Genomic DNA, 54,983 nt, shown 5'->3' with positions numbered 1-54,983 from the left:
CCGCAAGAGCGAGAGCTTTTCCGATTACGCCGTGGGTGGCCGCTCTTACGGGCCGTGGTTCATCGCCATGTGCTACACCAACTCCTGGTGGCCGGGCGCAACGTTCACAGCGTTTTTCGCCTTGTCGGTCGGTGGCGCGCTGGGCTTTTACGGCATGGTCTACGCCACGCTGGGCGTGACTGCGATGTACCTGATGGCCAACCGTGCCTGGACCTGGGGCAAGCGCTTCAACCTGACCACCCAACCGGATTTGCTGGGGATGCGCTTCAACAGTCCCGTGGTCAAACGCATTGCGTCGATCATCGGCATCATCTCGGTATTCCCCTGGGTGGTGATGGGGATTCAGGCCCTGGCGACGCTTTTTCAGTTCGCCAGCTTCGGCCGCTGGGGCGTGACCACCTGCCTGTTGGTCGGAGTGGTGGTGATCCTGATTCGTCAGTACTGGACGGTGAGCATGGGCATGCGCGGCCTGATCATGACCGACATGTATCAAGGTTTGATCGCCTACGTACTGTGCGCTGCGCTGTGCATCTTCCTGCTGTTCGGTGCGCAGGCGTCGTTCAGCAACCTGTCGCAGTTGCCCGCCAGCATGCTGGTGATTCCTGGCGGAGCAGGCAGTACCTATGGGCCGATGTACATGTTCAGCCTGATCTTTACCGGCGTGATCGGCTCGATGTGCTGGCCGATGAGTTTTCAGCGTATCTACACCGCCAGCGGCGTGCGCTCGGTGAAGAAGGGCACGCTGCTGACCATCCTGCTGGTAGGCGGCTTCTACGGGATTCTGATGCTCTTCGCCGCGGCGATCAGCCAGGACCCGAGCGTTGCGGCTCATCCGCAACATGGCTGGTTCCTGTCCCTGTTCGACATCGGCGGGCCATGGCTGCTCGGCGTGGCAATCATGATCGTACTGGCAGCCAGTATCGGTCATGTCGACGGCTGCGTGCAGGTGTGTGGTACGCAGTTTGCCAATGACCTGGCGACCTGGAGCAAGCCGCGCAGTGATCGCGAGAAGACCATTCTCGCCAAGGTCGGCATGGTGGTGTTCATTGCGGCGGCCTCATTGCTGGCCTACCTGACCTTCGACTATGCCCGCCTGCAATTGCTGGCGCAGATTTCCTATCAGGGCATCATCCAGTTGGCCGTGCCGCTGTTTTTCGGCGTGTTCAGTCGTCATGGCAACAAGCAGGGCGCGATTGCCGGCATGCTGGTGGGGATCGTGATCGCCATCGTGCTGACCACGATCTACCCGGATGACATTCCGGCACTGGGCTCGTTGACCAGTGGCATCGTCGGTCTGATTTTCAATGCGGGCATCTTCGTTGCCTGTGCCGTTGCCATCAAACCGAGTGCGGATGAAGTCAGACGCGTCGATGAGTTGTTCGCCATGGCGGCGCCAGCTCGGCGTGGCGTGGGTCCGGTTGTGGCGATGAGCTGACGCTGCCTGTGGCTCAGCGCGCATTGATAAAGTCGATGAAAGCCCTCAGCGGCGAGGGCAGGTAGCGGCGCCCCGGGTCGTACAGATACGGCCTGGTAAAGCGCTGCCACCAAGGCTCGAACAGGAGGCTGCTTAATCAGAGCCTGCCTTCCTCGCGCAACAGTGCGCCAATGCGTTCTATCTCCAGCTCGCCCTGAATCAGCGCGGCTTTGCTGGTGTGTACCGAGTAGTAGCCTGTGACCAGGTCGTGCGGGTGCTTGACTGCCGATCCCAGCACGAAGTGGGCATCACCCTTGGCGACGATGTCGATGGGGCGATCCGATTCCTCGAAAATCACCAGCTCACCTGCGCCGATCGGGCCGCCTGCGTCCAGCTGTCCGGTGTGGACTGCCAGCCAGCCCACGCTATGGCCAGCGGGTGGTGTATAGCGCCAGTGCTCGCCATCCTTGAGCTGTACTGCCAGATAATTCATGCCTTCCGGTGCCGGCAGGCTGCTTTTTGCGCTGCCATAGCGTCCCAGAAGCACGTTTGCCGGGCCTTGTTGCGCAACCTGCGCTGCCGACAGGTATACGCTTTGTGCCGGGCCATTTTCCTGCGCGGCGGGCAGTGCGACCCATAGCTGAAAGCCCCTGACTGCCGAACCGCTGATTGGCTGAGCGTCATGCCAGACGCCATTGCCGGCGCTCATCCATTCCACACCGCCGCTGGGCAGTACTCCGGATTTGCCGGTGGTGTCTTCATAGGTGAGCTCGCCTTCGATCATGTAGGTCAGCGTCGCGATACCCGAATGCGGGTGCATGCCGAATCCTGTTTTCCCCGGCTCGGACGTGAAGCCGATTCGATCCAGAAACACGAAAGGCTTCAACAATTGACCCAGATCGCCCGGGCTCACCAGTCGGGTGATCGGCCCTCGGGTTTTGCCGGTAGTGCGATGGGTAATGGCGCGTGGCCGAATACTGGCGATGCTGTTCATGGCGTTCTCCTCTGGGCCTTGATGCCTGAGCGCCAAGAATAAGCGTCAATGGATTGCTTGATTAGCCGGTATAGTTGGCTTGGACTGATCCATAAATTGAAGGAATCCAGGCGTGGTGTTCGATCTCAATGACGTTGCCCTGTTTGTGCAGGTGGTGCGCAGCGGCAGTTTTGCCCAGGCAGCAAGGCACTTGGGCATGCCTTCCAATACGATCAGCCGCAGGGTTCAGCAACTGGAAATGCAGCTGGACACTCGCCTGTTGCAGCGATCGACGCGCAAGCTGGTGCTCACTCAGGCTGGAGAGGATTTCTACGGCCGCTGCGTCGGTGCGGTCGACGGAGTGATGGAGGCCGCAGAACAGCTTGCTTCAGGGCGTGATGAGCCGGGTGGTCTGGTACGTATCGCAGCGATGGCTGATTTCTTCGACTTTTTCTCGATGGACTGGGTGGCCGATTTTCTTGCCCGCTACCCGCGCGTTCAACTGGAGTTCGTGCTCAGTGATGATCACGCCGACCTGATCGCTGACAGGCTGGACATCGCCTTTCGGGGCGGCCCCTTGCAGGACTCGGGATACGTTGGGCGGCAATTGATCGATGAAAGCCATGACACGATGGTCGCCAGTCCGACTTATATTGCCGCTTACGGCATGCCTGATTCCCTGCAGAGCCTGCACAGCCATTATTGTGTCAGCGCAGCGCATCGCGGTGGCGTCACAGCCTGGCGGTTGCTCGGGCCGGACGCGAAGATGCATGAGGTGCACATTGCCAGCCGGTTCAATGCCAACACCGCGCAGGCGTTGCGCAAGGCGACCCTTGCCGGGCTTGGTATCGCGTTGTTGCCAGCGACGCTGATCCGCTCGGATCTGCGGGATGGCCGACTGGTGCCGGTACTGGCGCAGTACCAGCGCACCAGCCATGGTTTGCATGTGCTTTACCCCAGTCGGCAACATCTGCCGCCAGCGGTGTCGGCATTTATTGCGTTGGTGATGGAGAAACTAAGGGACAAGGCGTTTGCGGCGCAATGAGCAGCCTTGGCGGCACGCGATACTTGCGCGTTACTTGATTCGTGACGTCATATAGATCAGCCGAACGGTGGCGACGGTGATCGCTTCGGCGTCGTTCTTGATGTTTTCCAGCTGATTGCTGTCCACATTGCCAACGCCTGGATTCGATTCGATCAGGCGGGTGAACAGGTAAAGGTTCTGGGTCACGTCATGCAGGTTGCCGTGCAAGCGTTCGACGACGCGGTTGAGCGGTGCGCAACTGGGGCTGTCCGACGTTATGACAGTGGGGACGTTATGCGTAGCGCTGAGGCCGGTGACCACATAGGCCACATCAACGCCGGCATTCGAAATGCTGGACAGATAATCCGCCCGGGGAGAGCGGACGCCGTTCTCGTAATTGCCCTGAGCGTTGGTTTCCACGCCACCTATCGCGCCCAGTGCGCTTTGCGAAAGCTTGAGGCGCAAACGTTCCTTTTTCAGCCGTGGTCCGATCCCTGTCATCCGTTTGTCCTCGATAAACTGTGCATCGCTACAGCCAGGGTTAACAAGCGTTTCCGGCATCGACTGATCAGGCATCCCGGCAAAGGCGAGAGGTTGCGTGTTCGGTCCGACCAGGTACTAACGTGCCAGACAGGCGGCAGAGTGTACGTAGGAATCAGTCAGGGTGATACATTTTTGTACGGAATTGAACGCTTCTGAGCTGCGACGTCCAGGCGGCTGGCAGAAGGGTTTCAGGCCGAATGCAGCGAAATCGGGAGGCCTTGTGCGCAGGCCTCCCGAGAGGTTTACAGGCAGCGAGAACCAGGCTGTGCGGTCCAGCGCGCTGCCGTGGTGGCGATCTTGTCCGCCAGTTGGGCAACCGCTTTCTGGTGAGCAATGATGAGATTTTCCATGCCTTCACCGGCCTGCTCGCGGATCACGCTGCTGCAGGTCAGGCTCTGCCGTTTGCTGCCCGCCGTGGCACCGGCGTCGCGAAGGCCGAGTGTCCACACCACATCAATGAGTGCGTAGTTGCCGGGCATCGACTCGAAGCGCCTGACGTCCGTACGGATCGACAGCGTTGGCTGATCGCTGTTCTTTGGCAAACCGGCCATGTCGCGGCTGCCGAAACGGCGCTCCAGCTGCGGGGTCAGCGCGTCATGAAACTCGTCGCCCAGCGGTGATCCCCAGCGTTCAGTGTCCAGAATGGCCAGGCTGCCGTTACCCTGACGAACCACCAGCGGCGGCTGGTCGACCTGCACCGGCATGATGACCGGCAGCATCTCGAACTGGAACGGCATGGGTTTGCTGGTGGCAGCGCTCGTCGCGCCCATTGGCGCGATCAGCGTGTAGTAGTGGGTCTGTGTCGATGTGCAGGCACCCAGGCCCAGTGCTGCGGCAAGTACCACCAGTTTCAGGCGCAAGGTCATTGTTTTGGCTCCGGATCAATGGCTCGGGACGAGGACGGGGCGTTGAACGAGCGTGGGGCAGCATCGCCCGTGCGGCCGCGAATCAACGACTCAGGATGGCGGCTGAGGAAGTCGGTCAGGACCCGCACCGAACGCGCGGTACGTTGCACTTCATCCATGGCCTGGCCCAGTTGCTGACGCGCCGGTGAATCTTCGGCGAACGAGTCGTTGGCAGTGCCCAGGGTTTTCTCGGCCTGCTGCAAGGTGCCACGCATCTGCGGCAACACGCTGCTGTTGACCTGCTTGAGGGTTTTCTGCAACTCGCTGAGGGTGCCGTTGAGGTTGCCGGCCAGTTGGTCGATCGGCAAGTTGCTGAGCTTCTCGACGAATGCCTGCAGTTGCTCCTGCAGCTTGTCGAAGCTGCCCGGCACGGTAGGGATCTCCAGCGGTCGGGCCTTGGCGTTGAACGCGACCTTCGGCGCCTTCGGATCGAACTCCATGGCGATGTACAACTGGCCGGTCAGCAGGTTGCCGTTACGGACCTGGGCACGAAGACCATTGGCCACGAAGGCGCCCAATACCCGGGCAGACTGTTCTTCTTCATCACCCGAGCCGCCGAGTTCCTTGAGCTTGGACTCGGCCGCCCCCAGGCGCTTGGGATAAATCACCGCGCCAACGATGCCGGGGAAGGTCTTGGTGGCCGGATCATAATCCAGGTCGACCGATACCACCTTGCCGATATTGACCCCGAGGAAGTCTACCGCGGCATTGACCGTAAGACCGCGCAGCGATTGATTGAAGCGCATGCGGATGTAGCGTGGCTCGCCATCGGGAGGTGCCATCGCCGTGGTCTGGTCATCGAATATCTTGAATTCTGCGTTCTCGTCCGCCGGCTTCGAGTCCGGGCTCCAGTTGGGCTCGCGAAAGGCGATGCCCCCGGAAATGATCGAGGTCAGGGACTGTGTATTGACCTTGACCCCTGATGCGCCGACGGTGATGTCCACACCGCTGGCGTTCCAGAAGCGTGTGTCAGTGGTGATGTACTGATCGTTCGGTGCGTTGATGAAAATCTGGATATCGACGCCGCGGCCGTCCTTGGACAGATCGTAAGCCACCACCTGACCGACCTGAATGCGTCGGAAGTAGATCGGTGAACCGATGTCCAGCGAGCCCAGATCGTCAGTGTGCAGGGTGAAGCGCTTGCCTTTTTCGCCAAAGGTCACTGGAGGCGGGGTTTCCAGGCCGGTGAAGCTGGTCTTGGTTTCCTCTGCGCTGCCGGCGTCGGCGCCGATGAAAGCACCCGAAAGCAGTGTGTCTACACCCGAAACACCGTGTGCGCCGATGCGTGGGCGCACCACCCAGAACTGGCTGTCGACCCGTGTGAACGGAGTAGCACTGGTGTTCAGCTCGATGTTGGCCAGCACATGCGTGCGGTCTTCACTGAGGCTGATATCCGTGACCATGCCGATGACCACGTTCTTGTATTTGACCTGGGTCTTGTTGGCTTCCAGGCCTTCGGCTGTCAGGAAGCTGACAGTGATTCTGGGGCCGATGTTCATCCAGTCATGGAAGGCCATGGATATGCCAATGATCGCAGCAACGATCGGTACCAGCCAGATCAACGAGACACGCAGGCGACGACGTTTGACTTCAGGGCGTGGCACTGAAGCAGGCGGGGGGAGGGTACTATCAGACATCTTCAACCTCTGCGTCCCAGATAAGCCGGGGATCGAAACTCATGGCGGCGAACATCGTCATCACCACTACCAAGCCAAAAAACAGAATACCGAGTCGCGGCTCGATGGTGCTGAGCTCACGAAACTGAACAAGAGACGCTACAAGGGCTACAACCAGCACATCGAGCATCGACCAGTAACCGATCAATTCGATGAAACGGTACAGACGCGCGCGCTCGCGCATTGCCCAGGTGCTGCGACGCTGGCAGGTGATCAGCAGCATGCCGAGCACCAGAAACTTGATGCACGGCACCAGAACACTGGCGACGAAGATCAGGATGGCGATGTCCCAGGAGCCGCTTTCGAAAAACTCGATGACGCCGCTCATGATCGTGCTTTCGCTGCGGTTGCCCAGCAGGTTGGTGTACATCACCGGCAGTACGTTGGCCGGGATATAGAAAATCAGCGCGGCAATCAGATACGCCCAGGTGCGGCTGATGCTGTTGGGCTTGCGCCTGTGCACCGGCGAATCACAGCGCGGACAGCGCGTAGCGTCCTCCTGGCAGGCATAGCCGCAGGTGTGGCACAGGCAGAGCTTGTGTTCATGGGCGAAGGGAATGCCGTTCATTGCGGCTGCACTCCCAGTTCATCCCACAACCGGCGGATATCCTTGTTGGCGATCAGCAGGATCAGCACCATCAGCATTGCCATGGCCCAAAGGCCGACGCCGGGGTGTACGTCAAGCATCCCGGACAGTTTGATGATCGCCACCAGAATGCCGAGCATGCACACTTCGAGCATGCTCCATGGGCGCAAATGCTCAAGCGCACGCATACAGGTTCTGAAGCCGGGCGCAACGATGCCCTTGTGTGCATGTACCAGCACCCAGAACAGCAGGACGATTTGCAGCAGCGGCGCAAAAATGATCGACAGCCCGGCCACCAGTGCAATGATCGTGATTCGTCCTTGAGCAAGGGCTTCAACCGACTGCCAGAGCGTGACCTCGTTGGACAGGCCCTTCATGTTGATGCTGATGACCGGGAACAGATTGGCGAACAGGAAAAGCATGGCTGCGGCGATGGTCAACGCCAATAGCTGTTCTATGGTCACCCGATGGCCACGACCGAGCAGCGCTTCGCAGCGAAGGCAGAATGCCGCCTCGCCGGGTTGCAGAGGGTGAGCTTCGTAGAGCGAGTCGCAATGCTCGCAGATGATCAGGCCGGAAGAGTGTTCGATAGGATGCACAGTGCTCATCGACGCCATTGATGCAGAGGTAAGGAGGTAAGAACGCGCAGCACGAAAAGATACCTCGTTAATGGCAGTGTGAAGCGTTTTTTTTTGTACGGTCAGCGCTAGCGGGCTGGTACAAATCATTGACCGTCAGGGTGTCGGGTGGTTCACATGTCACTGCGCCATTATTCCATGCGCGGAGAATAGTGGCGAATCCGGTAGCAGCGATGCCCTCCATCTGTCGACGAAAGGGCATCGCTGCAGCCAGAGTCCTTTGACAAACGCCTGTCTCAGAGCTTGCCGGGTTTGACGCGCTGCTTGAGAAAGCCGAGCAACTGGCGGGCGGATGCAGGCACGTTGTGTTCGTCGAACGTCAGGCAGATTGCCCTGGCGTCATCCTCGATGGTGATTTCGTACTGATTCAGGTCCCGCGCTTCGTCATTAAAAGCACTGCTGGACTGGTTCAGGCCGCTGTCGCTCACCAGCCGCTGCAACTGCTCGGCTTCGGGCTGCTCAAGGGTCGCTGTATCGACTTCACAGCGTTTGACTGCACCTGCAAAACCGCCGGATTGCACTAGACAGACCTTCATTTCAAGCACCTTTTTGATGGTTATGCCTTGGCTGACCTTGGCTATACCTTGACGCCGACCTCTTTCCAGGCCGCTTGTACGGCTTTTTTGGCTTTGGGGCCGAAGCGCGGGTCGGAGGCGATTTTTATGCTGGCCTTGGCACAATCGACGAATTGACTGTCCGACGCCAGCTTCAGCATCGTTTCATACCAGATTCTGCCCGCCACTTCCCAGGCATTTCCGCCCAGCGCCTTGGCCACCAGTACGAATGCCCGGTTGGGAATGCCCGAGTTGATGTGTACACCGCCGCGATCCTTGGCTCCGGTGTACAGGTCGGCCATTGTCGCGGGTTGTGGATCATCACCCAGATCCGGATCGTTGGAATACGCCGTGCCGGGTTTTTCCATATCGCGAATGCCTCGTCGCGTCGGGGCAGGCACCAGTAGCTCCTTGCCCACCACCCAGTCCGACTCGGCGGCGCTGGTGCCTTGTTTCCACTGGCGCACCAGCATGCCGAATACGTCGGCAAAGTGCTCGTTCAAGGCCCCGGATTGCCCGCGGTAGTCCAGGTTCGAGGTGAAGCTCTGCACGCCGTGGGTCAGCTCATGACCGATCACTTCAAGGCTGCCGGTAAAGCGCTTGAAGACCAGGTCATCTCCATCGCCGTAAGCCATCTGGCTGCCATTCCAATAGGCATTGCTCAGCGGTACATGATCACCGTTGAAATCCACCTCGGCGACGTGCACCGTCGAGACCAGCGACATGCCACTGTCGTCCAGTGAGTTGCGTTCGAACAGTTGCGCATAGAAGTCATAGACGTCACCTGAGCCATCGTAGGCTTCATCCGTTGCCTTGTCGCCCGTGGCTGCCTGGCCTTCCTTGCGCACCACGGCGCCGGGGAGATTGTCAGTGCCCTTGGCATCATGAATCACGCGGTGCTTTCGTCCGTCAGGCGATTTGATCGCGTGCATGGAGGGCATGGTTCGGGCGGTCAGGCGGGAGGCGAGGAACGCCGAACTGCTCGTCAGGTTGGCAATGGCCCGGGCGCTGACCAGGGTCTTGGGGGACTGCGCCATACGCTCGAGCATGTAAGGCGGAATGAAGCAATGCAGGGGATTTCGGTCGTCGCACATGATGAACTCCTGTACTAATGCACCGATGGCGGCAAGCCACCGATCAACATGGTCGCACTCGTGTGACACCTCCCGTGGCGTTTATATGCAACGAAATATCCGATTACATGATCAGTGGTTACTGCCAAACCTGACTGAAGTGGCAATAGCCCCGTATTGCGGGTACTTCAAGTCATTCCAGGGCCCATGCGACACCTCGACACAGGCGATCAACGGGCCGCGCGGCAATGTTAGACTCGCGCCACTTCAGACGAGGAGCAGACCTACGTGCGCAAGACGGTAATGATGATAGCGGTACTGGCTCTGGCCGGATGCGATGGAGGCGGGCCCGCCAGGGATAAAGTCCAGGGGGCGGCAGCGACCGCTCCGGTCTCTACGCCACAGTGGTTCATTCAGATGAACTCGCGGGAGGCGGTCAGCGATTCCAGCGCCTGGTTACTCGAGCGCAGTTATGCCCCGATCATCGTGGACGTGGACGGCAAACAGCAGGTATTGATAGGGCCTTATGAAAGCCAGGCCAAGGCTGAGGAAGAGCGCGTGGCGTTACAGGCGAAGGTGACCAAGTCGCACCGTTTTGCCGAGCCTTCGGTGGTACAGCACACCCGATAGGGCGTTCGCCGGGTTTAGATCTGCTTCATCACACTTCAGTGCATCGGCATCGCGGGTCAGCAACTGGCCCGCGATGCCGTTCATCAGTCGATCAACGACGACCCAGCAGCAGGCCAACTACCAGGCCAAAGCCCGCAGAAATAGCCACGGTCTGCCATGGGTGACCACCGATGTAGGTTTCGGTTGCTTCGACAACCGGCTTGGTGCGCTCGCGGACGCTGGCCATCGAGTCCAGTGCCTGCTTGAGTTTGACACTCAACTGCGCGCGCAATGTCTCTGCTTCTTCACCCACCAGAGCAGCACTTTCCTTGAGCAGTTTGTCGGATTCTTCGATCAGTGCCTGCAGGTCACTGAATGCCTGATCCTTGATTTGATCGGCAGCTTGTTGAGCAGGGGTCTTACGAGCCATGGGTGTATTCCTTTCAAGTGGTGGCAACAGTGTTCAATGGAGTCTCGCGTATCCTTAAAAGTTGCAATTGCTTGAATGACCCGACGCAAGACTCTGCAAGCAATGCCCCTTACGGGTGTAAGATGCAGCCGTTTTTAGCCGTAGGTGACTGTGATGAGTTTCAATCTGGCCAATCGGCCGCTCCCTGAGCGTACCGCTCTCGAAGACGAAAAATCCCGTCTGTTCGAACTGTGGCAGAGCAATCTGGGCAAGGCCAAGGGCGAGGCGGCGCGCTTGATGGGCGAGCGCGCCAAGCGCAAGGGCAAGTGGTCTGAATGGGTTCGGTCCGAGCTGGACACCATGAGTCCGCCGGAATACGCCAACATGGTTCGCAGTGAAGTGAATCGTCTGATGGCGGCGAGCAGGTAGCAGCACAACCCGACAGCGCCCGACAATCCGCGCCGATCATTCTTCACGCTTCAGCGTGAGGGTGTCCTGGTGAGGGGGTCTTGCCTTCCTGACCCGTCAGGCCTTTTGAGAACATTGATGGCCCAAGCCAGTGCAAGATTTACCCAGGGCAGCGTAGCGCGCCATATCGTCGTTACCGCCAGTGCCAGTGCCTTGAGTCTGTTCGCCGTCTTTCTGGTCGACATTCTCACGCTGGTCTACGTATCGATGCTGCATGACCCCGCGCTTCTGGCGGCTGTCGGCATTGCCAAGGTCCTGATGTTTTTCAACGGCGCGCTGGCAACCGGCCTGATTATCGCCGGGGCCTCGGTGCTTGCTGCACGCATCGGCCATCGGGCAGCCAGATCGATACCCAGGCTCACCGCCAGCCTGATGCTCATGGTGATCATGGTCAGCGGTCTGGCCGCCGCCGCGCAATTGACGTTTATCGTGCCGATCATGCGATGGCTGGGTGCCGAGGCGGCCACTTACGAGGCAGCGCGCAGTTTTATCTGGCTGACTTTGCCTTTTACCGCGTTGCAGGCGGTGATGCAGATGTCGGCGCAAATGCTCAGAACCATTGGTGACAACCGTAGGGCCATGGGCGTCGTGCTGTCCGCTGCCGCCACACTGGCAGTGGCGGACCCGTTTTTCATTTTTGGGCTCGGCCTGGGGCTCGACGGTGCTGGTATCGCGTTTGCCGTGTCTGCAGCAGTTTCCGCGTCCATCGGTCTGTATTGGGTGCGCAGCCGAATAGGCATGGTGTTCACGCGTCATCTGAAACTGTTGCGCCTGCACGCGCGGCATACCTTCAGGCTGGCGCTCCCGGCGATGGCGGCAAATCTGGCGACGCCAGTCGGTTTGGCTTATCTTGTCGCCTCGCTTTCGGCATTCGGCACCTCGGCTCTGGCCGCGATGACCGTGCTGGATCGAGTCATACAGTTTTCGTACTGCGCTTTTTTTGCCTTGCCTGGCGCGCTGGCTCCGGTGCTGGGTCAGAACATTGGTGCGGGCCGCGATGATCGCGTGCGTTCCGCGGTCACTTTTACCCGGCGACTGGTGGTCTGCTACGGGCTGGCCGTGTGGCTGGTGCTGGTGCTTTGTGGAGGCATGATCGCCGACCTCTACCAACTGGGGGACGAAGCCCGCGCCGTGTTCATGGCCTTTTGTTTGTGGGGCGGCGGTCTCTGGGTTCTGATTGGTCTGGATTTTGTCGCCATCGCGGTATTCATCACCATGAACAGGTCGTGGTGGGTCGCGGTGTTTGCCTGGCTCAGGGCAACGGCGGGTACAGTGCCGTTCGTCTTCGCCGGGACCCACTGGTTCGGCAGCAGCGGCGCCTTGCCCGGCATGTTTACCGGCAATGCGCTCATCGCGCTGATCTCCATCACCACGGCGTCGCTGACGGCGAAACGGTTTTTTACCAGCAGGGCCCCGGTCATGAGCATCGGGGCACATTGAATCAAGGCGTTATCAGGTTTTTATGGTCATCGAAGAATCAGGGAATGAATCCGCAGAAACGGCTCCACCCAAGCGTCGCCGCGCACCCAAGGGAGACATGCGCCGAAAGGCCTTGCTGGACGCCGCTACTGTTGTTTTTGCCAGAGACGGCTATTCGAGTGCGTCGATGCGCGAGGTTGCACTGCTTGCCGGTATCACCACGGTCGGATTGCTTCACCATTTCCCCAACAAGGAAGCATTACTCGCGGCCTTGCTGGAGCGCAGGGACCAGCGGGTCACTTCGCGCTTTCAGGATCTGGTCACCGAGCCGACGCTCGAAGGGTTTCTGAAGTTTCTCAAGCTGAGCATGAGTTTCAGCATCGAGAATGCCGAGGAGTGTCAGGCAGCGTTGCTGATGAATACCGAGAGCCTGTCGAAGGCGCACCCGGCCTGGGCCTGGCACCTTGAACGATTCCAACTGACCCACGAACACGCACGCGGGCATTTGCAGGGGTTGATAGAGGCGGGGGAAGTGCGCAGCGATATCAATGTCAAAGCCCTGGCCCAGGAGATCTTCTCGGTCATGGACGGCTTGCAGATTCAGTGGCTGCGAAGCCCTCAGGACGTGGATGTCATGGCGGTTTTCGATATCTACGTGCAGCGATTGGGAAGGGATATCAAGGCTCATCCATGAGCCTTGAAGGGGTACATCAGTAGGTCTGTGCCGCGCTGACCTGGACTGCCTTGCGCAGTGGCAATGGCAGCGGGTTGCTGTCACGCGTGGTCAGTTTTTCCGGGTACAGGGTGATCAGCGTCCTGTTGAGTGTGAGGTTCTCCGAATCCGCACCGACGAGGATCTTGAACTTCCCGGCATCGACGTCCCAGCTTGCAGTCTTGTCGACGTAGTAAGCCAGGGAGCGCGAGTCTATCGGTACGCTGACGGTCTTGCTCTCGCCCGGCTGCAGGTACACCTTGGTGAAGCCCTTGAGCTCTTTCTCCGGACGGTCCACAGCAGGTTTGACCGGCTGCACATACAACTGCGCCACCTCGAAGCCTGCCTTGTCGCCGGTGTTGGTCACCGTGAATTTTACGTCGATCGTCGAGCCTGGCGTCAGCACGTTGGTCGACAGTTTCAGGTCGCTGTAGCTGAACGTGGTGTAGGACAGGCCATAACCGAACGGATAAAGCGGCTTGGCGTGTTTCTTGTCATACCCGCGATAACCCATGTACAGGCCTTCGCTGTAGGTCATCTCGGTCAGCGGGTTGCTGCCGCGATAGGCCGCCGGATCCGGATAGGAGGCATAGCTCGGGTTATCCTCGATCTTTTTGTCGATCGTGACCGGCAACTTGCCCGACGGGTTGACCTTGCCGTAGAGAATCTCGGCCAGTGCCTGACCGCCTTGCTGACCCGGGAACCACGCTTGCAGCGTGGCGCCGACCTTGTTCGCCCATGGCTGCATGTTGGCCACGCCACCGCCGTGCATGACGACGATGGTGTTGGGGTTGGCCTTGGCGACGAAGCTGATCAGTTCAGCCTGTTGGTCCGGCAGATCGAAGCCATGGTCGGAACCTTCACCTTCGTTTTCAGACGTAGTCCCGGTCGCAACCACCACCGCATCGTATTTCGACAGGTCCTTTGGCGGACGCAACGCAGCCCAGCTCATCTGCACGCCTGTCAGGCCGCCCAGTACCGGAATGAAATTACCCTGCACGCGCTGGTATTCCAGTTTCACGGTGTAGGTCTTGCCGGCCGACAATGCTGCAGTTTTCCCCGACGTTGTCAGCGCATTCACCACATCGCCCGAGTAAGGCACACCGTCGCTCTGCACGATGAGCTCATCGTTGACCCAGAGTTTGTATGGGCCGTCCGCACGCACCTTGAACGCCTGGGCGCCCGAGATGGTGGGCTTGATGGTGGTGGTGAAACGTGCCGAGAAGGCGCCGGGTGTCGGGCTGAAGCCAGACACCGCAGTGCTGCCTGTGTTGGTCACGTTGCTGCCGGTGGTCCAGTTCAGGTTCACGCCGGGTTCGACACGCGTCAGCACCGGGTCACCGGAAAAGCTGGTGTTGGAGAAGTATTCGGCTTTTACCCCGGCGTTGCTGATCCCGTTATCGCCGGTTGCTGGCTGATACCACACCGAACTCGCCGGATTCAGGCTCATCTCTGACAGATACGTGACATCGCTGCTGCTGGATGCCAGTTGCTGCAAACCGCTCAGCTCGGTCACGTAGCTGTTGGGCGGGGAATTGGCGGTGCCGAAAGGCGACGCCGGTACGTCGTGCGCCCAGTTGCCGATCACGGCGATTTTTGCCGAACGGTCCAGCGGCAGCAGTGGTTTGCCGGCAGCGGTGTTCTCGTTGCGCAGCAACACGATGGATTCGCGCGCGGTATTCAGCGCGGCACGCATGCCGTATTCCGGATGCTCGAGTGTCTTGGCGGTGTTGAGGTTGTTCTGGAGGTCGTAGCTGACGATGCCGCGCAGGTTGCGTTTGACCTTGTCGTCGATCACGTTCTGGGTCAGTTGCCCGCTCCACAGGTAGGGCAGGAGTTTGGCTTCGGTAAACTGCAGGCCGGAGGGCATGTCGATGTCCGTACCGGCCCACGCGCCCTTGAAGGCATCATGAATGGCGTTGAAGTCACTGATGACCATACCCTGATAGCCCCATTCGCCCTTGAGCACTTCGGTGATCAGGTGATGGTTTTCACAGGCGTAGTCGCCGTTGATCTTGTTGAAGCCACACATGATCGAGGCGACATTGGCGTTCTTCACCATCGACTCGAAGCCTGGCAGGTACAGTTCGCGCAGGGTGCGCTCATCGACCTTGACGTCGACCGCCTGACGATTGGCTTCCTGTTCGTTGGCCAGGTAGTGCTTGCCGCTGGCCTGGATACCCTGAGCCTGAATGCCGTTGACGATAGCGGGTGCCAGCACGGCGCCGAGGAACGGGTCTTCACCGCTGACGTATTCTGCCGAGCGGCCGTTGTAGGGTGTCCGGTACAGGTTCACGCCTGGCGAGAGCATCTGCTGACCGCCGGAAATGCGCGTTTCATAAGCGATGGCCAGACCGAACTCCTTGGCCCGGTTGATGCTCCAGGTCGCTGCCAGCGCAGACTGCGAAGGGTATTGCGCGCCGAACGTGGCGTTGTTGACGTGTACCCCCATGGACGAGTCATACGCCACGGTGCCCTTGATGCCCCACTTGAGCAGGGACGGGATCATGTGGCCGTCGTCGACGCGGGTGAAGTTGATTTTTTCCGACTGGTTCATGTTGTCGAGAATCGAGCTGACGCGCGCTTCGACTTCGTTGCCGGTCGCCGGGGTCACGGCGGCGAGTGCCAGGTTGGCCTGCATGACGCTGAACGTCAGCAGACTCAGGCCCAGGGTCTGTTTGAAAGCTGACAAGGCAAGTGTCCTTCCGGTCGATGTGATCGGTTGATTGAGGTTGTTCATGGTCGTTGTGCCTGGGCAGGGGCGTCGTCGGTGTCCACCGGCGTTTCGAGCAGGGACGACGAACTCTGTTGTTGAGCCGGTTTGATCTTGTCGGCGCCTGATAACTGGTCGCGCTTGGCTTCCACCTGCGTCCGGATCTGTTGATCGGACCCGGTGGCAGGTGTGCTGGAAGTTGAGTCCGCGGCGAAAGTTAAGGCACTTTGCGCGCACAGAAGTACTGCACTGAAAACAGACAGCATTGATCTAGTCATCGATTGAATCTCGATTGATGGTTTGCAGGATAAAAACGGACGGCTGTTGTAATCGCCTATTGCTCGGCTGAACACTCAGTCCAGCGAGAGCGAAAAAAGTTCACCGGTCGCTAAAGTATGAGTAATGAAGATTTTAATAAATGATGTCATGTGGCTATCATCTGATTTTTCCAGATGAAGGCAGAGAATTTAAGCGCATTTTTAAGCATAAATTAGATAAAATAGCTATTTTAAAGCTATAAAAATCCAAAATAACGGAGAAAAATAGGGGTTTATTGTTTTTTGATAAACCTAATTGTCGTTAGGTTTAGAGGGCTGGTAAGCTTTGCATCCTCGCGGTTCGTGCGCGCTTTAAAAAGCCTGTTACGAGAGATAAAAGTATTGGGATGCGCCAGTTATTTAATTAACCTGTAAAGGAATTGTTCAGGGATTACCGTGCGCGACTGATAATCGGCGTCATTAATTTTATTCGTGGCCATTTAAAAAATGGACGTGCAAGTGTGCATTGTCGATTGACCGAAGCTGTGTGTCGACGCAGAAAAACGACAGGCATATTCAGTCGGTCGCGCGTCAGGTTTCATTAAGTTAAAGGCAACAGTGGTGAGTGACGAAAAACAACGGCTGGACCTTGCAGTGCTGCACATCGTCAGTCGCCTGTGCTTCAGCAAACCGCAAAAACTGACATTCGGTCAGATCTACAGGGAGCTGGTGCGCGCGTATTCAAGCGCTCCGGCAATCCACGTCTGTGTGGCAACCGTCGACACGCTGGTCGGGGAAGGGCTGCTGATCTCGACAAGAGTCCTGGAGCCCGATCAATCATTTCCCTATACCCAGCACATCATCAGCGGTCTGACCGAGATCGGCGCGGCCTCGCTGAGAGGCTGCAAAGACGCGTTGGCCGAGCAGCGGGAGGTTACTCGCTGTGTGGCAGCGAGAGGTAATACTGGCCCAGTTCGGTCAGCTTGCCCTCAGCGTCCAGCAAGCTGGAAAAGTGCGGGTCAGGGTTCATCCGGCCCGTGAACCAAGCGTATCTGAACACGTCCTGGCGCTGCTCGAGAGTGGCGACCATTTCCGCCATCTGCTGCTTCTGCTTGTCGACTGAATCAATCTGCGCACCGTCATCCAGGGCGTGCCAATTGGCGAACTCGGTGATCCAAAAGGGTTTTCCGTACTTCGACAGCCGATCGAGCATTCCCGGCAAGCCATAGTCGTACCAGTGAAAAGCCAGGTAATCGATGCGCGGGTCCCGATTCTGATTCATCGATCGATAGGCTGTGTAAAAGGCATCGAGCCACACCACCGGGTCGCCGTAGCCCGGCATGGTTCCCCAGTTCATCGCTGGCCCCACCAGTTTTACGCCGGTCTGGGCGGCGATCTGTTCCAGCCTCGGCCAGAAGCTGGCTGCCGCTTCGGGCGTCATGTTGGCCTGGTCGAGCAGATTCGGCTCATTGATCACCAGCAAATAGCGGATGGCTGAATGAGCCAGCAGGTATTGCTTCAACTGCCCGTCGTCAACGTTGCCGTTCCATACCATCGGGATGAAATCCACGCCGTACATCGATGCATAATCGTACGACGCCAGACGGTCATGGGGTCTGGGGCTCCAATTGTACCACCAGCTCACGCCCGAAGATAACGCACTCAGGTCGGCGGGCAGGGCGATGTCGTAGGCAATGCCGCGCTTGGCGCTTTTTTCTGCAGCCCATGTCGGTGCCATGCACAGGCTGAACATCAGCGTCACAAGGGCCAGAAAGGTCGGGAAAAAACGTGCTGACGGATTCTGCGGGGTCATTGGCAAATCTTCCTTGAGGGTGGGGAGGCGCAGGGCATGCGCTGCAGTCAGCGAGCAGAAAGCATGCCACCTGTATCGTCCCGTTTACCCTGCCAGAACCCGGACAGGCAGTGCCACCCATAATCACTTGTTACCAGGGATCTCCCTCGGCCTGGCGCAAATCCAGCGTGCCGCTGTCACTGAAGCGCATCGTGCCGAACAGGCCGCCAGCCAGTTTGCCGCGAAGCGTATAGGGCAGATTGTCCAGACGCTGGCTCTGACTGAGCCCCAGTGCCTGGCGCAAGGCAGCGAATGCCGACACGCTGACCGGCACCACCAGCACCGCCTCGGAGAAGCGTCCTACAGTGCCTTTCTGGTTGCTGACCCCGGAGGCCAATAGTCTGTCGTTCACGTCGAGGTCCAACGCGACGCCGTTGTAGTTGATCTCGGTTTCGTTTGGGTTCTGCACCCGCAACGTGACCGCCATGCGCAGTTCCAGACCCTGGCCGGGGATGGGTTCGATACCCACGACGCTGATTGTCAGCGGGTCTCGATGGGGAATCAGCGCACAGGCGCTCAAGCCGAGGATAAGCAGCCCGGAGAGCAGGGCGCGGATCAGGCGTAGCGACATTCGTGTGCTCCAGCGTCAGGTTCAGTGATCTTCAGACCTCGCCAGTGGTGAGAGATTCGTCGCGTCGGGCACGATGCCGGGATAGCGGCTAATCTGCCTGCCTCAACCATTGCGTCTGCACGGCAGCAGGTTGATGATTCCCGCGTACCTATAGAAAACCGTACCTATAAAAACAAGACTGGAGATAGCCATGTCCATCGAAAGGACACCCCCTCATCAAGACCCCGTGGTCATTGTCAGTGCCCTGCGCACGCCCATGGGTGGTTTTCAGGGCGACCTGCAGAGCCTCAGCGCCACCGCGCTGGGATCTATCGCCATCCGTGCCGCTGTAGAACGCGCAGGCATCGAGCCTGCAGACGTGGAGCACGTGCTGTTTGGTTGTGTATTGCCGGCAGGCCTCGGCCAGGCACCCGCTCGACAGGCGGCGCTGGGTGCCGGGCTGAGCCATGCGACGCTGTGCAGCACGGTCAACAAAATGTGCGGTTCCGGCATGCAGGCCGCAATCATGGCCCATGACCTGTTGCTGGCAGACAGGACTGCGGTGGTGGTGGCTGGCGGCATGGAGAGCATGTCCAATGCGCCTTACCTGTTGGACCGCGCGCGCAGCGGTTATCGCATGGGGCATGGCAAAGTGCTCGATCACATGTTTCTCGACGGCCTTGAGGATGCCTATGAGCCAGGTCGGCTGATGGGCACCTTCGCTGAGGACTGCGCGCGGCTCAACGGTTTCACTCGCGAGGCGCAGGATGCCTTTGCGCTGGCGTCACTGGCTCGCGCGCAACAGGCCATTGCCGGAGGCCATTTCGACGCCGAGATCGTGCCGGTGCAGGTCACCGTAGGCAAAGAGTCGAAGCAAATCACCCACGACGAGCAGCCGCCCAAGGCGCGTCCGGACAAGGTTCCCACACTCAAACCCGCGTTTCGCGAGGGCGGCACGGTCACCGCAGCCAACTCCAGCTCTATCTCCGATGGCGCGGCAGCGCTGCTGTTGATGCGCCAGTCCGAGGCTAGGCGGCGTGGCCTGCGGCCTCTGGCGGTGTTTCATGCGCACGCGGCGTTTGCCGACCAGCCGGGCCTGTTTCCAACGGCGCCGATAGGGGCCATTCAGCGCCTTCTGGGCAAGACGGGCTGGAGCCTGGACGACGTGGACCTGTTCGAGATCAATGAGGCGTTCGCCGTCGTGCCGCTGGTGGCGATGCGCGAGCTGGGGCTTGAGCACGAAAAGGTCAACGTCAATGGCGGTGCCTGCGCGCTGGGCCATCCGATCGGTGCCTCGGGTGCGCGTATCATCGTGACGCTGCTGGCAGCGTTGCAGCGTCGACAGCTCAAGCGCGGCATTGCGGCGATCTGCATCGGCGGCGGCGAGGCTACTGCAATCGCTGTCGAGATTTTGAATTAGCCTTACTAATCAATAACTTGATCTAATAATCGAATGTTGATTCTATAAAAAATATTAATTGCCTAATTAAATAAAAAGGATATTTATCAATGCTTTACGAGACTATTCTCATGGAGGTTATAGATAAAGTAGGTCTGATCAAGCTGAACCGGCCCCAAGCGTTGAACGCCCTGAATGCGCGCCTGATCAACGAATTGAACCATGCCCTCGACCAGTTCGATGCGGACAGCGCGATCGGCTGCATCGTACTGACCGGCTCGGAAAAAGCTTTCGCCGCCGGTGCGGACATCAAGGAAATGGTCGACCTGTCCTACCCGCAGATCTATCTCGATGACCTGTTTCGTGAAAGCGACCGGGTCGCCGCGCGACGCAAACCCGTGGTGGCTGCGGTGGCCGGTTTTGCCTTGGGGGGCGGCTGTGAGCTGGCATTGATGTGCGATTTCATTCTGGCTGCCGAAAACGCCAGGTTCGGACAGCCCGAGATCAATCTCGGCGTGTTGCCCGGCATGGGCGGTACGCAGCGACTGACTCGCGCGGTCGGCAAGGCCAAGGCCATGGAAATGTGCCTGACCGGCCGATTGATCGATGCTCAAGAGGCCGAGCGCGCCGGTCTGGTGGCCCGCGTGCTGCCGCTCGATCAGTTGCTGCCGGAAGCGCTGGCAGTGGCAGCGGTGATCGCCAGTAAATCCCTGCCAGTGGCGATGATGGTCAAGGAGAGCGTCAATCGCGCATTCGAGGTCAGCCTGGCCGAAGGTATTCGCTTCGAGCGCCGGGTTTTTCACGCCGCCTTCGCCAGCCAGGATCAGAAAGAGGGCATGCGCGCCTTTATCGACAAACGCCAGCCCGACTTCAAGGACTGCTGATCTTCATGGCCCACGATCAGGATACGTTGCGCGTCGACCTGCAGCGCCGCGGTTTGCCCGCGTACCAGCAATCCGTCGTGGGCATTGACGTGCAAGTGCCGACCGCTCGCCACTCGAATACAGCCAGCCGGCTGTGCGGTCATCCCGTCCAGCTCATGACCCGGTGACAGTACTGCGCAAATCACCGGCCGTTCGGGATGATTGTCGAGGTAGCGCACCAACACACGTGCGCCCGGCGGTAGCCGATGAACCTCCGCGCAAGCGACCTCGGCCAACGGCCAGCGCTGTGCGGGTTCGTCTTCCAGATCCTGTACGTGCCAGTCGAAGCGGATTGAGCGATATCCGGGTGGGTCCGGCTGCATGCCGTTGCGCTGTAATGTGGCGAAATGCTCACCGGTGACCGCAGGTCGAGGGTGGCTGATCGAGGGGCGAAACGGCGTCGCCCAGGGTATTACCCTGAAACTGTTGCAGTAGCCGTTGCCTTGCAGCTGTTCAGCCTCGGGTGACGAACGTTGCGCTTCCACGAGGATGCGCAGGATTGCCAGCGCATCATGAGCGGCGACACCCTTCAGCACCTGTAACTGCCTGCCAGCGTGAGCGACTTCGGTCACTAGCCATTGGTCGTTGAGCAATGGCTCTGGGTGATCGAGCACCTGAATGACTTCACCACACTGTAAGGCGGTGTCGGTGCTTTGGCCTCTGACATCGCGCCGCTCGCAACGCAGGCGCTCCAGCCTGCGACTGCCACGCTGCCGACTCAGTGCCTCCTGGTGACTGATTGCTCCACGAACGCCTGGCGGTTGAAAGGCATGATTGGCCGCTATCGTCAGAGGATGTTCATCGTGCAGCGATGAGGGTGCATGCGCAGGTTGCGGGTGCTCGGCGACTTGTTTTGAAACGTGCGCAAACGCCAGTCGCTCGGCCAGGTGCAACAGCGTATCTCGTAACGCGCCTGACGCTTGCGGTCGCTTGAAGCGCACCGGCAATGGCTGCGCCGGAAAGCTGGCTGGGTCGTCCGAGAACACCAGCCGGTGGCCGCTCCGTCGATGCTCGAAACGGAAATGCATGCCTTCTTCCTCACACAGGCGCTGCAACAGGTGCAGATCGCTTTCGTCGTACTGGATGTGCAACGGTTTGGCAGGATAAAGGCCGTTCATGTGCTCGAAGCGGTAAGCGTTTGCTCCGATGCCGTGCGCTTCAAGCAATCGCATGATCAGTTGAGGGATCGCAAGGTCCTGATAGGTGCGGCGATGTCGATGCTGCGCCAGTTGTTGCAGATCAGGCATCAGGATCAGATGGTAAAGGCTCATTCGAGCCCCCCTGTGGAGCCGGGCCGCATGCTCGATACGGCCATGCCTGCCGCCGCCGGATTCGCCGAAGCTTAAAAACGCTTCGCGTTGCAGCAGGCTGTGCACATCCCACTGCGGGTCGCTGCCGATCATCCAGATGTCGAAGCGATACGTTTCGTTGAGGGCTTCATGGCCGGCGAAGCTGATGATATGCAGATCCGGCTGGCAGTCGGTGATCGCCAGCATGAAGGGCACTTGCAGGTCCTTGCGCATCCGCGGGGCTCTCTAGCTTCAAAAACGGGGCCGCGAAGGTTACGGAATACGGGGTTACAAAAGCATTGCTGCAAGGTTTTTCGGAAAGAGCCTACAAGCGTTGATGGAAAGACGATGAGTGCCGTTGGCCGGATTGATAGTCATCTTGGCCAGTTCGTCAGGCCAATCTGCCTGTCGGGGGTTTCATCTGCCGTGATCGCGTATAAAATGCGCCGCGCCGGACAGGGTATTTGCCGGTGACCCTTTTTCAGCGCCTTGCCTGCGCCGCGTTCTGTGAGTCATGCAGACGCAGGCGGCGAGGCGCCTAGCGAATCAAGAGAGCAGACATGGGCGCACAGTGGAAGGTCAAGCATAAAGAAGCGGCAGCCAATGCCAAGGGACGTACGTTTGGCAAGCTGTCCAAGGAAATCATGATCGCGGCTCGTGCTGGTGCAGACCCGGACATGAACTCGCGTCTGCGGCTGGTGGTCGAGCAGGCCAAAAAGGCCTCGATGCCGCGCGAGACTCTGGAACGCGCCATCAAGAAAGGCGCCGGCCTGCTGGGCGAAAGCGTCAACTTCGAGCGTCTGACCTATGAAGGTTTTGCGCCACACCGCGTGCCGGTGATCGTCGAGTGCCTGACCGACAACATCAACCGGACGGTCTCGGAAATTCGCGTGCTGTTCCGCAAGGGCCAGCTGGGTGCTGCGGGTTCGGTTTCGTGGGACTTTTTGTATCAGGGCATGATCGAGGCTGTTCCTGCAGCAGCGGATGCCGACCCGGAGCTGGCGGCAATCGAGGCCGGTGCCCAGGATTTCGAGCCAGGTGAAGAAGGCGCGACGCTGTTCCTCACCGAGTCCACCGACATGGACGCAGTCTGCAAGGCGCTTCCGGAATTCGGTTTCACCGTCCAGTCCGCGCAACTGGGCTACCGCCCGAAAAGCACCGTGGACGGCCTGACCGATGAGCAGATGGCCGAAGTCGAAGCGTTTCTCGAAGCCATCGACAACCATGATGACGTGCAGAACGTTTACGTGGGTCTGGCAGGCTGATCACTGCGCAATGGAGCGCTTTACGCGCTCCATGTTTTTATCTGTAGAAGAATCTCTGCCAGCGACGGTCGTTGCTGGCAATCAGGCTGCACGCAGCTTGCCTGCAGCGCCGTTAGACCCGCCATGACGTCCTGATCCTGCGGATCTGCCTCGCAACGTTCGAGCAATTCCCCCAGCAAGATACCGAATGCCCGCGTTTCGATGCGCTCCAGCGCCTCTCCCAGCCCGGCTGACGGGTGAAAGGACGCCGCACCGAAGTCGCTCAGCAGGCAATTGCCATCCTCCTGCACAAGAATGTTGTGGCCATACAGGTCGCCATGCGTGATACCGCGGGCGTGCAGGTGCGCGGTAACCGATGCAATGCCTTCAGCGAGGCGCAGCAGCACGGGCAGGGAAAAGCGCGTGTCACTGGCGTAGACATCGCGGCTACAGGATTCCAGGCTCGGCGGGCCGGCAAGATTGCCGAAGTCGGGGGCTATCAGCGCCATGACCAGGCCGCGCTGATGCTCGGGATGCCCGCTGATCTGTCCAAGCACCTCGATCAGCTGTGCGTGGCGGCCTGCGGCGATGCAGGCGGCCATTTCATTGAGCGGCGAGCCATCGCTGGTGACCGCGCCCTTGTACAGCTTGACCGCTGCCATGTGCTCATCGCCGGCGTCTTGCCAGACCGCCTGCTGAATGATCCCCGACGCACCTTCGCCCAAGCGTTGATGGAGGCTGAGGTGTTGCCAGGGGATTTCACGAATCGGCGCGGTGGGGCGTTCAGCGCACAGCGGGTTGTCGGCGAAGGCGAGCCATGCCAGGGCAGGCAGGCTCAGCAGCCAGTCCGGCAGCTCGGTCAGACGATTGGCCGCAATGCGGATCAGCTCCAGCTTGTGACACTGCGCGAGGGTCGCGGGCAGGGTGCGCAAGCGGTTGCCGGCGAGCATCAGCTTTTGCAGGTCCGGGCGGCGGCCCAGTTCGTCGGGCAGCGACTCGATGCGGTTGTCGGTGAGGATCAGCCAGCGCAGGCGCGGCGGCAGTGCTGCGGCGCTGACCTGTTCTATGCGATTGGCCTTGAGGCCGACAATCTGCAACTGTTGGCATTGGCCAATGCTTTCCGGCAGGTGCGTAAAGGCGTTATCTGACGCGAACAGCACGCGCAGGCGGGTCAGGCGACACAGGTCGTCAGGCAGTGAGGTCAGCCTGTTGCCACTGAGATTCAAGACTTCCAGCGTGTCGGCCAGGCCAAAGATTTCAACCGGGAATTCGCTCAGGTCACAGGAGAGGTCAAGCCGTTGGGTGCCTGCCAGCTTGCCGGCGCGTAGATCTGCGAGGGTGTGCATGAATAGGTTCGGTCATTGATGTCGGACGAGGCGCGCATGATAACGGGAGTTGCGCCCGCTGACTCCCTGCAAAGCGGCTCAGCTCAGGCAGCGGTCGACCCATTGACGCACGCGTTCGGGCGTCGGCGCCGATTCGGCATACAGAATCCGGTAAATCATCGGCGCGATGACGGCATCAATAATGTCGTCGGCACTGGGGGAAACCTCGCCGCGAGCGATGGCGCGATCGATCATGACCTGCAGCTGCTCGCGAACCATTGCCGCACACTTGCCGACACAGCCGGAGGTACTGGCGGCGACATCGCGCATCAATGCCCGGCCAGGTGCCGAGGACATTTCGTCCAGATACATTTCACTCCAGGTCAGCAGGTCCTGATGCAGACTGCCCTGATCGATCGGTACGTCAGGGCGCAGACGCTCCAGGGCAGCGTCCGCCAGCAACGTGGTCAGATCACCCCAGCGGCGATAAATGGTCGACGGCGTAACGCCTGCGCGGGTCGCGATCATCGGCACGCTGAGTGCCGACCGATCGTGCTCCTGCAACAAATCGCGGACGGCGCGGTGGATGGATTCCTGCACACGGGCACTGCGGCCTCCGGTGCGAACTGCTTCTTTAATAGCCATACGGCGGACCTTAACACAAAGTATTTGCTTTAAGCGCTATCACGTCGCACACTCCGCAAAAGCTAATTTATGGCTTTAACAGGTTGCATTGGCGGAGAGCGTATCCATGTCCCTTTCTTCACACGATTCGACGTCGCCAGACGTGAAGTCTGACGGTCGGGCACGAAACCATCTCGGGTTTCTGGCGTTTACCACGTTATGCTTTTTTGCCGCGTCCAGCACGCCCACGCCGCTTTATCACCTTTATCAGGAAGCATGGGGATTCTCGGCGGGCGTGCTTACCCTGATTTTTGCAGTCTATGCATTCAGCCTGCTGGCTGCCTTGTTGATGGGCGGGTCGCTGTCTGACTATTTGGGGCGGCGCCCGGTGATTTTCGGCGCCTTGCTGCTGCAAAGCGTCTCGATGCTGCTGTTCATTCTGGCCAGTGACGTCAACTGGCTGGTGGCTGCGCGCCTGCTGCAGGGTTTTGCAACAGGTCTGGCTGCCAGCGCACTGGGCGCAGCCTTGCTGGACAATGATTCGGTCAAGGGGCCGTTGATCAACAGCATTTCGCCGATGCTCGGCATGGCCGTTGGCGCTCTGGGGACGGCACTGCTGGCGCAGTTCGCGCCGTTGCCGTTGATGCTCGGTTACTGCTTGCTGCTGGCCGCATTTCTGAGTCAGGCCCTGTACCTGGGACGCGTCGAAGAAACCGTCAGTCCTCAGCCCGGTGTCTGGCAATCCCTCAAGCCCTCGCTGCATGTACCGCAGCAGGCACGGCGCATGCTGTGGCTGGTTCTGCCGGTGGACATCGCCGCGTGGGCGCTGGGTGGCTTCTTTCTGTCGTTGAGCCCGTCCTTGCTGGTAGCGGCGACCGGCTCCACCTCACCGCTCAATGGCGGCCTGGCGGTTGCGGCGCTGACCCTCAGCGGCGCGGCGGCGATTCTGACGTTGCGTCAGCGCGAGCCGGTACTCGGCTTGTGGGTAGGTGCGAGCTTTCTGCCGCTGGGTGTCGCGGTGATCCTGCTTTCGATCAACCTGGGTTTGCTGTGGCTGTTTTTCGTCGGCGCAGTGGTCGCAGGTGTGGGTTTCGGGTCGAGCTTTCTGGGCGCGCTGCGCATGCTCATGCCCTTGGCGCATGCCCACGAGCGGGGCGGGCTGATGTCTGCTTTTCTGGTGCTCAGCTACCTGGCCTTCTGCATACCGGCACTGGTCGCCGGCTTCTTTGCCCACTCGGCGGGGCTGGTGATGACCAGCAATGTCTACGGGGCAGTGGTGATCACGCTGGCGCTGATCGCGCTGGCCAGTCTGATCGTACGCCGTGCCGCCAGCGCAAACAAAAATGCCCGCGCATAGGTGGGCATTTCGGTTTGCCTGAAGGCAGGACAGCCCTTAACGCAGCTCTTTTACCATCTCGGACAACACGGTCAGTATATCCCCGGCCAGTTGCGCGGAGCGCTTGCCTGACCAGCCGGTGACCGGGTCTGGCGCGTTGTCGTGATCCTTGAACGGCATTTCCAGGGTCAGTGACAGGCACTTGTAGCGTTCGCCCACAGCATTGGCGGCCAGGTTCATGTTGGCCTGACCGGGCGCGCTGCGTGGATAGCCATGAGTCGTCTGGAAGTTGTCGCTGACCTCGCACAGGCGGCTGCGAAATCGCTCTTCAAGCTGGCGTTGCTGTGCGCTATACCCCGGATTACCTTCGCAGGCGGCAGTGAATACGTAGGGGATTTCCTCGTCGCCGTGCACGTCGAGGAACATGTCCACGCCGTACTTTTCCATCTGCTGCCTGATGAAAGACACTTCCGGACTCAGCGCTTCGGTACTGTCCTGCCAGGCACGATTAAGGTCCTTGCCGTTGGCGTTGGTGCGCAAGTGGCCATGAAAGGCACCGTCCGGGTTGACGTTCGGTACCAGGTAAAGATCCGCTTCTGCCAGCAATTGCTGCAGCGCGGCGTCATCCTTTTGCTGGAGGCGTTCGATTACGCCCTCCATGAACCATTCGGCCATGTGTTCGCCAGGGTGCTGCTGAGCAATCATCCAGATCCTGCGTTTGCCTTCGGCACCGTTGCCTTTGCGCAGCAGTTGAATATCCCGACCCTCGACGCTTTTGCCGACAGCCAGCAACTGCGCACCGGCTTTTTCCTGCGCCTGTTCGATCAGCCACTCATGGCGTTCGCGGCTGTAGGGTTCGAAGTACGCAAACCAGACTTGCGGCTGGTCCGGGGCCAGGCTGAAATTCAGCGCCTTGCCGTCGAAATCCGACGCTACCCGAAACCAGTTCTCATGGTCGTAGGACGCCACGGCGTTGTAGCCGGTCCAGGCACTGTTGAACGTGGATTCGCTGGCATTGGTCAGGCTGAAGCCATAGGTCTGGCCGACGTTCAGGCCTTCTGCCTTGAAATGAAACCACTGGAAATGCGCGCTTTGCGTGTCGGGCCGAATCGCCAGCCTGATATGCGCCGGGTCGCTTGCGTCGAGAACCTGAATGTTGCCGCTGTCGAAATCTGAACCAATAGTGAGAGTCAAGATAGGTGCCTGCTTGCGTAGATGCCTTTTCAGGCCACTACTGTACACCGATCAACATCGCGCCCTGCGACGTAAACTTCACTGCAACGGTCATCTGCGCCTCAGGATATGGCCTCGGCGGTGACCATCAGGCTGCAGATGAAGGCGGTCAGCAGGCACCAGATCAGATACACACTGCGCTTGCGCCGATGCCAGCCGGATGCGCCGAGCAGCGAGGCGGGCGCCTGCAACTGACGCCACAGTCGCTCGCTGTTCTGGAAGGCCGAAAGGTGCGCGGCGTCGGCGTCCAGCCAGTGGCGAAATTCGATGCGTTCGCTGGCGGTTGCCGCTGGGCTCTGCAGGTGCACATACCAGCGACTGGCCTGATTCTGAATGGCAGCCTGAATGGCAGCGCTTGGGGTGTCTGCCGCGCCAGGTACGTGGGCCTTGCCCAGCGCACGAAGCATCGCACGCTCTACCCGGGCGATATCGACGTTCATGAAGCGCGCGATGTCGGGATAGGCCAGTCCGTCGAGTCGGCTGAGCAGGAATATCTGCCGGGTCCGGCGCGAGAGCTTGCCCAGTCGGTGACCGAGTTCAATGGCCTGCAGCGTGGGTTGCGGCTCGGGCACGCGGACAGGGAGGTGCAGTAGAGACGAGAGCTGATTACTCATGATGTATAGCTCGCTGATCGTCCATGGGAGTCTTCCTTGTGATGTCGGGTAGCGTCCGTGACAAGAATAGACTAGTGAATACGAGAATCATTCTCAAGTGAAAAGTCGCAGCAATTACTTTTTATCTGCCGCATCGTGGCGTTTTTGCCCTAAAAGCATGGCCTTGATCGAGTGGCCTTTGCTATGATCCGCGTCATTGCAACACACCGCGCAACACCCAGACTTCATTAGCCTGAAGCAGCGAAACCATAAAGAAAGAACCAAAAAAAGACCCGGCAAAAAGCCGGGTCAAAAACCGTGATTAGCCTGATGAGGAGATAATCAGGAAGCCGACCTAAGACTTCCCGGTTATCCAGCGAGTCTCGCGACCCGCTGATGCAATAATAATCATTATCATTTGCAAGTCAAATGTTTTTATTGCCCTCATTGATACCGATAATCCGCCAGCGCTCGCTCGGCGGATTTTCTTTTCTGGCTTCTCCCCGATATCGCCTAGTCCAGCGGCAGCTCCGTGGTGCGCTTCACCGTGCTCATGGCGATGTTTGAATGGGCTTCGTGGACGTGGGGCAATTGCAGCAAATGATCGCGCAGAAAGCGCTCGTAGCTGGCGATGTCCTGAGCGACCACCTTGAGCATGAAATCCATCCCCCCGGCCATCGTGTAGCACTCCAGCACCTCGGGGTGGCCGATGATCGCCTCCTCGAACTCCGCCAGATAGCGACGGCCATGGCCTGACAGCTTGACCTCGACGAACACCGTCATGCTCAGTCCCAGCTTCTGGGTGCTGAGCAGGGCGACCGTGCGTTCGATCACCCCGTCTTCCTGAAGGCGGTGAATGCGTCTCCAGCAGGGCGATTGCGACAGCTCGACGCGTTCGGCGATTTCCGCTGCCGACAGGCTGGCGTCATGTTGCAGCAGACGAAGAATCCTGCGATCGATAGGGCTCAATTTTGGCTGCATGAATTGACCTTGTTTTTTGTTCTGGCCGAAAAAAGCATGCTGAATATCAGCAGATTTGCGCGCATTTAGAAAGAAAAAGCCTCTTTGCTGCTGGCAGTCTAGTTGCAAGGCTGCCGGGCAGGACCGTCCCGGTGCAAATGACCTGACTTATAAGAACAAGAGAGGTATGCGCATGTCCCTGGCTGATATTCGTCTGGATGATAAATACCGGCTTGCCACCGGCAATCTGTACCTGACCGGCACACAGGCCCTGACCCGCCTGCCGATGCTGCAAAAGCAGCGCGATGAGGCGCAGGGCCTGAACACTGCCGGGTTCATCTCTGGCTACCGCGGTTCGCCGCTGGGTAATCTGGACAAGAGCCTTTGGGACGCCAAGGACTACCTGCAACAAAACGCCATCCATTTTCAGCCGGGCATCAACGAAGAACTGGCCGCCACGGCGGTCTGGGGCAGTCAACAGGTCAACCTGTTCCCGCATGGCAAGTACGATGGCGTGTTCGCCCTCTGGTACGGCAAGGGGCCGGGCGTAGATCGTTGCGGTGATGTGTTCAAGCACGGCAACTCGGCCGGTGTTGCGGCCAATGGCGGCGTGCTGATCCTGGCGGGCGACGACCACGGCTGCAAATCATCGACCATCGCTCACCAGAGCGAGCATGCGTTCATCGCCTCGATGATCCCCGTGCTCAACCCCAGTAATGTCCAGGAGATTCTCGACTACGGCATCATTGGCTGGGAGCTGTCGCGCTACAGCGGTTGCTGGGTGGCGATGAAGACCATTGCCGAGAACGTCGACTCTTCCGCGGTGGTCGAGGTCGATCCATTGCGGATCAAAACCCGTATCCCTGAAGACTTCGACATACCCGAAGGCGGTTTGCACATCCGCTGGCCGGACCCGCCGCTGGCTCAGGAGGCCCGACTCAATACCTACAAGATCTACGCCGCCAGGGCCTTCGCGCGCGCCAACCAGTTGAACAAGGTGGTGATCGATTCTGCGCAACCCCGGCTGGGGATCATCACCACCGGCAAGTCCTATCTGGACGTGCGGCAGGCCCTCGAAGAGCTGGGTATCGATCAGGAGCTGTGCGAGAAGGTCGGGATTCGCGTGCTCAAGGTCGGCATGAGCTGGCCGCTGGAACCGGTGTCGGTGCACGATTTTGCCGAAGGGCTGGACGAAATTCTGGTGGTCGAGGAAAAACGCAGTGTCATTGAAGACCAGCTGACCGGTCAGCTCTACAACTGGCCTGTTGAACGGCGGCCAGTGGTGGTCGGCGAGTTCGATGAGCAGGGCCGTTCACTGCTGCCGAACCTCAGTGAGCTGACCCCGGCGATGATTGCCAGGGTGATCGCCAAACGCCTCGCGCCGTTCTATAGCAGCCCGCAGATCGACGCGCGCCTGCAGTTTCTCAGCGACAAGGAGCAAGCGTTGCAGGCACCGCTGTTCACTACCCAGCGCACCCCGCATTTCTGCTCCGGCTGCCCGCATAACACCTCGACACGGGTTCCGGAGGGCAGTCGCGCCCTGGCCGGGATCGGCTGCCATTACATGACCATCTGGATGGATCGCGAAACCGATACGTTCACCCAGATGGGCGGCGAGGGCGTGACCTGGATCGGTCAGGCACCGTTCACCGAAACTCCGCACGTTTTCCAGAACCTGGGCGACGGTACCTATTTTCACTCGGGGCACCTGGCGCTGCGTGCGGCAGTGGCCTCCAAGGTCAACATTACTTACAAGATTCTCTACAACGATGCGGTGGCCATGACCGGTGGCCAGCCGATCGACGGCGTGCTGCGCGTCGATCAACTGAGCCGTCAGGTGTTCAACGAAGGCGTGCTGCGCATCGCGCTGGTTTCCGACGAGCCGGACAAGTACCCGAGTCGTGAGGACTTCGCGCCGATTACCACCTTTCATCACCGGCGCGACCTGGACAGCGTGCAGCGCGAGTTACGCGAGTTCAAAGGCGTGTCGGTCATCATCTACGACCAGACCTGCGCCACCGAAAAGCGCCGCCGTCGCAAACGCGGCACCATGCCTGACCTGGAAAAGCGCGCGTTGATCAACCCGGCGGTGTGCGAAGGCTGCGGCGATTGTGGGGTGAAATCCGGATGCCTGTCTGTGCTGCCCAAGGAAACGGCACAGGGGCGCAAGCGCGAAATCGATCAGAGCGCCTGCAATAAGGATTTCAGTTGCGTCGAGGGTTTCTGCCCAAGCTTCGTTACGGTGCATGGCGGCAAACTGCGCAAACCTGTGTTGCCCAAGCAGGTCGAGGCGTTCGCGCGTCTGCCAGAACCGGCACTGCCGTCGCTCGACAGGCCGTTCAATATTCTCCTGCCGGGTGTCGGCGGCACAGGGGTGACCACCGTCGGCGCGATGCTGGGCTATGCCGCGAATCTGGAAGGCAAGGGCTGCAGCGTGCTTGATCAGGCCGGTCTGGCACAGAAATTCGGTCCGGTGGTCAGCCATATCCGCATTGCCGCGCGCCAGGAGGATCTGTTCGCCGTGCGTATCGCCGCCGGTGAAGCGCACCTGCTGCTCGGCTGTGACTTGCTGGTGGCTGCCGGCCCGGATGCGATCGCCAAGCTCGACAGCAAGATTTCCCATGCGGTGGTCAACAGCCAGCAAACACCGACCGCCGAGTTCACGCGCAATCCGGATGCCGTGTTCCCGGCCGAGGCCATGAAGCAGACCATCATCGAGGCGGTCGGCGCGGCGAAGACCCACTTTGTCGAAGCCACCTCGCTGGCCACCCGATTGATGGGCGACAGCATCGCCAGCAACCTGTTCATGCTCGGCTATGCGTTCCAGCTGGGCCTGATTCCATTGACCTCGGCGGCCATCGAGAAGGCCATCGAACTCAACGGCGTTGCGGTCAACCTGAATCAGCAGGCGTTTCTCTGGGGCCGTCGTACCGCGCATGATCCCGCCGCCGTGGAGGCCTTCGTCAATCCGCAAGACAAGGTCAGCGAGCCGCAACCGATGGACCTTGATCAGCGTATCCAGAGCAACGTCGATGCCTTGAAGCAGTATCAGAACGCGGCTTACGCCAAGCGCTATCTGGCGTTGGTGCAACGCGTACGCGACAGCGAATCGCGGGCGTTCCCCGGTCAGCAGCCGACGCTGACCGAGGCTGTGGCGTTCAATTACTTCAAATTGCTGGCGTACAAGGACGAATACGAAGTGGCGCGGCTGTACAGCAACGGCGAGTTTGCCCGCCAGTTGCAGGCGCAGTTCGAAGGTGACTATCGACTGGAGTTTCATCTGGCACCGTCGTGGCTGGCCAAGCGCGACCCGCACACGGGCCTGCCACGCAAACGCAGCTTTGGCCCGTGGATGCTGCGCGCTTTCGATGTGCTGGCGGCGTTCAAATTTCTCCGTGGTACGGCGCTCGATCCGTTCGGTCGCAGCCTTGAGCGTCAGCAGGAGAGGGCGCTGATTGATCGCTATGTCAGCGATGTCGAACTGATCCTGCAGCACCTTCAGGCGCAGAATCGCCACACCGCCTTGAGTCTGGCACGCCTGCCGGAACGCATTCGCGGCTATGGCTACATCAAGGAAAGCGCCATGAAAGCAGCTGCCGTGCAGGCCGATATTCTGCGCAAGAGCCTGGAAAGCGGCGAAGTGGCCGCGCCGAAGCTGTATGAGGCGGCTGCCTGAGGAGGGCAATACCAATCAGCGTGCCAGCTCAGCGTTGGCACGCTTTTCATTACGCAATGCGATCGTCGTGCCGCGTAGAGGTACTGACTACACCGGCCTGAACAGGTGGGCATGCCCGGCGCGGTACAGCGAGGACTCGCTAAAGGTGTCATCGGCAAGCACACGTCCGACCAGAATCAGCGCTGTACGGCGAAAGCCCTTGGCCTGTACCTTTTCCTGAATATCCGCCAGCGTGCCAACGGCCCAGTCCTGATCCGGCCAGCTGGCGCGGTGCACCACGGCAATCGGGCAGTCGGCGCCGTAATGTGGCACGAGCTCTTCGACGATCCGCTGCAGGTTGTTCACCCCCAGATGAATCGCCATCGTTGCCCGATGGCTGGCCAGACTGGCCAGTTCCTCGCCGCTGGGCATTGAGGTCTTGTCGGCATAGCGGGTCAGAATCACGCTTTGCGAAACGTCCGGCAGGGTCAGCTCGACGCCCAGCAATGCAGCGCAGGCAGCGGTCGCGGTCACTCCCGGAATGATTTCGAACGGAATGCCCAGTTCGCGCAGATGGCGGATCTGCTCGCCGATAGCGCCATACAGGCTCGGGTCTCCGGAGTGCACGCGTGCGACATCCTGGCCCTGTGCGTGTGCGCGCTTGATCAGCTCGATGATCTGCTCCAGATGCAGCTCGGCGCTGTTGGTCACCTGCACGGCCTGATGACCTTCCAGCACAGCGAGGGGGACCAGCGAGCCTGCGTAGATAATGACCGGGCAGTTGCGAATCAGGCGTTGTCCCTTGACGGTGATCAGCTCCGGATCGCCAGGGCCTGCGCCGATGAAATAGACAGTCAATGAATTCTCCGGGGTGAATGAGCGCGGGGAGATTATCCGCTGTGCGCAGGGCTGATTGCCAAGGCAAATGTGGCCTGCGCGCTTTTCTGTCGTTCTATCAGCAGCGTGGCCGTACCGTCTCCCAGTTGCGCCGCCAGTGCCAGGGCCGAGCCTTCGGCGACGCCATGACAGCCAGTGCTCTGGAAGACCTGCGCAGAGCGGTGCGTGAGGTGCAGTTCCCACGCTACCAGTTGCGCGGCGTTGAAGCATACCAGTGGCACTGCCAGTTGCCCGGCCAGCTCAAGCAGACCGGGCTCGGTTTGTTTCAGGTCGATGGACGCCAGCGCGGTCACCCGGGCAATGTCCAGCTCAAGTGCCTGCAGGCTTTGCTCAAGCAGATCGCGCAACAGCGCAGCCGAGCAGCCGCGCCGACAGCCCAGCCCGGCGACCAGAGGTGCGCCGGGTTGAAGGGTAACTGGATCAGGCCTGATGCAGGTCGACATGGTCGGCGTGCACATCGTTTTTGCGGAACAGCCAGGCACTGATCAATCCCAGAGCGACCCAGAACAGCGCGTTGGTCAGCAGCGAGGCCATCATGAACTGCGATTCCAGAGCCTCGGGAGCCAGGCTTTCATGGACCAGCGGCTGTGGCGCGCCAAGCACATGCGGGACCAGCAGAATCGCCACACCCAGTGCTTTGAGCAGCCAGTTCTGGCCGAACACCAGCAAGGCCAGCCCGACGGCAGTCGACGCAGCAGCGCCGAGCCACCATAGCTGACGCTGACTCAACTCGGCGGCGGCCGTGCCTGGCAGTTCGGGTGGCAGGCCAAGGGTCGGGGCCAGCACGAACACGGCAAAACCGGCCAGCCCCCACCATGCGCCTTGCACGGTGCGACCCGGTGCCCGCAGGGTGTAAAGCCCGGCAAGCATCAGCGCAAAGCCCACCGCGACCACCAGGTTGCCGCCGGTGGTGGACAGCACACGCTGCCAACCGTTTTCGGGCTCCCAGGCCGCTTCTTCATGGGCATGGCTGTGTTCGGCCAACGCGCCGTCCGTGTGCTGATGCAGTTGCTCGGCAGGCGCGTTTTCGTAGGTCTCGGCCTGCTGGATCAGCGGCACCACCCACAGGCTTTGCAGCAGGGTCAGCAGCAGGGCGGCGAGCAGGCCGGTGAAACCTGCGGTGTAGGCGATTCGCTTGAACATTGTGTAGCCCTCAATGGCAAGGAAAGGCAGCGCTGTGACGGGTGTCGTGTGCCGCGTTGTGCACGGCCGCGATGTGCGAGAAACCGGCGAAGTACACCAGGCAGGCGCCGAGAAGCGCAGCGCTGATGGCGGCTGTCAGGCGTTGAGTGCGTGTGGAGCTGGGCGCGGCGGCGTGGCTGCTGATGGTCGACATGGCGTTCCCTCTTGTTGGTAATCGGCAAGTGGGCCACGCGCAAAAGAACCTGCCGGCAGATACCGGAGGTTTCAACTGCGCCCGCCCACCGCGGGTTTGTCATTGCAAGCATATCGGGCCGGTCTCCGGGCTCGCGAGGGGCCAGGACGTCAGTGCGTCAAAGCCTGCAAGGTCACCTTCCCATGCCAGCGGCACAGTGGATCAGACCTACTCTCGCTTACCGTTGCGGGGGCAGCACCGGACTTGCTCGACAACGCGAGCGCACCGGTTTCCCGTTTCACCCCGTGAGGGGCACCCGAAACAAGGCGCACAGGAGAGCATGGGCGGCGGGGCAGCGTCAATCTGAACGATTGACCTGTCTGCAGTCACTGCGTAGCCTTGCTGACTCGAGGTTCTCCCCGGGTAAAACATCACCCAGTGGAGCTAAGACGGGAATGCGGTACAAGCCGCAGCTGCCCCCGCAACTGTAAACGGTCATGTTCATTGCACAGCCACTGCTGCGGCGGGAAGGCGCGATGAATGCGTGTCGGCGTTTCTCACTGCCTGCCGCACGCCGCCGTGAGCCAGGAGACCTGCCTCGAACGGGCCACACATGCTGCGGCCCTGGAGAATTCTCACTACAACCGGGCGGGGTGATCCGGTGGCGATCCGATCTGCGTGTCATGCATGCGGTTCTCGTCCTGTTTGCCCGCCGCATTGCCAAAGGGCACCTGATGAAAACACTGGCCAAGCTTCCCGTCACCATCGTCACCGGCTTCCTCGGCTCGGGCAAGACCACCCTGTTGCGGCACATGCTCGACAACGCCGAAGGGCGGCGCATTGCGGTCATCGTCAATGAGTTCGGCGAGCTGGGCATCGACGGAGAAATCCTCAAGCAGTGCACGATCGGCTGCACCGAAGAAGAAGCCAACGGCCGGGTGTACGAACTGGCCAACGGCTGCCTGTGCTGCACCGTGCAGGAAGAGTTCTTCCCGGTCATGCGCGAACTGGTCGCGCGCCGTGGTGATCTGGACCATATCCTGATCGAAACCTCGGGGCTGGCGCTGCCCAAGCCGCTGGTCCAGGCTTTTCAATGGCCGGAAATCCGCAACGCCTGCACGGTCGATGCGGTGATTACGGTGGTCGACAGCCCGGCGGTACTGGCTGGTACTTTCGCTGCCTTCCCTGATCAGGTCGATGCGCAGCGCAAACTTGATCCCAACCTGGACCACGAGTCGCCCCTGCACGAACTGTTTGCCGATCAACTGGCCAGCGCTGATCTGGTGATCCTCAACAAGGCCGACATGATCGACGCCGAAGGTCTGGCGACGGTGCGTGCCGAAGTTGCCGAAGAGTTGCCGCCTGCGGTCAAGGTGATCGAAGCCAGCAGTGGTCGCCTGCCGATCAGCGTGTTGCTGGGTGTCGGTGCCGAGTCGGAACTGCATATCGATGCGCGCAAGACCCACCATGATCACCACGACGATGACGATCATGATGACCACGATCACGACGCGTTCGATTCGATATCCCTGAAACTGCCGCAAGCTGACGAGAAAGTCCTGCTCGATGCACTGAATCAGTTGGTGGTGCAGCACGGCATTCTTCGTGTGAAGGGCTTCGCGGCCATTCCCGGCAAGCCGATGCGCCTGCTGATTCAAGGTGTCGGGACGCGTTTCGACAAGCACTTCGACCGCGCCTGGCGTGCCGATGAAGAGCGTGCCACACACTTGGTGCTGATTGGTCAGGAGCTGGATGCCGCAGCCCTGCAAGCGCAACTCAACGCTGCGATTGCCGGCTGACCCATGCATTTACTGAGAACCCAGCCCGGCGGTTTCGTACCTGACGACAATATTGCCGATCTGGGTCAGACCCCGGCCGAGCTGGTGATTCTCTGCAGCGGCGACTCCAGCCTGGCGCTGCTGGCCGAGGCTGCCCGGCAGCTCCCCGAAGACTACCCCAGCCTGCGTCTGGCCAACCCGATGCAGGTCCAGAATCACGCCTCTGTCGACCTGTACGTCGATGAAGTGCTGCGTCACGCAAAGGTCATCCTGATTTCTCTGCACGGCGGTATTGGCTACTGGCGCTACGGCGTCGAGCGGCTGATGGAGCTCGCGGCACGCGGCGTTCAGGTCATTCTGGTGCCGGGTGATGACCGCCCTGATCCAGAGCTGAGTGATTTGAGCACCGTGCCTGCCGTAGAGCGCGACCGACTCTGGCAGTTTTTGCGTCAGGGCGGCCTGCAAAACGCGCTGCAACTGTACAACTGCATGGCCAGTCGCTGGCTGGACCGCGATTATTCCTGGGTCGAGCCCGCGCCGTTGCCGCGCATGGCGATCTACCATCCGCGTTTGGCAAGCGCGCAGCTTGCCGATTGGCAGGCAGACTGGCTTGCCGAGCAGCCGGTGGTAGCGCTGCTGTTCTATCGCTCGCACCTGCAGGCCGCCAATACCGGTTTCATCGATGAGTTCTGTGTGCGCTTGCAGGCGCAAGGCATCAACCCGCTGCCCATAGCCGTGGCCAGCCTCAAGGAGCCCGGCTGTTTCACTCAGGTGGAGGACTGGCTGGATGAGGCTGAAACCGAGCTGATCCTCAATACCACCGGTTTTGCCCAGTCGAGTCCGGAAGCGCCGCATCTGCGGCCGTTTCGGCGCAACGTGCCGGTCATTCAGGCCATCTGCGCGCAGGACAACGAGCCTGCCTGGCAGGCCAGCGAACAGGGCCTTGGCGCTCGTGATCTGGCGATGCACATTGCCTTGCCGGAGCTGGACGGACGGATCATCAGCCGGCCGATCAGCTTCAAGGACCTGGCCTGGCGCAGTGAGCGCAGCCAGTCGGACGTGGTCTGCTACCGCGCCCAGCCGGACCGGATGGATTTCGTCGCGCAACTGGCGCGGCGCTGGATCGAGCTTGCGCGCCTGCCCAATGGCGAAAAGCGCGTGGCGCTGATCCTCGCCAACTACCCGACTCGCGACGGGCGGATCGGCAATGGTGTGGGGCTCGATACGCCTGCTGCGGCGCTGAATATCCTGCGCGCCATGCAGGCAGAGGGCTATCCGCTGGCGCCGTTGCCGGACACTGGCACTGAACTGATCCAGCAACTGCTCGGCGGCGTGACCAATGATCTGGACAGTATCGACCAACGCCCGTGTCACCAGAGCATGGCGCTGGAGGAATACCTGGCGGCGTTCAACGAACTGCCGCAGGAAAATCGCGACGCGGTGAACGCCCGTTGGGGCACGCCGGACACCGATCCGATGTTTCGCAGCGGCCGGATGATGATCGCCGGGCTGCGCTTTGGTCTCACCTTCATCGGGATTCAACCGGCACGGGGTTATCAGGTCGACCCGAGCGCGGTGTATCACGACCCGGATCTGGTTCCACCTCATGGCTATCTGGCGTTCTACTTCTGGCTACGCAAGGCCTACGGCGCGCATGCGGTGGTGCATGTCGGCAAGCACGGCAACCTCGAATGGCTGCCCGGCAAGGGTGTGGGGTTGTCGCGAACCTGCTGGCCGGACGCGGTGCTGGGCGCCATGCCGAACATCTATCCGTTCATCGTCAACGATCCGGGCGAGGGCGCACAGGCCAAGCGGCGCACTCAGGCGGTCATCATCGATCACTTGATGCCGCCGCTGACCCGCGCGGAGACCTACGGCCCGTTACGCAATCTGGAACTGCTCGCCGACGAATTCTACGAAGCGCAATTGCTCGATCCGCGCCGCGCGCGCGAGCTGCAGCGTGACATTCTCGAGCTGGTCCGTGAAACCCATATCGACCGCGAACTGGCGCTTGGCGAGAACCTCGACAGCGATGCCGACGCGGCGCTCTGGCTGCCACGGCTGGACACTTACCTGTGTGACCTGAAGGAATCGCAGATTCGCGATGGTCTGCATATCTTCGGTCAATCGCCGCAAGGTCGTCTGCGCATCGATACCTTGCTGGCCCTGCTGCGTATTCCGCGTGGTGACGGGCGTGGCGCGCAGTCCAGTCTGTTGCGTGCGTTGAGCAAGGCGTTCGAGCTGGACTTCGACCCGCTGAACTGCGAATTGGCCGAACCCTGGACCGGCCCGCGTCCCGCTGCATTGCAGGCCCTGAGCAGCGATCCCTGGCGCAGTGCCGGCGATGCTCGAGAGCGGCTGGAGCTTTACGCCGCCATCCTTATCGAACGCGTCATCCAGGGCGAAGCGTTGACTGACTTGCCTGCACACGATGATCTGGCCCAGATCCTCGACAGCCTGCGTGACGTCGTCGCACCGCGTCTGGATGCCTGCGGCCCCGGCGAAATGCAGGGCATGCTTGATGCCCTGAGTGGTCGTTTCGTGCCGGCAGGTCCCAGCGGCGCGCCGAGCCGGGGGCGTCTGGATGTGCTGCCCACCGGCCGCAACTTTTTTACCGTGGATGTGCGCAACCTGCCGACCACCACGGCCTGGCGAATCGGCTTCCAGTCCGCCAATCTGCTGCTGGAACGACACCTCCAGGACCATGGTGACCACCTGCGCCAGTTGGGCCTCTCGGTGTGGGGCACGGCGACCATGCGTACCGGCGGTGACGACATCGCCCAGGCCATGGCGCTGATGGGCGTGCGTCCGGTGTGGGCGACGGGCAGTCAGCGGGTCGATGACTTCGAGATTCTGCCGATCAGCCTGCTCGACCGCCCACGAGTGGACGTGACACTGCGGGTCTCCGGCTTCTTCCGTGACGCGTTCGCCAACCTCATCAAGCTGTTCGACGCTGCGGTGCAGGCCGTCGCGGCGCTTGACGAGCCCGACGACCTGAACCCGCTGGCGGCCAGGGTCCGTGAAGAACGGCAGGGCTTCATCGCAGAAGGTCTGAATGAAGACGAAGCGGCGCGTCAGGCTGGCTGGCGGATATTTGGTGCCAAACCCGGTGCCTATGGCGCTGGCGTGCAGGGTGCTATCGATGGCCGCCTGTGGCAGAGCCGCGATGACCTTGCCGAGGTTTACCTGAACTGGGGCGGTTACGCCTATGGCGCTGCCGATGAAGGTACGCCCGCACGCCAGCGCTTTGCCCAGCGGCTTTCTCAGGTGCAGGCGGTGCTGCAGAATCAGGACAATCGCGAACACGATCTGCTCGACTCAAACGACTACTACCAGTTTCAGGGCGGCATGCTTGCCGCTTCGGAAAGCCTCAGCGGGCAGAAGACCGCCAGTTACCACGGCGATCACAGCCAGCCCGACCTGCCGAAAATCCGTACCCTCAAGGAAGAGCTGAACCGGGTGATACGTTCGCGCGCAGCGAATCCGAAATGGATCGAAGGGGCCAAGCGCCATGGTTACAAGGGGGCGTTCGAGATGGCCGCGACCGTGGATTTCCTGTTCGCGTTCGATGCGACCACCGAGCTGATCGATGATCACCAGTACGCGCTGCTCGCCGACGCCTATCTGCTGGACCCGGCGACTCGCGATTTCATCGCTCAGCACAATCCTGATGCCTTGCGCGACATGACCGAGCGCATGCTCGAAGCCCAGCAGCGCGGCCTCTGGCAGGAGCCTGGCGAGTATCAGCAGGCGCTGGAAGACCTGCTCCTGGACATAGAAGAGAACTGATGACCGTGTCTGATTCAACGATGAGTGAAACTCCGCATTTTCCGCTGGCCGCTGTGGTCGGTGCTGATGACCTGAAACTGGCGTTATGCCTGACTGCCATCGACCCGCGCATCGGCGGCGTGTTGATCGAAGGGCCGCGGGGCATGGCCAAATCGACGCTGGCCCGCGGGCTGGCCGATGTGCTGGCCAGCGGTCAGTTCGTCACCTTGCCGCTGGGTGCTACCGAAGAGCGTCTGGTCGGCACGCTGGACCTTGACGCCGCACTGAGCGAGGGTCGCGCGCGCTTCTCTCCGGGCGTGCTGGCCAAGGCCGACGGCGGCGTGCTGTATGTCGATGAGGTCAACCTGCTTGCCGACCATCTGGTCGACCTGCTGCTGGACGTCGCGGCCAGCGGCGTCAACCTGGTCGAGCGCGACGGTATCTCCCATCGTCATGCTGCGCGTTTCGTGCTGATCGGTACCATGAACCCCGAAGAAGGTGAATTGCGCCCGCAGTTGCTGGACCGCTTTGGCCTCAATGTGGCGCTGAGCGGTCATACACTGCCTGCCGAGCGCAGCCAGATCATCCGTCGCCGTCTGGATTTCGACACCGATCCGCAGGGCTTCTGCCAGCAGTGGCAAGCGCAGCAGGATGCCTTGAAGCTGCGCTGTGAACAGGCCCGTCAGCTATTGTCGAGCATCGAACTGGATGACCAGTCGCTGGCAATGATCACCGAGCGTTGCTTTGCCGCAGGTGTCGACGGCATGCGTGCCGATCTGGTCTGGCTGCGGGCTGCGCGTGCTCATGCGGCGTGGCGGGGTGCCGGGCACATTGAAGAGCAGGACATCGAAGCGGTTGCCGAATTTGCCTTGCGTCACCGGCGTCGCGAGCCCTCACCGCCACCGCAGAATTCCGAGGCGCCGCCACCGCCTCCGGGCTCGTCCAGCAAACAGGCCGAGCCTGACGGCGGGCAGGGCAGCTGGGGTGAGTTGCCCGCCCAGGCCGTCACGACCGGCTCACGCCGCGAAGTGCCGAGCTGGCCAAAAAAGCCCTAGGCATCCGTCCCCGCGCCATACAGGGGGCGGATGCCATTCCCCGTCCCGGTCGACTGGCCTGCGGCAGGCAGGGCGCTGTGCGTGTCGGTGCTGATGGCCCGGTGCAATGGCTACCGACCTTTCTGCGCGGTCAGCCGAAGAGCCACAAGGATTTGGTTCGCCAGCCGCGCAGCAGCCGGCCCAGCGAGTTATTGCTGGTGATTGTCGATGCTTCGGCGTCTACCCGCCGCCATCAGGCGTTGAGTCAGGCCAAGGGCCTGCTGTCGCAGATGTTCGACGATGCCTATCGACGCCGCGCGCGGCTGGCCTTACTGACCGCCAGCGGCACTGCGCCACGCTGGCAACATCAGGGGCTGAAGGCCTCATCGGCGTTGACACCCTGGCTGGATGCACTGGGGGCTGGCGGTGGTACGCCGTTGCCGGAAGCGCTGCGACAGGCAGCTGAATGGCTGGGGCAACGGCAAAAACGCTATCCGGCCGAACAGCAGCGGGTTCTGGTGCTGACCGATGGCCGGATCAAGTCGTTACCGGCACTCCCTGCGTTCGACTGCGCCAGCTTGCTGATCGATATCGAGAAAGGCCCGATCCGCCTGGGAAGGGCGCGGGAACTGGCATCGAGTCTGGGGGCTGAGTACCGGCACATCGATGAGTTGAAGCGGGTCTGAGGGTGGGGAACCCCTCAGGCCAGGCTCTCTTGCCGATGCTCTGCGGGGGTGGCGCGCGCAGAGCATGGCACTGAAAACACACCTCTGTGGGCGCGGCAAGGGCGGCGATCCCACGGGGTTTTCCATTACGCCAAGCGGGGAGCCCGCTCAGTCAGCCATCAAGCCGGCATGGTCCACGGCTCAAGGTCGTAGCCTTCGTTGCTGATTTCTGCACGGGCCTGTTCCAGCGCGCTGGCCAGTTGGCGCTTGTCGGAATAGGTGCTGCTCGGGATCTGCTTGCGACCGATACGGTTGCTGGTGCGGTCGATCACCGTCAGGCTCAGTTCGCCGTTACCGTCCTGTGGTGCCCAGGCAACACACTGGAAGGGTTCAAAAGCGTGTCCAGCGATCAGAAGTGCATCGTTGAAGCGCAGTGGGGCGTTCATGGTCGTTTCCTCAAGTGCCCATATCAATTCAGTCTCGGCGGCGGGCTGACCGTCCGGCTGGTTACTTGTGTTGATGAACGACAAGGGGGCATGAGTCACACCGTTCATTGAAAATATTTGCGAATTATTTTTGATGGGGCGCGTGGAAGGCTGCCTGTTGCCGCAAGAACCGGGCAGGTAGCGCACTAATGACAGCAGGTTATGAGCGTTAGACCCAAACGGTACAACGCTGCGTCAAATATTTGCTAGGGTGATGAGTGGGCTCGCCAACAGACTGTTTATAAAAAGCTTTTCAAATCTTCCATACGCCGGGCGCCAAGGAAACCTCATGCATGGATCGGCCCCAACACGACGTCTGTTAATGCTCGACGGCGGTGACGACTGTCATCCATTGATCCCCGTTCTGGTCGAGGCCGGATGGACGGTGCAGGAAAGCCCATCGGGTTCGGCAATCATTGCTGATTGTGATGTAGGCCTGATTCACCTGACCCCCGATCATTTTGAACACTTGCCCAGGCTCGAGGCGCTGTTCATTAACAGCCCGGTGCGCTGGATTGCAGTGCTGGCAGTCAGTGATTTGCGCCGCGAGAAAATCGGTGATTTCGTCTGCCGCTGGTTTTTCGACTTTCATACGCTGCCTTTCGACGCGGATCGGCTGCATGCCTCGCTAGACAGAGCGTTTACGGCCGGGCGGCCGCAATTGCAGGGCTCGCCTTTGCAATTCAGCGTGGAACCCGAGTGGCTCGGCGACAGTCGGCCTGTCCGTGAATTGCGCAGGCTGCTGAGCAAACTGGCGCCCACCGATTCGCCGGTATTGATCAGGGGCGAACGGGGCACGGGCAAGGAACTGATCGCGCGCAGCCTGCATGTTCAGTCCTTGCGACGCGACAAACCCTTTATCGTGGTCGATTGCGCAGCGTCTGACGGGCAGTCGATCCACGCCGTGCTGTTCGGTCATGAGGACGGCGGGTTTGACGATGCTCAGGAACGTAGGGTCGGGTTGCTTGAAGCCGCAGACGGCGGCACGCTGTTGCTCGACGAGGTCGGTGAGCTGCCGCTGGATACCCAGGCGAGCCTGCTGCGCTTTCTCGAAGACCGGCAGATCGAGCGCGTGGACGGTAGCGAACCGATTGCAGTGGATGTGCGGGTGCTGGCCGCGACCCGCGAGGATCTTGAAACGGCGGTGCGCAAAAAGCGCTTTCGCGAGGACCTGTATTACCAGCTCAATGTGCTGCAGGTCGGGGTGGCGCCATTGCGCGAGCGTCATGGCGATCTGGCGTTGCTGGCCAACCATTTCGCCCATTTGTACAGTCAGGAAACCGGCAGGCGGGCGCGCAGTTTCAGTCAGGATGCTTTGGTTGCGCTGGGCAAGCACGATTGGCCGGGCAATGTGCGCGAGCTGGCCGGTCGCGTTCGGCGCGGGCTGGTGCTGGCCGAAGGCAGGCAGATAGAAGCGGCAAATCTCGGCCTGCTGGGTGAGGAGGACAGTGTTGGCAGCATGGGGACGCTGGAGGATTATAAGTCGCGGGCCGAGCGTCAGGCGTTGTGTGACGTGTTGACGCGCCACAGTGACAATTTGAGTGTGGCGGCCAGAGTGCTGGGTATTTCGCGGCCGACGTTTTACCGGCTGTTACACAAGCACCAGATCCGCTGAATCGCCCAGCAACTGCGAGACAGCGGTCAGCGCCTGTACGCGGCGCTGCTCCCAGTTACCGCCCACTACCCGGTAAGCCTGCCGGTGGTGTTCCAGCCATTCCCGGCTGGCGTCGAAAAAGGCCTGGCGTTCACCCAATTGCGGCTGGCAGCGCTGGCCGTCGCTGATCCAGTCAACGCCTTCAGGCGACAGCAGCAGATGCAGGTCATAGGTACGCCTCAGCAGTTGCTGTTCGATCCACGCAGGGCAGTCGCCGAACAGCGTGCGGCTCCAGAGCATGTTGCTCAACAGGTGCGTGTCGAGTATCAGCAAGTCTGGCTCGGCGCCGCGCGCGGCGTCCTCCCAGGCCAGTTGGCCCTGGGCGATGGCCGGAATATCGGCGTAAACGGTATCGCGGCCCTGCTGATCGATGAACTGCCGGACATATTCGCCGACCAGCAGGCCGCCGAACCTGTGTTGTATTTCCGCCGACAGCCAGCTCTTGCCGCTCGACTCGGGGCCGGTGAGAACCAGAACTTTCATCGCGCCAGCGCCAGATCGTTGCGCCACTCGCGCCAGCCCTGTACCGCCAGCAGGGTGAACAAGCCATACAGCGCAGCCGTCAGGTACAACTCTTTGTAGATGAACAAGCCGACGAAAATCACATCGAGCAGGATCCACAGCGGCCAGCACTGAACGCGTTTTTGCGCCATCCAGACCTGCGCCACCAGACTGAACCCGGTCAGCGCGGCGTCCAGCCAGGGCTGTGCCGCATCGGTGAAATGCGCCATGCCTGCCCCCAGTGCGACGCTGACAAGTGCGCCGACCGCCAGCCCCTTGAGCACCGAACGGTTCTGCAAGGTGGTCACGGCTTTGACCGGCAGGCCGTCACCGTGCCGCGTCCATTGCAGCCAGCCATAGACCTGCAGGCCTGCGTAGATGACCTGCAGGAGCATGTCCGAATACAGCTTTACGTCGAAGAATATCCAGATGTAGATCACCACCATGACCAGGCCGATTGGCCAGCACCAGGGATTCTGCTTCACTGTCAGCCAGACCGCGATAACGCCGATGGCGGCAGCGAAGAGTTCAAGCCCGGACATGGCGGCTCCTTGGTGAGGGTAGTGAGGGGCGGGGCCGGCGATTGTATGCGCTTCTGCGCGCTGCGTGCAGCTTGTGTTGCGCCAGACCTTACGTCAGCAGGCTTTGTGCGTGCAGGTCTGCTAGCATTCCGCGCCTTGCATTTGCGCGAGTTTCTTCAAGCTTCGTTCAGGCATGTGGCGGCATAGTGGCAAGCATTTTTTACACGACAACATTAAACAGCGAGCCTGCGGCATCGCTTCATGGGGGAATGATGGATCTTTGGACCGCTGCTCAGGCGTTGATATTGGGTGTTGTAGAAGGGCTGACGGAGTTCCTGCCGATCTCCAGTACCGGGCACCAGATCATCGTCGCCGACCTGATCGATTTTGGCGGCGAACGTGCCATGGCCTTCAACATCATCATTCAGTTGGGGGCGATTCTGGCGGTGGTCTGGGAGTTTCGGCGCAAGATCCTCGACGTGGTCGTGGGGTTGCCGAAACAGCAACAGGCGCAGCGTTTCACCCTCAACCTGCTGATCGCCTTCATGCCGGCCGTGGTGCTGGGCGTGATTTTCGCCGATACCATCCACCACTACCTGTTCAATGCCATTACCGTGGCCACGGCACTGGTCGTTGGCGGGGTGATCATGCTTTGGGCCGAGCGCCGCGAACACACCGTGCGCACCGAAACCGTCGATGACATGAGCTGGAGCGATGCGCTCAAGGTAGGCTTGGTACAGTGCCTGGCGATGATTCCCGGCACCTCGCGTTCGGGTTCGACGATCATTGGTGGCCTGCTGTTCGGCCTGTCCCGCAAGGCGGCGACCGAATTCTCGTTCTTCCTGGCCATGCCGACGATGGTCGGTGCCGCAGTGTATTCGGGCTACAAGTACCGTGACATGTTTCGCCCTGACGACTTCGCGGTGTTTGCCATCGGCTTCATCACCTCGTTCATCTTCGCGATGATTGCAGTGCGCGGTTTGCTCAAGTTCATCGCCACTCACAGTTATGCGGTGTTCGCCTGGTATCGCATCGCCTTCGGCCTGCTGATCCTGGCGACCTGGCAGTTTGGCTGGATCGACTGGGCATCGGCCAAGGCATGACGGCGAGCCGCGGGTCGTCACGGCCAGCCAGCCTTGGCAGGCCGCCGGTCCGGCAATTGCGCTTGAAGATTCTGGTGCTGTTGCTGCTGTGTGCGTTGCCAGTCTACGGCTCGGCATCGCTATGGCTGAGGCAGGTCACGCCGATCCCGGCGCTGGTCCTGATCGTCATGAGCCTGCTGGCGTTCGTGCTTTACCGGCATGACAAGCGACAGGCCGGCAGTGCTGGCCAGCGCACCCCGGAGAACGTCCTGCATGGTGTCGAGCTGCTCGGCGGCTGGCCCGGCGCGCTGCTCGCGCAACAGGTGTTCCGGCACAAGACCCGCAAGGTGTCTTTTCAGGTCGTATTCTGGCTGATCGTGCTGGTGCATCAGGCGTTGTGGATTGACTGGCTGTTTTTGGGCAAGCGGCTTGTGCAGCTGTTGCCGTTATAGCGTCAGGCCGATCTGTTGCCGTTTCGGCAGCCTGCCGACCACCAACTGGTGCGAGCGGGTCAGCAGGTCGCGCAACTCATCGGCGCTCAGCGTCTGCAGATCTGCCACGCTGATCCAGTGCGCACGCGCCAGGTAGGGCGCAGGTCGTATGCCGGGGCGATCCACGTAACCCAGAAACAACTCTGGGTGGACCTTGAACGCGAGGTCCTCGCCGGCCAGGTCAATGACCGCGAACATTTTCTTTTCGGCGACGGAAAAAACCCGTACGCCGCCCCACTTGTAGTCTTCACGCGCGCCCGGCAGGTCGAGGCAGAATCTGGCGATGTCTTCCTTGTGCAGGGTCTTTTGCGGGCTCTTTGGCATGGATGCTCCCTGGGGGCGGACGGCGCACGGTAAGCTGTTCGATAGCCGCACGGATATTCGATCAGCGGATTGTATGCTGCTGCGACACTCATTAGTGTGCAGCTTTGCCTTTATCCGGAGTTTCGAATGTCTGCCGTGCAACTTGCTGATGGTCAACTGAACTACCTGCTCGAAGGCCCGGCGGGCGCGCCGGTGCTGGTCTTGTCCAATTCCCTGGGCACTGATCTGCACATGTGGGATAACCAGGTGTCTGCATTCACCCGTCACTTTCAGGTATTGCGTTACGACACCCGCGGTCATGGCAAATCGCTGGTCAGCGAGGGCAGTTACAGCATCGAGCAAAACGCTCGCGATGTGTTGGCGCTGCTTGACGCGCTGGACATCGACAAGGCTTTTTTCTGCGGCCTGTCCATGGGCGGGCTGATCGGCCAATGGCTGGCAATCAATGCGCCGCAGCGCCTGCACAAGGTCGTGCTGTGCAATACGGCCGCCAAAATCGGCAATCCCGATGTCTGGAACCCTCGCATCGAAACCGTTCTGCGTGACGGCCAGTCAGCCATGATCGCGTTGCGCGATGCCTCGATTGCGCGCTGGTTCACGCCTTCCTTCGCGGTCGCCGAACCTGCTGCGGTCGACACGGTTGTCGGCATGCTGGCACGCACCTCGCCACAGGGTTACGCGGCCAATTGCGCGGCCGTGCGCGATGCGGATTTCCGTGAACAGATCGCTTCCATCGAGCTGCCGGTGCTGGTGGTCTGTGGCACGGAGGATGCTGTAACGACCCCGGCGGACGGGCGTTTCATGGTCGAACGGATTCAGGGCTCGCAGACCATCGAGCTGCACGCGGCCCACCTGTCCAGTGTCGAGGCGGGTGAGGCATTCACTGTGCCGGTACTGGCATTTCTGACTGCCGAATAGCCGGGCGCGGTCCTAAGTCCCGGTCTTGAGACACGGGGCACGGCGTTGCATACTCCCGGCTCTGAAAACGAGGTGGCCGGGTGTTTGATCTCAACGATCTGTTTTATTTCGTCCAGGTGGTCGAGTGCCTGGGCTTTGCGCCGGCAAGCCGCAAGCTGGGGATCCCCAAGTCCAAACTCAGCCGGCGCATTGCCGGGCTTGAGGAGCGCCTGGGTGTTCGGCTGATTCACCGCTCGACCCGCACCTTCGCGGTGACCGAAAGCGGGCGTGACTATTACGCGCATTGCGTGGCCATGCTGGTCGAGGCCGAGGCTGCCGAAGAGGCCATCCTGCGTTCCAAATCCGAACCGCAGGGCAGGGTGGTGATCAGTTGTCCTCCGGCGTTGGCAGCGATGGGCTTCAACGAGACCATCGCCCGCTTCGCGGCCGAGCACCCCAAGGTTCAGATCCAGGTCGAAAGTACCAACCGACGCGTCGACCCGCTGACCGAGAACATCGACATTGCGCTGCGTGTGCGTTTTCCACCACTGGAGGACGACGGCCTGGTGGTCAAGAAGCTCGGGCACAGCGCTCAGCGTCTGGTGGCACGCGCGGACCTGGCGGCCAGGCTGTCGGCAACGCCTTCTCTAGAGGCGCTGTCGACACTGCCCAGCCTCGATATGCCCTCTTCGAATCACGAGCATCGCTGGTTGCTGGAGACGCAGCCCGGCCACTATGCCGAAATACGCCACACGCCGCGGCTCATCAGCTCGGACCTGGACATGATGCTGCAGGCCGCCTTGCAGGGAGTCGGCGTGGCACAGCTTCCCGAGCTGATTGTCAGGGAAGCCTTGCAGGACGGACGCCTGGTAGAGCTGTTCAGCGAGCATCGACCCAAGTGCGGCATCGTGCATGCTGTGTTCGCCTCGCGCCGTGGCCTGCTTCCCGCCGTCAGGGGCCTGCTGGATGCGTTCGAGACCTCGTTCAAAGAACTGAGCCTCAGTCCGGACTCACTCTATTGTTCTCTTAATAGAACGAACAGTCGCATTCAAGACCACTAATCATCTATTGCGATCAAGGATAGGATGCTCGCCACTTCATCGCTCAGTGGCGATTTTCTTAAGGGAGCTACGTTATGAAACTATTGCACCTCGACTCCAGCATCCTCGGCGATCACTCCGCTTCGCGTCAGCTGACCCATGAGGTTGTCCAGGCCTACCTGAATGCGCACGCCGACAGCCAGGTCACCTATCGCGATCTTGCCAGTGACGCGCTTGGGCATTTCTCTGCTGCCAGCCTCGCTGCGGCGGGCACGCCGGTAGAAGTCCGTGACGCCGCCCAGCAGCAGGAAGTGGCAGGCAACGAAGCCACTTTGCAGCAGTTTCTCGATTCGGACGTGCTGGTCATCGGCGCACCCATGTACAACTTCACCATTCCGACCCAGCTGAAAGCCTGGTTTGACCGGATTCTGATCGCGGGTCGCACGTTCCGTTATTCCGAAGCCGGCCCTGAAGGCCTGTGTGGCGGCAAGAAAGTCATTATCGTTTCCACCTCGGGCGGTCTGCACGCCGGACAACCCACTGGCACCGGTCACGAAGAGCTGCTCAAGACGCTGTTCGCCTTCATCGGCATCACCGACCTGCAATTCGTCCGCGCCCACGGCCTGGCGTATGGCGAAGAGCCGCGTGCCAGCGCCATGAGTGCTGCCCAGCACTACATTCAGAACGAGCTGTTCGCGGCCTGATCAAAAGCCGTCTTCACGAAACTCTACAACCTGCGCGGGGTTTTCCTGGCGGGTTGTGGAGTTTTTTTGTTTCTGATGCATGGCGATGGGCTGCGCTGAACGGCGCGTTAACGGGATACAACCTTGACAGCTTTCTTACAGGTAACGGGGTTCTTACGGGACTAGACTGGGTTTGTACGAAAAGTCGGCGAGCGAAGGTCAGGCAAGGCAAAAACAGGCGAGGAACGGCCGGGGTCGCGTTCAACCCTACGTGTTGTAAATGAGCATTCAGATTGGACTCGCATCCGAGCCTGTTTTTAACGCAGCATCACCGAGCGCAGCCACTTTACGTACAGAGCCTAGGGTTTTCGAGCATCGCCTTGTCAGGCTGGCGGGAGTATTCGCCCTCGAGAAAAAACAACGGGCAGTTTATGGCCCGGCTTGTGCACTATTTCTGTTTTCAACACTCATATCTGGGTGGGAACGGCGCGCTGGAGCATGATGCTCGACACAAGCGCTTGATGGATTGTCCGGGCGAAGTTCCGGATTTGCAAAGGTTGGGCCTTGCCATGGTACGTCTTTGTGCAGTGATGCTGGTTTTCCTGCTCGATAGCCTTGTTTCGGTGCACGCTCAGGCGGATGAAGCCTGGAGCGCGGGCTACCACCAGTTGAGTTTCCCTGATCCGCTGGATTCCCAGCCGGTGCAGGCCATCGCGTTTTACCCGTCCACCGCCGCCGAGCAAGTGAGTACCCTTCACGGCTATCGTGTCGAAGCCGGTGAAGAGGCGCCTATCGCAATGGGCCGCTTCCCCCTGTTGTTGCTGTCACACGGCAACACAGGCACTCCGCTTGCGCTGCATGACCTGGCCACTTCGCTGGCGCGCCAGGGGTTTGTGGTGGTTGCCGTGGTTCATCCTGGCGACAATGATCGCGATCACAGCCGTCTTGGCAGCCTGAGCAACCTGTACGGCCGCCCGCTGCAGATTTCCGAAGCGATCAGCACGGCCTTGCTTGACCCCTTGCTGGCCCCCTATCTCAATGCCCGGCAAGTGGGCGTGATCGGTTATTCGGCCGGTGGCGAAACCGCGCTGATTCTTGCTGGCGCGCAACCTGATCTGCAGCGTCTGCGTCAGTACTGCGCCGAGCGCCCGACAGACCGCGATGCGTGCAAGACGCAGGGCGAGCTTGTCGCAGACCGTGATGACCTTCACGCTCAGGCTGATCCACGGGTTGGCGCGCTGATGTTAATGGCCCCGCTGAGCCTGATGTTCGGCCGCCACACGCTGGGTGATGTGCACGTGCCGGTGCTGATGTACGCGGGGGATGACGATCAGTTGCTGGCGATCGACCGAAACGCAGAAGCACTGGCGCGCAAGCTGCCGCAGCCGCCCGACTACAAGTTGCTGGCCGGGGCAGGGCATTTTGTCTTCATGGCACCGTGCAGTGACGAGCAACGCGCGACTGCTCCGTTGCTGTGCAATGACCCTGATGGCGTGGACCGCGAGGATATCCATCGTAACCTGAGTGCCGAAGCGGTGCGTTTCTTCAGCGCCGCGCTCAATTCGGCCGACGATGACCGTTCAGGCATGCAGACAGCGCATCACCAGTAAGCACGCCCTTCAGGCGTTCAGCGAACTCAGAAAATCACCGAACCCGCCCCTGGCTTTCGAGTCGAGGCGGGTGCTGGTGGTGACCCTGGGGCGGCAGCTCCAGGCGATCCGTGCTCCGATCAATTCCAGTTGCCGGACCAGATGCACGTCTTCATGGCAGGTCAGGGCCGGAAATCCACCGGCGCTGATATAGGCAATCGAGCTGACACCCAGATTGGCACCATGAATGTGTCGGTGACCGTCACGGTGCTGGTAATGCTGCAGATAAGCAGCCTGCGCAGCAGCCGAGATGTCCTTGCTCCAGTCGCCGGGCGTCACCGTTCCGCACACTGCGTCGGCATCCAGCGCCAGCTGTTCGGCAAGCCAGTCACTGGCCACGGTACTGTCGCCATCGGTACACGCCAGCCAGCGTGCGCCTCGGTCGAGGAGAAACGCCGCGCCCTGTGCGCGTGCCTGCCCCACGTTGCGCGCCGAGACTTCAAGAATCATCACACCATGGGCTCGTGCGATCTCCGCCGAGCGGTCAGTGCAGCTGTCGAGCACCACCAGCACTTCCACGCATTCGCCCTTGAGGTCGGGGTGGGCAGCCGCCTGCTTTATCGTTTCGAGACACAAGTCGAGTAACTGCTCTTCATTGTGCACCGGGATCAGAATGCCGATCATCGGAGAATTCCTGTTCTGCTACGGAGGTTCCATCACGACTCCACAGGTCCAGCAGGAAATCCTGTTCGTGATGACTGAAAAGTCGGTGCATGGACAATCGTGCAGCAAGGATGTCGTGGACCGCCTGGGCGTTCAGCGGGCAGCCTTCGATATCGGGCCGCCAATGACAGGCGAGCAACTGGCCGTCCGGTGACAGGGCCGCCAGTGCGCGGTCGATCAGGCCGTGCAGGTCGTCGGCGTCCAGGTAATAACCCATCTCGCTGAAGACGATCAGGTCGAATTCGCCTTGCGGCCATTGCTGTGGCAAACGCGCCTGTAACACTCTGGCATGGGGCAAGTCGGCCAGACGCTTGCGTGCCAGGTCCACAGCCAGGTTAGAGGTGTCGCAGCACACCAGCGCGTCGCAGCGCCCGGCAAGATCGGCACTGAGTTCGCCATTGGCGCAGCCGGGTTCGAATATCGAACGGTAGCGCTCGCGGGGCAGGGCGGCCAGGGTCAGTGCGCGCTTGCGCCGTTCGTACCAGCGTTGCTTGAATGCCCACGGGTCATCGTTGTTGAGAAACAGCTCATTGAAATAACTGTCCTCGACGCTCATGTGAACACCACTTCAAAGGGGCGCAGCAGTCTTTCCAACACTGCAGCCGGCAAAACCGGCGAAAGACCGATTGCCGGATCACCCTGCAGCTGGCTGGTGAACGCTTGGGCGGCGTTGCGTTTGTGGGCCAGGGTCACCGGATCGAGCAGCAGCTTGCGCGCTCTGTCCCATGGCAGACGTTCATCTTCGGGGTCGGCCCAGTGCCAGGCCCAGACCGGTACTTCGTAAAACTGTGCTCCGGTCGTCGCGCAGGCTTTTGCACTGGCTCTGCCGACCGCTTCATGGTCGCTGTGGCCATCTTCTGCCCAGGTGGCGAACACCACGTCCGCAGGGCCCAGATGCTGTTCGAGAAAGGCCACCAGCCGTTCCTCCGACTCGGCCACGGCGCCATCCTGAAAGCCGCAACGCAACCATTCGAGGCCCTCGGCAGGTATACCGAGACGATCCAAGGCTTCGGCACTTTCCTCGGGCCGGGCTCTGGACAGACGATCGACAGGCCACAGGGTGGAGCCTGGATGGCTGGCTGTACCATCGGTGACCGAGATCAGTAACAGGCTGCGCTCCAGTTGTGCCAGTTGGCTCATCAGTCCGCCACAGGCCAGTACTTCATCATCCGGATGCGGGGCGATGATCACGGCTCGGCAATTGGTCGGCACCAGCAAGTCGGCAGTGATCGCTGGCAAGCCGTTCAGCCTGACCGAAGCATTCCAGGCAGCAAGGGATGTCCCCTGGCCGGACTCGTCATCACTCACTACGAACCCTTCGCTCATGCTCTATACGCTCTCATAGTGACCACGTCCGTGCAGCGGGCAACGCCTTGCCGACTGATTGGCCCAATGCTGCCAGGTCCTGTTCGGCGTGGCTCTGACGCAGGAAAACCGGCAGGTCGGTGATCAACCGGGCAAAGTGCGGATCTTTGCAATAAGGCCCGGCGCCGACGGCCCGGCCCACATGCTGGATGACCAGATCGGCAGCTTGTTCGACATAGGCGCGGCAACGTCTGGCAAGCATCTCTGCATCGTCGGCCGGCGCTTGATCCAGGTGCGCGGCAGCTGCGCGCAGCACCTCGATTGCGGCATGCAGCGCCACGTCCGCAGCGCCAAGGTGCGCGAGGGCGTGCGGCTCCTCGCGCTTGCCGACATGGGCCAGCAGGCGCTGCGCGATGGCGCGGGATGCGCCGTACCAGCAGGCCGCAATGCCGATGCCGCCCTGCCAGAAGCCAGCTCTGTCGAGATAGCCACCCGGCGCACCGATCGCTTGACCGACGGCATTGTCGAAAACCACATCGATGCTGCCGGTAGCACCCATGCCCACTGCGCGCCAGCCGTCGCCGGTCATGTGTACGCCGGGCTGGTCAAGGCGCACTGCAATCAGTTGCTGCCGATGCTCGGCGTCCCATGCCGTTATCAATGCATGGCTCAACGCCGAAGCGCCCGAGCACCATGCCTTGCGGCCGTGCAGGCGAAGTGCATCGCCAGCGCCGCTGATATTCACCCGTGCCTGTGGCGGCTCTGCCGCCCACATGCCCCAGGTGCTGAATTGTTCGGGGGGCGGGGCACCCAGTTCCGCCATGATCGCCAAGGCGTCCGTGTGCCCCTCGTACAACTTGCACAACCCCAGGTCGTGGCCTGCAACGCAGGCCAGCGCCCGCCAGCGCTCAAGTGTCTGACCGCGGGCAGGCAGGGGAAGCTGATCCAGACCTTCGTTGACCAATGCCTGCAAGCACTCGCCCAGCGCACGCGTATCGGCATAACCGTGCTTGCGCCAGTCGAGAAACTCACTCAAGGCATCGATCATTGCTGGTCTTCACGCTTCAGTTCGAACAGCAACAGCGAACGCGGCGTCACGGTGTATTCCGAACCGAACGCAAAGTGCTCCTTATTGCGTGCATCATCCTGATTGGTGTCGATCAGGCACTCGTAATGGGTACCTTCAGGCACTTCCGGCAGGGTGAAGTTGACACCGTCATGATGCGCGTTGACCACCAGCAACAGCGTCGCGTCGGCACCCGCGCGACGGATACC

General features: G+C 60.7%; 54 protein-coding genes, 2 pseudogenes and 2 riboswitches (2 of these 58 only partly in view). Of the genes and pseudogenes, 23 read left to right on the top strand and 33 right to left on the bottom strand.

Translation table 11 applies throughout. From position 1 onward, the window contains the following. Positions 1-1,435, top strand: partial view of a sodium:solute symporter family protein gene (locus LCH65_RS18775; protein ID WP_072366107.1) — the 3' portion only. It extends 95 nt beyond the left edge of the window; 1,435 of the gene's 1,530 nt are visible here — the last part of the coding sequence; its start codon lies beyond the left edge, outside the window; its stop codon occupies positions 1,433-1,435. A gap of 13 nt (positions 1,436-1,448) precedes the next feature. Here the strand turns inward: LCH65_RS18775 and LCH65_RS18770 are convergent. Further along, positions 1,449-1,559, bottom strand: a pseudogene (locus LCH65_RS18770) (LysR family transcriptional regulator); the annotation flags it as partial. 12 nt (positions 1,560-1,571) lie between these two features. Next, positions 1,572-2,408 carry a pirin family protein gene (locus LCH65_RS18765; RefSeq protein WP_122267330.1) on the bottom strand — a complete coding sequence of 279 codons (837 nt, stop codon included), beginning with the start codon at positions 2,406-2,408 and terminating at the stop codon, positions 1,572-1,574. A 112-nt stretch (positions 2,409-2,520) separates the two neighbouring features. Here LCH65_RS18765 and LCH65_RS18760 point away from each other — a divergent pair, with 112 nt between their 5' ends. Then, on the top strand, positions 2,521-3,432 hold the full coding sequence (locus tag LCH65_RS18760; RefSeq protein ID WP_122267329.1) for a LysR family transcriptional regulator: 912 nt from the start codon (positions 2,521-2,523) through the stop codon (positions 3,430-3,432). 30 nt (positions 3,433-3,462) lie between these two features. Here the strand turns inward: LCH65_RS18760 and LCH65_RS18755 are convergent, their stop codons facing one another. The 7 genes from LCH65_RS18755 to LCH65_RS18725 all read right to left on the bottom strand — a co-directional run bounded on the left by LCH65_RS18755 (position 3,463) and on the right by LCH65_RS18725 (position 9,407). Further along, a complete protein-coding gene (locus LCH65_RS18755) occupies positions 3,463-3,912 on the bottom strand; it encodes a helix-turn-helix transcriptional regulator (protein ID WP_054081032.1) in 450 nt (149 codons plus the stop codon). Between the two features lie 284 nt (positions 3,913-4,196). After that, positions 4,197-4,820 (bottom strand): PqiC family protein, encoded by a 624-nt coding sequence (locus tag LCH65_RS18750; RefSeq protein WP_044309353.1) that lies wholly within the window; start codon positions 4,818-4,820, stop codon positions 4,197-4,199. Next, entirely contained in the window at positions 4,817-6,496 is a 1,680-nt protein-coding gene (locus LCH65_RS18745) for an MlaD family protein (protein ID WP_003364592.1), read from the bottom strand. Before LCH65_RS18745 ends, LCH65_RS18750 begins: the two co-directional genes overlap by 4 nt. Further along, the gene (locus LCH65_RS18740; protein WP_003364588.1) at positions 6,489-7,103 is read right to left on the bottom strand and encodes a paraquat-inducible protein A; all 615 of its coding nucleotides are present in this window, start codon (positions 7,101-7,103) and stop codon (positions 6,489-6,491) included. Before LCH65_RS18740 ends, LCH65_RS18745 begins: the two co-directional genes overlap by 8 nt. Beyond that, a complete protein-coding gene (locus LCH65_RS18735; protein ID WP_044309352.1) occupies positions 7,100-7,729 on the bottom strand; it encodes a paraquat-inducible protein A in 630 nt (209 codons plus the stop codon). The genes LCH65_RS18740 and LCH65_RS18735 overlap by 4 nt, the downstream gene beginning before the upstream one ends. Before the next feature lie 266 nt (positions 7,730-7,995). Beyond that, positions 7,996-8,295: a protealysin inhibitor emfourin gene (locus LCH65_RS18730; RefSeq protein ID WP_003364583.1), complete on the bottom strand. Its 300-nt coding sequence runs from the start codon at positions 8,293-8,295 to the stop codon at positions 7,996-7,998. Between the two features lie 41 nt (positions 8,296-8,336). Further along, positions 8,337-9,407 carry a M4 family metallopeptidase gene (locus LCH65_RS18725; RefSeq protein WP_004413842.1) on the bottom strand — a complete coding sequence of 357 codons (1,071 nt, stop codon included), beginning with the start codon at positions 9,405-9,407 and terminating at the stop codon, positions 8,337-8,339. Positions 9,408-9,674: 267 nt separating this feature from the next. Here LCH65_RS18725 and LCH65_RS18720 point away from each other — a divergent pair, with 267 nt between their 5' ends. Then, positions 9,675-10,016 (top strand): hypothetical protein, encoded by a 342-nt coding sequence (locus LCH65_RS18720; RefSeq protein WP_003364578.1) that lies wholly within the window; start codon positions 9,675-9,677, stop codon positions 10,014-10,016. 91 nt (positions 10,017-10,107) lie between these two features. Here the strand turns inward: LCH65_RS18720 and LCH65_RS18715 are convergent, their stop codons facing one another. Next, the gene (locus LCH65_RS18715) at positions 10,108-10,425 is read right to left on the bottom strand and encodes a DUF883 family protein (protein WP_003364576.1); all 318 of its coding nucleotides are present in this window, start codon (positions 10,423-10,425) and stop codon (positions 10,108-10,110) included. A 153-nt stretch (positions 10,426-10,578) separates the two neighbouring features. Between LCH65_RS18715 and LCH65_RS18710 the strand changes: the two genes are divergently transcribed. The 3 genes from LCH65_RS18710 (at position 10,579) to LCH65_RS18700 (ending at position 12,985) form a co-directional block, all read left to right on the top strand. Beyond that, positions 10,579-10,833 carry a hypothetical protein gene (locus tag LCH65_RS18710; RefSeq protein ID WP_003315380.1) on the top strand — a complete coding sequence of 85 codons (255 nt, stop codon included), beginning with the start codon at positions 10,579-10,581 and terminating at the stop codon, positions 10,831-10,833. A 117-nt stretch (positions 10,834-10,950) separates the two neighbouring features. Continuing rightward, the gene (locus LCH65_RS18705; RefSeq protein WP_058417345.1) at positions 10,951-12,312 is read left to right on the top strand and encodes an MATE family efflux transporter; all 1,362 of its coding nucleotides are present in this window, start codon (positions 10,951-10,953) and stop codon (positions 12,310-12,312) included. A 22-nt stretch (positions 12,313-12,334) separates the two neighbouring features. Next, the gene (locus LCH65_RS18700; protein ID WP_004413838.1) at positions 12,335-12,985 is read left to right on the top strand and encodes a TetR/AcrR family transcriptional regulator; all 651 of its coding nucleotides are present in this window, start codon (positions 12,335-12,337) and stop codon (positions 12,983-12,985) included. A 16-nt stretch (positions 12,986-13,001) separates the two neighbouring features. Here LCH65_RS18700 and LCH65_RS18695 read toward each other — a convergent pair whose 3' ends face one another. Both LCH65_RS18695 and LCH65_RS18690 read right to left on the bottom strand, forming a co-directional pair. Next, a complete protein-coding gene (locus tag LCH65_RS18695; RefSeq protein ID WP_058417346.1) occupies positions 13,002-15,743 on the bottom strand; it encodes a glycoside hydrolase family 3 C-terminal domain-containing protein in 2,742 nt (913 codons plus the stop codon). Then, positions 15,740-15,982, bottom strand: coding sequence for a hypothetical protein (locus LCH65_RS18690; RefSeq protein ID WP_044309348.1), 243 nt, complete (start codon positions 15,980-15,982; stop codon positions 15,740-15,742). Before LCH65_RS18690 ends, LCH65_RS18695 begins: the two co-directional genes overlap by 4 nt. Before the next feature lie 591 nt (positions 15,983-16,573). Here LCH65_RS18690 and LCH65_RS26340 point away from each other — a divergent pair. Further along, positions 16,574-16,870: pseudogene (locus LCH65_RS26340) on the top strand (hypothetical protein); the annotation flags it as partial. Between the two features lie 37 nt (positions 16,871-16,907). On the opposite strand, the gene LCH65_RS18685 reads toward LCH65_RS26340, so the two are convergent. Both LCH65_RS18685 and LCH65_RS18680 read right to left on the bottom strand, forming a co-directional pair. Beyond that, entirely contained in the window at positions 16,908-17,786 is an 879-nt protein-coding gene (locus LCH65_RS18685; protein WP_058417347.1) for a glycoside hydrolase family protein, read from the bottom strand. Positions 17,787-17,916: 130 nt separating this feature from the next. Then, positions 17,917-18,396, bottom strand: a complete 480-nt coding sequence (locus LCH65_RS18680) for an LEA type 2 family protein (protein ID WP_003411342.1) — start codon at positions 18,394-18,396, stop codon at positions 17,917-17,919. 190 nt (positions 18,397-18,586) lie between these two features. On the opposite strand from LCH65_RS18680, the gene LCH65_RS18675 reads away from it, so the two are divergent. Then, on the top strand, positions 18,587-19,795 hold the full coding sequence (locus LCH65_RS18675) for an acetyl-CoA C-acyltransferase (protein WP_058417348.1): 1,209 nt from the start codon (positions 18,587-18,589) through the stop codon (positions 19,793-19,795). A gap of 89 nt (positions 19,796-19,884) precedes the next feature. Continuing rightward, a complete protein-coding gene (locus LCH65_RS18670; RefSeq protein ID WP_058417349.1) occupies positions 19,885-20,658 on the top strand; it encodes an enoyl-CoA hydratase in 774 nt (257 codons plus the stop codon). Here the strand turns inward: LCH65_RS18670 and tssI are convergent. Beyond that, positions 20,598-22,220 (bottom strand): type VI secretion system tip protein TssI/VgrG, encoded by a 1,623-nt coding sequence (gene tssI, locus LCH65_RS18665; protein ID WP_046719292.1) that lies wholly within the window; start codon positions 22,218-22,220, stop codon positions 20,598-20,600. The two genes, LCH65_RS18670 and tssI, sit on opposite strands and share 61 nt — an antisense overlap. A 326-nt stretch (positions 22,221-22,546) precedes the next feature. Here tssI and LCH65_RS18660 point away from each other — a divergent pair, with 326 nt between their 5' ends. Continuing rightward, complete coding sequence (locus LCH65_RS18660) at positions 22,547-23,251, top strand: YebC/PmpR family DNA-binding transcriptional regulator (protein ID WP_003364547.1); 705 nt, start codon at positions 22,547-22,549, stop codon at positions 23,249-23,251. A gap of 20 nt (positions 23,252-23,271) precedes the next feature. Here the strand turns inward: LCH65_RS18660 and LCH65_RS18655 are convergent, their stop codons facing one another. Then, positions 23,272-24,576 (bottom strand): leucine-rich repeat-containing protein kinase family protein, encoded by a 1,305-nt coding sequence (locus LCH65_RS18655; RefSeq protein WP_046719293.1) that lies wholly within the window; start codon positions 24,574-24,576, stop codon positions 23,272-23,274. Between the two features lie 78 nt (positions 24,577-24,654). Continuing rightward, entirely contained in the window at positions 24,655-25,200 is a 546-nt protein-coding gene (locus tag LCH65_RS18650; RefSeq protein ID WP_046719294.1) for a TetR/AcrR family transcriptional regulator, read from the bottom strand. Between the two features lie 106 nt (positions 25,201-25,306). Here LCH65_RS18650 and LCH65_RS18645 point away from each other — a divergent pair, with 106 nt between their 5' ends. Continuing rightward, positions 25,307-26,536, top strand: a complete 1,230-nt coding sequence (locus LCH65_RS18645) for an MFS transporter (protein ID WP_058417350.1) — start codon at positions 25,307-25,309, stop codon at positions 26,534-26,536. A gap of 36 nt (positions 26,537-26,572) precedes the next feature. Here the strand turns inward: LCH65_RS18645 and LCH65_RS18640 are convergent, their stop codons facing one another. From LCH65_RS18640 to LCH65_RS18630, 3 genes are all read right to left on the bottom strand, one after another. Continuing rightward, positions 26,573-27,709, bottom strand: coding sequence for a M14-type cytosolic carboxypeptidase (locus LCH65_RS18640; protein ID WP_024662357.1), 1,137 nt, complete (start codon positions 27,707-27,709; stop codon positions 26,573-26,575). A 101-nt stretch (positions 27,710-27,810) separates the two neighbouring features. Then, positions 27,811-28,362, bottom strand: a complete 552-nt coding sequence (locus tag LCH65_RS18635) for a sigma-70 region 4 domain-containing protein (protein WP_003350221.1) — start codon at positions 28,360-28,362, stop codon at positions 27,811-27,813. 492 nt (positions 28,363-28,854) lie between these two features. Further along, positions 28,855-29,322, bottom strand: a complete 468-nt coding sequence (locus tag LCH65_RS18630; protein ID WP_004413813.1) for an Lrp/AsnC family transcriptional regulator — start codon at positions 29,320-29,322, stop codon at positions 28,855-28,857. A 172-nt stretch (positions 29,323-29,494) separates the two neighbouring features. Here LCH65_RS18630 and LCH65_RS18625 point away from each other — a divergent pair, with 172 nt between their 5' ends. Next, the gene (locus tag LCH65_RS18625) at positions 29,495-32,977 is read left to right on the top strand and encodes an indolepyruvate ferredoxin oxidoreductase family protein (protein ID WP_054081107.1); all 3,483 of its coding nucleotides are present in this window, start codon (positions 29,495-29,497) and stop codon (positions 32,975-32,977) included. An 87-nt stretch (positions 32,978-33,064) separates the two neighbouring features. On the opposite strand, the gene cobM is transcribed toward LCH65_RS18625, so the two are convergent. From cobM to LCH65_RS18605, 4 genes are read right to left on the bottom strand one after another with little or no spacing between them, the layout of a single operon-like run. Next, positions 33,065-33,814 (bottom strand): precorrin-4 C(11)-methyltransferase, encoded by a 750-nt coding sequence (gene cobM / locus LCH65_RS18620; protein ID WP_003364531.1) that lies wholly within the window; start codon positions 33,812-33,814, stop codon positions 33,065-33,067. A 32-nt stretch (positions 33,815-33,846) separates the two neighbouring features. Continuing rightward, positions 33,847-34,296 (bottom strand): cobalamin biosynthesis protein, encoded by a 450-nt coding sequence (locus LCH65_RS18615; RefSeq protein ID WP_044309339.1) that lies wholly within the window; start codon positions 34,294-34,296, stop codon positions 33,847-33,849. Beyond that, positions 34,274-34,996 (bottom strand): CbtA family protein, encoded by a 723-nt coding sequence (locus LCH65_RS18610; RefSeq protein ID WP_046719297.1) that lies wholly within the window; start codon positions 34,994-34,996, stop codon positions 34,274-34,276. The genes LCH65_RS18615 and LCH65_RS18610 overlap by 23 nt, the downstream gene beginning before the upstream one ends. A 10-nt stretch (positions 34,997-35,006) precedes the next feature. Further along, on the bottom strand, positions 35,007-35,189 hold the full coding sequence (locus LCH65_RS18605) for a CbtB domain-containing protein (RefSeq protein WP_003342053.1): 183 nt from the start codon (positions 35,187-35,189) through the stop codon (positions 35,007-35,009). Between the two features lie 98 nt (positions 35,190-35,287). Then, positions 35,288-35,503: riboswitch (cobalamin riboswitch) on the bottom strand. 58 nt (positions 35,504-35,561) lie between these two features. Continuing rightward, positions 35,562-35,784: riboswitch (cobalamin riboswitch) on the top strand. 118 nt (positions 35,785-35,902) lie between these two features. On the opposite strand from LCH65_RS18605, the gene cobW reads away from it, so the two are divergent. Genes cobW through LCH65_RS18585 form a run of 4 tightly spaced genes read left to right on the top strand, consistent with a single transcriptional unit; the run spans position 35,903 to position 42,434 of the window. Beyond that, a complete protein-coding gene (cobW, locus tag LCH65_RS18600) occupies positions 35,903-36,967 on the top strand; it encodes a cobalamin biosynthesis protein CobW (RefSeq protein WP_011268157.1) in 1,065 nt (354 codons plus the stop codon). Between the two features lie 3 nt (positions 36,968-36,970). After that, positions 36,971-40,735, top strand: a complete 3,765-nt coding sequence (cobN, locus tag LCH65_RS18595) for a cobaltochelatase subunit CobN (RefSeq protein WP_004413802.1) — start codon at positions 36,971-36,973, stop codon at positions 40,733-40,735. Continuing rightward, on the top strand, positions 40,735-41,769 hold the full coding sequence (locus LCH65_RS18590; protein ID WP_003364520.1) for an AAA family ATPase: 1,035 nt from the start codon (positions 40,735-40,737) through the stop codon (positions 41,767-41,769). The genes cobN and LCH65_RS18590 overlap by 1 nt, the downstream gene beginning before the upstream one ends. 53 nt (positions 41,770-41,822) lie before the next feature. Next, the gene (locus tag LCH65_RS18585; protein WP_042930244.1) at positions 41,823-42,434 is read left to right on the top strand and encodes a VWA domain-containing protein; all 612 of its coding nucleotides are present in this window, start codon (positions 41,823-41,825) and stop codon (positions 42,432-42,434) included. Positions 42,435-42,592: 158 nt separating this feature from the next. Here the strand turns inward: LCH65_RS18585 and LCH65_RS18580 are convergent, their stop codons facing one another. Then, on the bottom strand, positions 42,593-42,859 hold the full coding sequence (locus LCH65_RS18580) for a hypothetical protein (RefSeq protein WP_003315350.1): 267 nt from the start codon (positions 42,857-42,859) through the stop codon (positions 42,593-42,595). 328 nt (positions 42,860-43,187) lie between these two features. On the opposite strand from LCH65_RS18580, the gene LCH65_RS18575 reads away from it, so the two are divergent. Then, a complete protein-coding gene (locus tag LCH65_RS18575) occupies positions 43,188-44,513 on the top strand; it encodes a sigma-54 dependent transcriptional regulator (protein WP_004413796.1) in 1,326 nt (441 codons plus the stop codon). Here the strand turns inward: LCH65_RS18575 and LCH65_RS18570 are convergent. Together LCH65_RS18570 and pnuC are read right to left on the bottom strand one after the other, a co-directional pair. Then, the gene (locus LCH65_RS18570; RefSeq protein ID WP_003364515.1) at positions 44,490-45,035 is read right to left on the bottom strand and encodes an AAA family ATPase; all 546 of its coding nucleotides are present in this window, start codon (positions 45,033-45,035) and stop codon (positions 44,490-44,492) included. The two genes, LCH65_RS18575 and LCH65_RS18570, sit on opposite strands and share 24 nt — an antisense overlap. Next, entirely contained in the window at positions 45,032-45,595 is a 564-nt protein-coding gene (gene pnuC, locus LCH65_RS18565; protein ID WP_004413793.1) for a nicotinamide riboside transporter PnuC, read from the bottom strand. Before pnuC ends, LCH65_RS18570 begins: the two co-directional genes overlap by 4 nt. 251 nt (positions 45,596-45,846) lie before the next feature. On the opposite strand from pnuC, the gene LCH65_RS18560 reads away from it, so the two are divergent. Beyond that, positions 45,847-46,677: an undecaprenyl-diphosphate phosphatase gene (locus LCH65_RS18560; RefSeq protein WP_004413791.1), complete on the top strand. Its 831-nt coding sequence runs from the start codon at positions 45,847-45,849 to the stop codon at positions 46,675-46,677. Next, positions 46,674-47,108, top strand: a complete 435-nt coding sequence (locus LCH65_RS18555) for a DUF1294 domain-containing protein (RefSeq protein ID WP_032609763.1) — start codon at positions 46,674-46,676, stop codon at positions 47,106-47,108. Before LCH65_RS18560 ends, LCH65_RS18555 begins: the two co-directional genes overlap by 4 nt. Here the strand turns inward: LCH65_RS18555 and LCH65_RS18550 are convergent. Beyond that, positions 47,103-47,471, bottom strand: coding sequence for an MmcQ/YjbR family DNA-binding protein (locus tag LCH65_RS18550; RefSeq protein WP_058417351.1), 369 nt, complete (start codon positions 47,469-47,471; stop codon positions 47,103-47,105). The two genes, LCH65_RS18555 and LCH65_RS18550, sit on opposite strands and share 6 nt — an antisense overlap. Before the next feature lie 126 nt (positions 47,472-47,597). On the opposite strand from LCH65_RS18550, the gene pcaD reads away from it, so the two are divergent. The 4 genes from pcaD (at position 47,598) to LCH65_RS18530 (ending at position 51,701) form a co-directional block, all read left to right on the top strand. Then, on the top strand, positions 47,598-48,389 hold the full coding sequence (pcaD, locus tag LCH65_RS18545) for a 3-oxoadipate enol-lactonase (protein ID WP_003364505.1): 792 nt from the start codon (positions 47,598-47,600) through the stop codon (positions 48,387-48,389). An 80-nt stretch (positions 48,390-48,469) separates the two neighbouring features. Next, positions 48,470-49,429 (top strand): LysR family transcriptional regulator, encoded by a 960-nt coding sequence (locus tag LCH65_RS18540; RefSeq protein ID WP_003364502.1) that lies wholly within the window; start codon positions 48,470-48,472, stop codon positions 49,427-49,429. 74 nt (positions 49,430-49,503) lie between these two features. Continuing rightward, positions 49,504-50,112 (top strand): FMN-dependent NADH-azoreductase, encoded by a 609-nt coding sequence (locus LCH65_RS18535; protein ID WP_003364501.1) that lies wholly within the window; start codon positions 49,504-49,506, stop codon positions 50,110-50,112. A 548-nt stretch (positions 50,113-50,660) separates the two neighbouring features. Next, on the top strand, positions 50,661-51,701 hold the full coding sequence (locus LCH65_RS18530) for a hypothetical protein (RefSeq protein ID WP_004413784.1): 1,041 nt from the start codon (positions 50,661-50,663) through the stop codon (positions 51,699-51,701). A 9-nt stretch (positions 51,702-51,710) separates the two neighbouring features. Here LCH65_RS18530 and LCH65_RS18525 read toward each other — a convergent pair whose 3' ends face one another. The 5 genes in view from LCH65_RS18525 to glgX are tightly spaced (at most 13 nt apart) and all read right to left on the bottom strand, a layout consistent with a single transcriptional unit that may run on beyond the window. Beyond that, positions 51,711-52,364 (bottom strand): glycosyltransferase, encoded by a 654-nt coding sequence (locus tag LCH65_RS18525; RefSeq protein WP_003364497.1) that lies wholly within the window; start codon positions 52,362-52,364, stop codon positions 51,711-51,713. Beyond that, positions 52,333-52,959, bottom strand: coding sequence for an SAM-dependent methyltransferase (locus LCH65_RS18520; RefSeq protein ID WP_003364496.1), 627 nt, complete (start codon positions 52,957-52,959; stop codon positions 52,333-52,335). Before LCH65_RS18520 ends, LCH65_RS18525 begins: the two co-directional genes overlap by 32 nt. Next, entirely contained in the window at positions 52,956-53,729 is a 774-nt protein-coding gene (locus LCH65_RS18515; protein ID WP_054081016.1) for a PIG-L family deacetylase, read from the bottom strand. The genes LCH65_RS18520 and LCH65_RS18515 overlap by 4 nt, the downstream gene beginning before the upstream one ends. A 13-nt stretch (positions 53,730-53,742) precedes the next feature. Next, complete coding sequence (locus LCH65_RS18510; protein WP_054081015.1) at positions 53,743-54,756, bottom strand: acyl-CoA dehydrogenase family protein; 1,014 nt, start codon at positions 54,754-54,756, stop codon at positions 53,743-53,745. Then, positions 54,753-54,983, bottom strand: partial view of a glycogen debranching protein GlgX gene (gene glgX / locus LCH65_RS18505; protein ID WP_004413777.1) — the end only. 1,953 nt of this gene lie beyond the right edge of the window; only the last 231 of its 2,184 coding nucleotides appear in the window; its start codon lies beyond the right edge, outside the window; it ends in the stop codon at positions 54,753-54,755. The genes LCH65_RS18510 and glgX overlap by 4 nt, the downstream gene beginning before the upstream one ends.

This window comes from Pseudomonas sp. MWU16-30316, assembly GCF_020515645.1.
Taxonomy (GTDB): Bacteria; Pseudomonadota; Gammaproteobacteria; order Pseudomonadales; family Pseudomonadaceae; genus Aquipseudomonas; species Aquipseudomonas cerasi.
The sequence above is the reverse complement of the archived record's forward strand: the minus strand, read 5'-3'. Positions and strand labels throughout refer to the sequence as shown.

What these genes read in the sequence shown, in the direction of transcription:
- LCH65_RS18765 (WP_122267330.1), bottom strand. Translation starts at nt 2,408, where the DNA reads ATGAACAGCATCGCCAGTATTCGGCCACGCGCCATTACCCATCGCACT.
- LCH65_RS18755 (WP_054081032.1), bottom strand. Translation starts at nt 3,912, where the DNA reads ATGACAGGGATCGGACCACGGCTGAAAAAGGAACGTTTGCGCCTCAAG.
- LCH65_RS18750 (WP_044309353.1), bottom strand. Translation starts at nt 4,820, where the DNA reads ATGACCTTGCGCCTGAAACTGGTGGTACTTGCCGCAGCACTGGGCCTG.
- LCH65_RS18745 (WP_003364592.1), bottom strand. Translation starts at nt 6,496, where the DNA reads ATGTCTGATAGTACCCTCCCCCCGCCTGCTTCAGTGCCACGCCCTGAA.
- LCH65_RS18740 (WP_003364588.1), bottom strand. Translation starts at nt 7,103, where the DNA reads ATGAACGGCATTCCCTTCGCCCATGAACACAAGCTCTGCCTGTGCCAC.
- LCH65_RS18735 (WP_044309352.1), bottom strand. Translation starts at nt 7,729, where the DNA reads ATGAGCACTGTGCATCCTATCGAACACTCTTCCGGCCTGATCATCTGC.
- LCH65_RS18730 (WP_003364583.1), bottom strand. Translation starts at nt 8,295, where the DNA reads ATGAAGGTCTGTCTAGTGCAATCCGGCGGTTTTGCAGGTGCAGTCAAA.
- LCH65_RS18725 (WP_004413842.1), bottom strand. Translation starts at nt 9,407, where the DNA reads ATGTGCGACGACCGAAATCCCCTGCATTGCTTCATTCCGCCTTACATG.
- LCH65_RS18715 (WP_003364576.1), bottom strand. Translation starts at nt 10,425, where the DNA reads ATGGCTCGTAAGACCCCTGCTCAACAAGCTGCCGATCAAATCAAGGAT.
- LCH65_RS18710 (WP_003315380.1), top strand. Translation starts at nt 10,579, where the DNA reads ATGAGTTTCAATCTGGCCAATCGGCCGCTCCCTGAGCGTACCGCTCTC.
- LCH65_RS18705 (WP_058417345.1), top strand. Translation starts at nt 10,951, where the DNA reads ATGGCCCAAGCCAGTGCAAGATTTACCCAGGGCAGCGTAGCGCGCCAT.
- LCH65_RS18700 (WP_004413838.1), top strand. Translation starts at nt 12,335, where the DNA reads ATGGTCATCGAAGAATCAGGGAATGAATCCGCAGAAACGGCTCCACCC.
- LCH65_RS18695 (WP_058417346.1), bottom strand. Translation starts at nt 15,743, where the DNA reads ATGAACAACCTCAATCAACCGATCACATCGACCGGAAGGACACTTGCC.
- LCH65_RS18690 (WP_044309348.1), bottom strand. Translation starts at nt 15,982, where the DNA reads ATGCTGTCTGTTTTCAGTGCAGTACTTCTGTGCGCGCAAAGTGCCTTA.
- LCH65_RS18685 (WP_058417347.1), bottom strand. Translation starts at nt 17,786, where the DNA reads ATGACCCCGCAGAATCCGTCAGCACGTTTTTTCCCGACCTTTCTGGCC.
- LCH65_RS18680 (WP_003411342.1), bottom strand. Translation starts at nt 18,396, where the DNA reads ATGTCGCTACGCCTGATCCGCGCCCTGCTCTCCGGGCTGCTTATCCTC.
- LCH65_RS18675 (WP_058417348.1), top strand. Translation starts at nt 18,587, where the DNA reads ATGTCCATCGAAAGGACACCCCCTCATCAAGACCCCGTGGTCATTGTC.
- LCH65_RS18670 (WP_058417349.1), top strand. Translation starts at nt 19,885, where the DNA reads ATGCTTTACGAGACTATTCTCATGGAGGTTATAGATAAAGTAGGTCTG.
- tssI (WP_046719292.1), bottom strand. Translation starts at nt 22,220, where the DNA reads ATGCGCAAGGACCTGCAAGTGCCCTTCATGCTGGCGATCACCGACTGC.
- LCH65_RS18660 (WP_003364547.1), top strand. Translation starts at nt 22,547, where the DNA reads ATGGGCGCACAGTGGAAGGTCAAGCATAAAGAAGCGGCAGCCAATGCC.
- LCH65_RS18655 (WP_046719293.1), bottom strand. Translation starts at nt 24,576, where the DNA reads ATGCACACCCTCGCAGATCTACGCGCCGGCAAGCTGGCAGGCACCCAA.
- LCH65_RS18650 (WP_046719294.1), bottom strand. Translation starts at nt 25,200, where the DNA reads ATGGCTATTAAAGAAGCAGTTCGCACCGGAGGCCGCAGTGCCCGTGTG.
- LCH65_RS18645 (WP_058417350.1), top strand. Translation starts at nt 25,307, where the DNA reads ATGTCCCTTTCTTCACACGATTCGACGTCGCCAGACGTGAAGTCTGAC.
- LCH65_RS18635 (WP_003350221.1), bottom strand. Translation starts at nt 28,362, where the DNA reads ATGAGTAATCAGCTCTCGTCTCTACTGCACCTCCCTGTCCGCGTGCCC.
- LCH65_RS18630 (WP_004413813.1), bottom strand. Translation starts at nt 29,322, where the DNA reads ATGCAGCCAAAATTGAGCCCTATCGATCGCAGGATTCTTCGTCTGCTG.
- LCH65_RS18625 (WP_054081107.1), top strand. Translation starts at nt 29,495, where the DNA reads ATGTCCCTGGCTGATATTCGTCTGGATGATAAATACCGGCTTGCCACC.
- LCH65_RS18615 (WP_044309339.1), bottom strand. Translation starts at nt 34,296, where the DNA reads ATGTCGACCTGCATCAGGCCTGATCCAGTTACCCTTCAACCCGGCGCA.
- LCH65_RS18610 (WP_046719297.1), bottom strand. Translation starts at nt 34,996, where the DNA reads ATGTTCAAGCGAATCGCCTACACCGCAGGTTTCACCGGCCTGCTCGCC.
- LCH65_RS18605 (WP_003342053.1), bottom strand. Translation starts at nt 35,189, where the DNA reads ATGTCGACCATCAGCAGCCACGCCGCCGCGCCCAGCTCCACACGCACT.
- cobW (WP_011268157.1), top strand. Translation starts at nt 35,903, where the DNA reads ATGAAAACACTGGCCAAGCTTCCCGTCACCATCGTCACCGGCTTCCTC.
- cobN (WP_004413802.1), top strand. Translation starts at nt 36,971, where the DNA reads ATGCATTTACTGAGAACCCAGCCCGGCGGTTTCGTACCTGACGACAAT.
- LCH65_RS18590 (WP_003364520.1), top strand. Translation starts at nt 40,735, where the DNA reads ATGACCGTGTCTGATTCAACGATGAGTGAAACTCCGCATTTTCCGCTG.
- LCH65_RS18580 (WP_003315350.1), bottom strand. Translation starts at nt 42,859, where the DNA reads ATGAACGCCCCACTGCGCTTCAACGATGCACTTCTGATCGCTGGACAC.
- LCH65_RS18575 (WP_004413796.1), top strand. Translation starts at nt 43,188, where the DNA reads ATGCATGGATCGGCCCCAACACGACGTCTGTTAATGCTCGACGGCGGT.
- LCH65_RS18570 (WP_003364515.1), bottom strand. Translation starts at nt 45,035, where the DNA reads ATGAAAGTTCTGGTTCTCACCGGCCCCGAGTCGAGCGGCAAGAGCTGG.
- pnuC (WP_004413793.1), bottom strand. Translation starts at nt 45,595, where the DNA reads ATGTCCGGGCTTGAACTCTTCGCTGCCGCCATCGGCGTTATCGCGGTC.
- LCH65_RS18560 (WP_004413791.1), top strand. Translation starts at nt 45,847, where the DNA reads ATGGATCTTTGGACCGCTGCTCAGGCGTTGATATTGGGTGTTGTAGAA.
- LCH65_RS18555 (WP_032609763.1), top strand. Translation starts at nt 46,674, where the DNA reads ATGACGGCGAGCCGCGGGTCGTCACGGCCAGCCAGCCTTGGCAGGCCG.
- LCH65_RS18550 (WP_058417351.1), bottom strand. Translation starts at nt 47,471, where the DNA reads ATGCCAAAGAGCCCGCAAAAGACCCTGCACAAGGAAGACATCGCCAGA.
- pcaD (WP_003364505.1), top strand. Translation starts at nt 47,598, where the DNA reads ATGTCTGCCGTGCAACTTGCTGATGGTCAACTGAACTACCTGCTCGAA.
- LCH65_RS18535 (WP_003364501.1), top strand. Translation starts at nt 49,504, where the DNA reads ATGAAACTATTGCACCTCGACTCCAGCATCCTCGGCGATCACTCCGCT.
- LCH65_RS18530 (WP_004413784.1), top strand. Translation starts at nt 50,661, where the DNA reads ATGGTACGTCTTTGTGCAGTGATGCTGGTTTTCCTGCTCGATAGCCTT.
- LCH65_RS18525 (WP_003364497.1), bottom strand. Translation starts at nt 52,364, where the DNA reads ATGATCGGCATTCTGATCCCGGTGCACAATGAAGAGCAGTTACTCGAC.
- LCH65_RS18520 (WP_003364496.1), bottom strand. Translation starts at nt 52,959, where the DNA reads ATGAGCGTCGAGGACAGTTATTTCAATGAGCTGTTTCTCAACAACGAT.
- LCH65_RS18515 (WP_054081016.1), bottom strand. Translation starts at nt 53,729, where the DNA reads ATGAGCGAAGGGTTCGTAGTGAGTGATGACGAGTCCGGCCAGGGGACA.
- LCH65_RS18510 (WP_054081015.1), bottom strand. Translation starts at nt 54,756, where the DNA reads ATGATCGATGCCTTGAGTGAGTTTCTCGACTGGCGCAAGCACGGTTAT.